This is a genomic window from Sphingomonas sp. CFBP 13706 (assembly GCF_014842355.1).
Lineage (GTDB): Bacteria > Pseudomonadota > Alphaproteobacteria > Sphingomonadales > Sphingomonadaceae > Sphingomonas > Sphingomonas aerolata.
The window spans coordinates 1-56,245 of record NZ_JACYVM010000007.1 but is presented as its reverse complement, the minus strand read 5'-3'; the positions used below and the strand labels follow the sequence as shown (position 1 = coordinate 56,245).

General features: G+C 68.1%; 52 protein-coding genes, 1 tRNA gene and 1 pseudogene (1 of these 54 cut by a window edge). 29 read left to right on the top strand and 25 right to left on the bottom strand.

Annotated elements, in window-relative coordinates; translation table 11 throughout:
- The 3 genes from IFS44_RS13900 to hflK form a co-directional block, all read right to left on the bottom strand.
- On the bottom strand, positions 1-379 hold the start of the coding sequence (locus IFS44_RS13900; protein ID WP_031439387.1) for a Do family serine endopeptidase. 1,187 nt of this gene lie to the left of the window's left edge; 379 of the gene's 1,566 nt are visible here — the first part of the coding sequence; it begins with the start codon at positions 377-379; its stop codon lies beyond the left edge, outside the window.
- 105 nt (positions 380-484) lie between these two features.
- Positions 485-1,351, bottom strand: a complete 867-nt coding sequence (hflC, locus tag IFS44_RS13895) for a protease modulator HflC (RefSeq protein WP_031395778.1) — start codon at positions 1,349-1,351, stop codon at positions 485-487.
- Positions 1,348-2,514, bottom strand: a complete 1,167-nt coding sequence (hflK, locus tag IFS44_RS13890; protein WP_192098869.1) for a protease modulator HflK — start codon at positions 2,512-2,514, stop codon at positions 1,348-1,350. Before hflK ends, hflC begins: the two co-directional genes overlap by 4 nt.
- A 69-nt stretch (positions 2,515-2,583) precedes the next feature.
- On the opposite strand from hflK, the gene IFS44_RS13885 reads away from it, so the two are divergent.
- The 4 genes from IFS44_RS13885 (at position 2,584) to IFS44_RS13870 (ending at position 5,109) form a co-directional block, all read left to right on the top strand.
- Positions 2,584-3,534, top strand: a complete 951-nt coding sequence (locus IFS44_RS13885; protein ID WP_107931845.1) for an Mrp/NBP35 family ATP-binding protein — start codon at positions 2,584-2,586, stop codon at positions 3,532-3,534.
- 140 nt (positions 3,535-3,674) lie between these two features.
- Positions 3,675-4,118, top strand: a complete 444-nt coding sequence (locus IFS44_RS13880) for a CoA-binding protein (protein ID WP_192098868.1) — start codon at positions 3,675-3,677, stop codon at positions 4,116-4,118.
- 76 nt (positions 4,119-4,194) lie between these two features.
- Positions 4,195-4,533 (top strand): hypothetical protein, encoded by a 339-nt coding sequence (locus IFS44_RS13875; protein WP_107931843.1) that lies wholly within the window; start codon positions 4,195-4,197, stop codon positions 4,531-4,533.
- A gap of 120 nt (positions 4,534-4,653) precedes the next feature.
- Positions 4,654-5,109 (top strand): hypothetical protein, encoded by a 456-nt coding sequence (locus IFS44_RS13870; protein WP_244650317.1) that lies wholly within the window; start codon positions 4,654-4,656, stop codon positions 5,107-5,109.
- 379 nt (positions 5,110-5,488) lie between these two features.
- Here IFS44_RS13870 and IFS44_RS13865 read toward each other — a convergent pair whose 3' ends face one another.
- Complete coding sequence (locus IFS44_RS13865; RefSeq protein WP_192098867.1) at positions 5,489-6,778, bottom strand: homoserine dehydrogenase; 1,290 nt, start codon at positions 6,776-6,778, stop codon at positions 5,489-5,491.
- Positions 6,779-6,876: 98 nt separating this feature from the next.
- Here IFS44_RS13865 and IFS44_RS13860 point away from each other — a divergent pair, with 98 nt between their 5' ends.
- Entirely contained in the window at positions 6,877-9,624 is a 2,748-nt protein-coding gene (locus IFS44_RS13860; RefSeq protein ID WP_166746977.1) for a [protein-PII] uridylyltransferase, read from the top strand.
- A gap of 172 nt (positions 9,625-9,796) precedes the next feature.
- Here the strand turns inward: IFS44_RS13860 and IFS44_RS13855 are convergent, their stop codons facing one another.
- From IFS44_RS13855 to IFS44_RS13840, 4 genes are all read right to left on the bottom strand, one after another.
- Positions 9,797-12,616 (bottom strand): TonB-dependent receptor, encoded by a 2,820-nt coding sequence (locus IFS44_RS13855; protein WP_192098866.1) that lies wholly within the window; start codon positions 12,614-12,616, stop codon positions 9,797-9,799.
- Between the two features lie 333 nt (positions 12,617-12,949).
- Positions 12,950-13,480 carry a translation initiation factor IF-3 gene (gene infC / locus IFS44_RS13850; RefSeq protein WP_031396176.1) on the bottom strand — a complete coding sequence of 177 codons (531 nt, stop codon included), beginning with the start codon at positions 13,478-13,480 and terminating at the stop codon, positions 12,950-12,952.
- A gap of 99 nt (positions 13,481-13,579) precedes the next feature.
- The gene (gene thrS / locus IFS44_RS13845) at positions 13,580-15,571 is read right to left on the bottom strand and encodes a threonine--tRNA ligase (protein ID WP_031396175.1); all 1,992 of its coding nucleotides are present in this window, start codon (positions 15,569-15,571) and stop codon (positions 13,580-13,582) included.
- 569 nt (positions 15,572-16,140) lie between these two features.
- Positions 16,141-16,956 (bottom strand): LD-carboxypeptidase, encoded by an 816-nt coding sequence (locus IFS44_RS13840; protein ID WP_192098865.1) that lies wholly within the window; start codon positions 16,954-16,956, stop codon positions 16,141-16,143.
- Positions 16,957-17,004: 48 nt separating this feature from the next.
- Here IFS44_RS13840 and IFS44_RS13835 point away from each other — a divergent pair, with 48 nt between their 5' ends.
- The 7 genes from IFS44_RS13835 (at position 17,005) to IFS44_RS13805 (ending at position 21,827) form a co-directional block, all read left to right on the top strand.
- On the top strand, positions 17,005-18,429 hold the full coding sequence (locus IFS44_RS13835) for a Mur ligase family protein (protein ID WP_192098864.1): 1,425 nt from the start codon (positions 17,005-17,007) through the stop codon (positions 18,427-18,429).
- Between the two features lie 36 nt (positions 18,430-18,465).
- Positions 18,466-18,720, top strand: a complete 255-nt coding sequence (locus tag IFS44_RS13830) for a DUF6356 family protein (RefSeq protein WP_031395112.1) — start codon at positions 18,466-18,468, stop codon at positions 18,718-18,720.
- 411 nt (positions 18,721-19,131) lie between these two features.
- Complete coding sequence (locus IFS44_RS13825) at positions 19,132-19,539, top strand: hypothetical protein (RefSeq protein WP_192098863.1); 408 nt, start codon at positions 19,132-19,134, stop codon at positions 19,537-19,539.
- Positions 19,536-19,739, top strand: a complete 204-nt coding sequence (locus IFS44_RS13820) for a helix-turn-helix transcriptional regulator (protein ID WP_192098862.1) — start codon at positions 19,536-19,538, stop codon at positions 19,737-19,739. The genes IFS44_RS13825 and IFS44_RS13820 overlap by 4 nt, the downstream gene beginning before the upstream one ends.
- Positions 19,740-19,777: 38 nt before the next feature.
- The gene (locus IFS44_RS13815; RefSeq protein WP_192098861.1) at positions 19,778-20,515 is read left to right on the top strand and encodes an alpha/beta fold hydrolase; all 738 of its coding nucleotides are present in this window, start codon (positions 19,778-19,780) and stop codon (positions 20,513-20,515) included.
- Positions 20,512-21,312: a hypothetical protein gene (locus IFS44_RS13810; RefSeq protein WP_342366426.1), complete on the top strand. Its 801-nt coding sequence runs from the start codon at positions 20,512-20,514 to the stop codon at positions 21,310-21,312. The genes IFS44_RS13815 and IFS44_RS13810 overlap by 4 nt, the downstream gene beginning before the upstream one ends.
- 101 nt (positions 21,313-21,413) lie before the next feature.
- Positions 21,414-21,827, top strand: a complete 414-nt coding sequence (locus IFS44_RS13805; protein WP_037531709.1) for a VOC family protein — start codon at positions 21,414-21,416, stop codon at positions 21,825-21,827.
- A gap of 38 nt (positions 21,828-21,865) precedes the next feature.
- Here IFS44_RS13805 and IFS44_RS13800 read toward each other — a convergent pair whose 3' ends face one another.
- Positions 21,866-22,126, bottom strand: a complete 261-nt coding sequence (locus IFS44_RS13800) for a DUF6894 family protein (protein WP_107045618.1) — start codon at positions 22,124-22,126, stop codon at positions 21,866-21,868.
- Positions 22,127-22,425: 299 nt separating this feature from the next.
- Here IFS44_RS13800 and IFS44_RS13795 point away from each other — a divergent pair, with 299 nt between their 5' ends.
- The 3 genes from IFS44_RS13795 to IFS44_RS13785 all read left to right on the top strand — a co-directional run bounded on the left by IFS44_RS13795 (position 22,426) and on the right by IFS44_RS13785 (position 25,174).
- Positions 22,426-23,166, top strand: a complete 741-nt coding sequence (locus IFS44_RS13795; RefSeq protein ID WP_235188324.1) for a Crp/Fnr family transcriptional regulator — start codon at positions 22,426-22,428, stop codon at positions 23,164-23,166.
- 253 nt (positions 23,167-23,419) lie between these two features.
- Positions 23,420-24,850, top strand: a complete 1,431-nt coding sequence (locus tag IFS44_RS13790) for a DEAD/DEAH box helicase (RefSeq protein WP_166746984.1) — start codon at positions 23,420-23,422, stop codon at positions 24,848-24,850.
- A gap of 57 nt (positions 24,851-24,907) precedes the next feature.
- Complete coding sequence (locus tag IFS44_RS13785) at positions 24,908-25,174, top strand: hypothetical protein (RefSeq protein WP_037530941.1); 267 nt, start codon at positions 24,908-24,910, stop codon at positions 25,172-25,174.
- A gap of 321 nt (positions 25,175-25,495) precedes the next feature.
- Here the strand turns inward: IFS44_RS13785 and hslU are convergent, their stop codons facing one another.
- From hslU to IFS44_RS13760, 5 genes and pseudogenes are all read right to left on the bottom strand, one after another.
- The gene (gene hslU, locus IFS44_RS13780) at positions 25,496-26,791 is read right to left on the bottom strand and encodes an ATP-dependent protease ATPase subunit HslU (protein WP_031393589.1); all 1,296 of its coding nucleotides are present in this window, start codon (positions 26,789-26,791) and stop codon (positions 25,496-25,498) included.
- 124 nt (positions 26,792-26,915) lie between these two features.
- Positions 26,916-27,458 (bottom strand): ATP-dependent protease subunit HslV, encoded by a 543-nt coding sequence (gene hslV, locus IFS44_RS13775; protein ID WP_081874259.1) that lies wholly within the window; start codon positions 27,456-27,458, stop codon positions 26,916-26,918.
- Between the two features lie 212 nt (positions 27,459-27,670).
- Positions 27,671-27,898, bottom strand: a pseudogene (locus IFS44_RS13770) (3TM-type holin); the annotation flags it as partial.
- Positions 27,899-27,969: 71 nt separating this feature from the next.
- Positions 27,970-28,506 carry a glycoside hydrolase family 108 protein gene (locus tag IFS44_RS13765; protein ID WP_192098955.1) on the bottom strand — a complete coding sequence of 179 codons (537 nt, stop codon included), beginning with the start codon at positions 28,504-28,506 and terminating at the stop codon, positions 27,970-27,972.
- Between the two features lie 229 nt (positions 28,507-28,735).
- Positions 28,736-28,921 (bottom strand): DUF4169 family protein, encoded by a 186-nt coding sequence (locus IFS44_RS13760; RefSeq protein WP_107045615.1) that lies wholly within the window; start codon positions 28,919-28,921, stop codon positions 28,736-28,738.
- Positions 28,922-28,979: 58 nt separating this feature from the next.
- Between IFS44_RS13760 and IFS44_RS13755 the strand changes: the two genes are divergently transcribed.
- Positions 28,980-29,438: a DUF3617 domain-containing protein gene (locus IFS44_RS13755; RefSeq protein WP_192098859.1), complete on the top strand. Its 459-nt coding sequence runs from the start codon at positions 28,980-28,982 to the stop codon at positions 29,436-29,438.
- 76 nt (positions 29,439-29,514) lie between these two features.
- Here the strand turns inward: IFS44_RS13755 and IFS44_RS13750 are convergent.
- A tRNA-Pro gene (locus tag IFS44_RS13750) sits at positions 29,515-29,591 on the bottom strand.
- Positions 29,592-29,791: 200 nt separating this feature from the next.
- Here IFS44_RS13750 and yajC point away from each other — a divergent pair.
- Genes yajC through IFS44_RS13730 form a run of 4 tightly spaced genes read left to right on the top strand, consistent with a single transcriptional unit; the run spans position 29,792 to position 33,138 of the window.
- Positions 29,792-30,130, top strand: coding sequence for a preprotein translocase subunit YajC (gene yajC / locus IFS44_RS13745; protein WP_031395363.1), 339 nt, complete (start codon positions 29,792-29,794; stop codon positions 30,128-30,130).
- Positions 30,130-31,734, top strand: a complete 1,605-nt coding sequence (secD, locus tag IFS44_RS13740) for a protein translocase subunit SecD (RefSeq protein ID WP_056409036.1) — start codon at positions 30,130-30,132, stop codon at positions 31,732-31,734. The genes yajC and secD overlap by 1 nt, the downstream gene beginning before the upstream one ends.
- 16 nt (positions 31,735-31,750) lie before the next feature.
- Positions 31,751-32,716 (top strand): protein translocase subunit SecF, encoded by a 966-nt coding sequence (gene secF, locus IFS44_RS13735; protein WP_031441217.1) that lies wholly within the window; start codon positions 31,751-31,753, stop codon positions 32,714-32,716.
- Positions 32,717-32,769: 53 nt separating this feature from the next.
- The gene (locus tag IFS44_RS13730; RefSeq protein ID WP_082447040.1) at positions 32,770-33,138 is read left to right on the top strand and encodes an Mth938-like domain-containing protein; all 369 of its coding nucleotides are present in this window, start codon (positions 32,770-32,772) and stop codon (positions 33,136-33,138) included.
- Between the two features lie 27 nt (positions 33,139-33,165).
- On the opposite strand, the gene IFS44_RS13725 is transcribed toward IFS44_RS13730, so the two are convergent.
- The 3 genes from IFS44_RS13725 to IFS44_RS13715 all read right to left on the bottom strand — a co-directional run bounded on the left by IFS44_RS13725 (position 33,166) and on the right by IFS44_RS13715 (position 35,958).
- On the bottom strand, positions 33,166-34,347 hold the full coding sequence (locus tag IFS44_RS13725) for a glycosyltransferase (RefSeq protein ID WP_192098858.1): 1,182 nt from the start codon (positions 34,345-34,347) through the stop codon (positions 33,166-33,168).
- Between the two features lie 43 nt (positions 34,348-34,390).
- Positions 34,391-34,873 (bottom strand): hemerythrin domain-containing protein, encoded by a 483-nt coding sequence (locus IFS44_RS13720; protein WP_056409029.1) that lies wholly within the window; start codon positions 34,871-34,873, stop codon positions 34,391-34,393.
- 77 nt (positions 34,874-34,950) lie between these two features.
- Positions 34,951-35,958 carry a class 1 fructose-bisphosphatase gene (locus tag IFS44_RS13715; protein WP_031395046.1) on the bottom strand — a complete coding sequence of 336 codons (1,008 nt, stop codon included), beginning with the start codon at positions 35,956-35,958 and terminating at the stop codon, positions 34,951-34,953.
- A 170-nt stretch (positions 35,959-36,128) separates the two neighbouring features.
- Here IFS44_RS13715 and IFS44_RS13710 point away from each other — a divergent pair, with 170 nt between their 5' ends.
- From IFS44_RS13710 to IFS44_RS13700, 3 genes are read left to right on the top strand one after another with little or no spacing between them, the layout of a single operon-like run.
- The gene (locus IFS44_RS13710; RefSeq protein WP_192098857.1) at positions 36,129-37,253 is read left to right on the top strand and encodes an 8-amino-7-oxononanoate synthase; all 1,125 of its coding nucleotides are present in this window, start codon (positions 36,129-36,131) and stop codon (positions 37,251-37,253) included.
- A complete protein-coding gene (gene bioD / locus IFS44_RS13705) occupies positions 37,250-37,873 on the top strand; it encodes a dethiobiotin synthase (protein ID WP_192098856.1) in 624 nt (207 codons plus the stop codon). The genes IFS44_RS13710 and bioD overlap by 4 nt, the downstream gene beginning before the upstream one ends.
- Positions 37,870-39,120 carry an adenosylmethionine--8-amino-7-oxononanoate transaminase gene (locus tag IFS44_RS13700; protein ID WP_192098855.1) on the top strand — a complete coding sequence of 417 codons (1,251 nt, stop codon included), beginning with the start codon at positions 37,870-37,872 and terminating at the stop codon, positions 39,118-39,120. The genes bioD and IFS44_RS13700 overlap by 4 nt, the downstream gene beginning before the upstream one ends.
- Here IFS44_RS13700 and IFS44_RS13695 read toward each other — a convergent pair.
- A complete protein-coding gene (locus tag IFS44_RS13695) occupies positions 39,117-39,779 on the bottom strand; it encodes a sulfite oxidase-like oxidoreductase (RefSeq protein ID WP_192098854.1) in 663 nt (220 codons plus the stop codon). The genes IFS44_RS13700 and IFS44_RS13695 overlap by 4 nt on opposite strands.
- A gap of 98 nt (positions 39,780-39,877) precedes the next feature.
- Between IFS44_RS13695 and IFS44_RS13690 the strand changes: the two genes are divergently transcribed.
- Positions 39,878-40,978 (top strand): glycosyl transferase, encoded by a 1,101-nt coding sequence (locus IFS44_RS13690; protein WP_192098853.1) that lies wholly within the window; start codon positions 39,878-39,880, stop codon positions 40,976-40,978.
- 85 nt (positions 40,979-41,063) lie between these two features.
- Positions 41,064-42,233 (top strand): aspartyl/asparaginyl beta-hydroxylase domain-containing protein, encoded by a 1,170-nt coding sequence (locus IFS44_RS13685; RefSeq protein ID WP_244650316.1) that lies wholly within the window; start codon positions 41,064-41,066, stop codon positions 42,231-42,233.
- Between the two features lie 18 nt (positions 42,234-42,251).
- Here IFS44_RS13685 and IFS44_RS13680 read toward each other — a convergent pair whose 3' ends face one another.
- Genes IFS44_RS13680 through IFS44_RS13670 form a run of 3 tightly spaced genes read right to left on the bottom strand, consistent with a single transcriptional unit; the run spans position 42,252 to position 44,556 of the window.
- On the bottom strand, positions 42,252-42,857 hold the full coding sequence (locus tag IFS44_RS13680) for an energy transducer TonB (protein WP_081877503.1): 606 nt from the start codon (positions 42,855-42,857) through the stop codon (positions 42,252-42,254).
- Between the two features lie 51 nt (positions 42,858-42,908).
- The gene (locus tag IFS44_RS13675; RefSeq protein ID WP_342366425.1) at positions 42,909-44,237 is read right to left on the bottom strand and encodes an aspartyl/asparaginyl beta-hydroxylase domain-containing protein; all 1,329 of its coding nucleotides are present in this window, start codon (positions 44,235-44,237) and stop codon (positions 42,909-42,911) included.
- Positions 44,212-44,556: a hypothetical protein gene (locus tag IFS44_RS13670; RefSeq protein ID WP_192098852.1), complete on the bottom strand. Its 345-nt coding sequence runs from the start codon at positions 44,554-44,556 to the stop codon at positions 44,212-44,214. Before IFS44_RS13670 ends, IFS44_RS13675 begins: the two co-directional genes overlap by 26 nt.
- A gap of 93 nt (positions 44,557-44,649) precedes the next feature.
- Here IFS44_RS13670 and IFS44_RS13665 point away from each other — a divergent pair, with 93 nt between their 5' ends.
- On the top strand, positions 44,650-45,711 hold the full coding sequence (locus IFS44_RS13665) for a hypothetical protein (protein WP_244650315.1): 1,062 nt from the start codon (positions 44,650-44,652) through the stop codon (positions 45,709-45,711).
- 107 nt (positions 45,712-45,818) lie between these two features.
- On the opposite strand, the gene IFS44_RS13660 is transcribed toward IFS44_RS13665, so the two are convergent.
- Positions 45,819-48,944: a TonB-dependent receptor domain-containing protein gene (locus IFS44_RS13660; protein ID WP_056680710.1), complete on the bottom strand. Its 3,126-nt coding sequence runs from the start codon at positions 48,942-48,944 to the stop codon at positions 45,819-45,821.
- A 227-nt stretch (positions 48,945-49,171) separates the two neighbouring features.
- Between IFS44_RS13660 and IFS44_RS13655 the strand changes: the two genes are divergently transcribed.
- Positions 49,172-49,705, top strand: coding sequence for a hypothetical protein (locus IFS44_RS13655; protein ID WP_192098851.1), 534 nt, complete (start codon positions 49,172-49,174; stop codon positions 49,703-49,705).
- A gap of 67 nt (positions 49,706-49,772) precedes the next feature.
- On the opposite strand, the gene IFS44_RS13650 is transcribed toward IFS44_RS13655, so the two are convergent.
- Positions 49,773-51,299, bottom strand: a complete 1,527-nt coding sequence (locus IFS44_RS13650; protein WP_192098850.1) for a glycosyltransferase family 39 protein — start codon at positions 51,297-51,299, stop codon at positions 49,773-49,775.
- Between the two features lie 63 nt (positions 51,300-51,362).
- Positions 51,363-53,672 carry a glycoside hydrolase family 3 N-terminal domain-containing protein gene (locus IFS44_RS13645; RefSeq protein WP_446740859.1) on the bottom strand — a complete coding sequence of 770 codons (2,310 nt, stop codon included), beginning with the start codon at positions 53,670-53,672 and terminating at the stop codon, positions 51,363-51,365.
- Between the two features lie 164 nt (positions 53,673-53,836).
- Between IFS44_RS13645 and IFS44_RS13640 the strand changes: the two genes are divergently transcribed.
- Together IFS44_RS13640 and IFS44_RS13635 are read left to right on the top strand one after the other, a co-directional pair.
- Positions 53,837-54,904, top strand: coding sequence for a LacI family DNA-binding transcriptional regulator (locus IFS44_RS13640; protein WP_192098849.1), 1,068 nt, complete (start codon positions 53,837-53,839; stop codon positions 54,902-54,904).
- On the top strand, positions 54,901-56,245 hold a 1,345-nt coding region (locus IFS44_RS13635), incomplete at its 3' end, for a TonB-dependent receptor (protein ID WP_244650314.1). The genes IFS44_RS13640 and IFS44_RS13635, both read left to right, overlap by 4 nt.

Here is a 56,245-nt window from a genome sequence, read left to right as displayed (position 1 = left end):
TGGTGACGACATAGCCGTCCGCCGAGATCAGGAAGCCCGAGCCGAGCGACGCGCCCTCGCGCTTGACCGGCGGGCCACCCTGCGGACCGCCGCCCATGCCGCCGAACAGCTCGCCGAACGGCGTGCCCGCGAACGGGTTGGCCTGCTGCTTCTGGACGATCGTCTGCTTGGTCGAGATGTTCACGACCGCGGGCTGGAGCCGCGCGACCATGTCGGCAAAGCTCATCGGCGCGCCGGGCTTGGGCACGACCGCCTGGATCGCGCCGGGTTCGTTCTGGGCGACCTGGCCGGTCCCCGAAGCGGTGCCGGGCTGGAGCGCGAGCGTCGCGGTCGCGCCGCCGAGCAGTAGAGCGCTGGTAATGGCGTAGGCGTAACGCACTGGATATTGTCCTCTCGTTTCATCGTCCGAAACCGGGGTTTCATCGCCGATTACGGCTGAACGACGCTTGAATATGAACGGGTGTTCAGAGCAAGCTCACGGGCTTTAACGCCCGCGGCCCTCGAATTCCCGCAGATAGCTGTTGTTCGGCGAAAGAATTATCGACGTCGATCCTTCCGGTGCCGGACCGCCATCCGCGCCGAACGTGTGCCGGTAGGACTGCATCGCCCGGTAGAAGTCGTAGAAGTCGGCATCCTTGCCAAAGCTCTCGGCATAGATCTTCGCCGAATCGGCATCCGCCTGCGCGCGGACGATCTGCGCCTGCTTCTGGCCCTCGGCCCGGATCGTGATCGCCTCCTGCTGGCGCGCGCTCGACATGCGCTTGAGCGCGCTTTCGAGCGGCAGGCCGACGGGCAGGTTCGCCTGCTTGATCCGCACGTCGACGATCTCGACGCCATACTGGCTCGCGACGCGCTGCAGCCCGGTCTGGATATTGTCCATCAGCTCGGACCGCTCGGGGCTGAGCAGTTCGACGAAGCGCCGCTTGCCGAGCTCGTTGCGCAGCGCCGAGCCCAGGATCGGGCGCAGCTGGTCGGGGATGCGTTCCTCGCTGCCGACCGCGTTGCGCATCTTGCGCGGGTCGACGACGCGGTAGCGCGCATAGGCATCGACCTCGAGCCGCAGCTGATCGGTCGACAGCACCAGCGTGTTGTCCAGCTCGATGTCCTGCACGCGCTTGTCGATCCACACGATGCGGTCGATGAACGGCACGCGTGCGATCAGCCCCGCGCCGGTCTGGCCGAAGGGCTGGCCGGGCGCATAGGCGTTGACCGTCCGGATCGGCTGGCCGAACCGCAGGATCACCGCCTGCTGCGTTTCCGGCACGATCGCAAAGCTCGCCGCGGCAAGGATCACGAGCACCAGTGCAATCGCGCCCGCGATCAGCGGGTTACGCCAGGTCAGGCCGTTCACTGGGCAGCTCCCGGCTGGGCGGCGGCGGCGGCGGCAGCCGGCGCGGGCGTCGCCGGCTGGGCGGCGCGCGGCGCGACCTCCGGATCGGCGAGCCGCTTGCCGTTGCGCAACGGCAGATAGGGGACGACGCCGCCCGGAGTCTCGACGATCGTCTTGTCGCTCTTGGCCAATACCGCTTCCATGGTCTCGTAATACATCCGTCGACGCGTCACCTCGGGGGCGAGGCGATATTGCTCATAGACCTTGTCGAACGATGCGGCCTCGCCCTGCGCGCGCGCCACGACCTGCTGCGCGTACGAGCGCGACTGGTTGAGGTTGGCGATCGCTTCCTGCTGCGCCGCGGTCACCGCGTTGAAGTCCTCGACGATCTGCGCGGGCGCGGCGGCCTGCTTGATCGCGACGCCCTGGATGCGGACGCCCGACTTATAGTCGTTCAGGATCTGCTGGGTCAGCTCGGCGACGCGCTGTTCGATCACCGTGCGGCCCGTGCCGATCGCCTGCTCCAGCGTCGTCGTCGCGCCCACCGCGCGCATCGCGCTCTCGGCCGCGGCGCGCACCGTGGTGTTCGGCTCGGCGAGCTGGAACACGTAATCGCGCGGATCGGCGATGTCCCAGCGCACCGAATAGGCCAGATCGATGATGTTCTGGTCGCCGGTCAGCGTCAGGTTCTCGCCGTCGCCGACGGGGAAATTATCGGTGCGGATATTCTGCACGTCGACCACCTCGACATGCGCGATCGGCGCGGGCGGGGTCAGGCGGATGCCCGGGTCGAGCGTGCCGGCATATTTGCCGAAATAGGTGACTACGCCGCGCTGCTGCGGCCCGATCTGGTGGAATGACGTGAACAGCAGCCACAGGACCACGATCACCGCCACCGCGATCGCCCACAGCGCGCGCGCATTGGCGCCCGTCGGCAGGCCGCCGAAGCCGCCGCCGCTGCTGCCGCCGCCGCCACCGCCGCCCGAGACCCGGGCCTTTTTCAGGAATTCGTCGAGCGCGCTCGGCTTGCCGGTCGGCTTGCGACCGCCGGGGGGCAGCGCCCAGGGATTGCGGGGGCCGCCGCCCTCGCCGGCATTGTCGTCACCCGGGCCGCCCCAGGGGCCCTTTGGCGTTTCGACGGCGAGAATGGGGGGACGCCGGAGCCAGCGCGTAAAGATCGTCATCCAACCTTTATAGGTGTGCCATCGCGGAAAAACAGTGCCAAGCGCCCGCCACGGGCCTATCTGGCGGCTATGATCGACATTGAAGCGGTAAAGGCGGCGATTGCCGCAGTGGCGGGCACGCGCGCCACGGTGCGACTCGAAGGAACGCGGCTCGGCGTGGTGGTCGACGCGACCGGCCTCGACCCCAAGGCGCGCGACGCGCTCGAGGCGACGGTGAAGATGGCCGCGACCGCGCCGGGCGTCGGCGAGGTGCGCGTGGTCATGACCGCCGAACGCACCACCCGCCGGCTGATCGCGGTCGCCAGCGGCAAGGGCGGGGTCGGCAAGTCGACGCTGTCCGCCAACCTCGCCATCGCGCTGTCCAGGGCCGGGCGCCGCGTCGGCCTCGTCGACGCGGACATCTACGGCCCGTCGCAGCCGCGGCTGATGGGGGTCGAGGGCACCCGCCCGACCGCGAAGGACAAGGTGCTCGACCCCGTCCCCACCCCCTACGGCGTCCCCCTCCTGTCGATGGGCCAGCTCGTCGATCCCGGTCGCGCGCTCGCCTGGCGCGGACCGATGGCGGCGGGCGCGCTCGGCCAGCTAGTCGAGGCGGACTGGGGCGCGACCGACACGCTCGTGCTCGACCTTCCCCCCGGCACCGGCGACGTCCAGCTGACGATGGTCCAGAAATACCGTCCCGCAGGCGCGATCATCGTCTCGACCCCGCAGGATCTCGCGCTGATCGACGCGCGCCGCGCGATCGACCTGTTTGAGAAAGCCGGCATCCCGATCATCGGGCTGGTCGAGAACATGGCCGGCTATGTCTGCCCGCATTGCGGCGAGAGTTCGGATCCGTTCGGCAATGGCGGCGCCGAGGCGGCGGCGCGTGAGCTCGGCATCGCGTTCCTCGGCCGCGTGCCGCTGACGCTGTCGATCCGCACCGCCTCCGACGCGGGAACGCCCCCCGCGGCCGAGCCCGACGACGTGATCTTCGCCGCCCTCGCCGCTCAGGTCGTCGCATGGATTGGAAAAATGTGAAACGTTTTGGGGCCCGCGCCGTTGTGCTGTTACCGGTCGTGCCTGGCGCGTAGAGCTACGGCACGAGCGGACCAGGATTCCAGCCACCCGACCGGTCTATGTACAGACCCGGACGGGTGCTCCACGAAGAGGACGCCGAGATGCCTCTTACCGCCGATTCCGATATCAAGACACTGCTGGAAAACGCGCGCACGATCGCGCTGGTCGGCGCCTCCGACCGCCCCGACCGCCCCTCCTACGGCGTGATGGCGCGGATGCAGGCGCACGGCTACCGCGTCATCCCGGTCAACCCGCAGACCACCGGCGAGCACATTCACGGCGAATTCGTCTTCCGCGAACTCGCCCAGCTCGGCGATGAAATCGACATCGTCGACATCTTCCGCAACTCCGCCGCCGCGGGCGAGGCCGTCGACCAGGCGATCGCGATCGGCGCGAAAGCGGTCTGGATGCAGCTCGGCGTCATCAACGAGGCTGCCGCCGCCCGCGCCGAAGCCGCCGGGCTTCAGGTCGTCATGGACCGCTGCCCCGCGATCGAGATCCCCCGGCTCGGCGTCGCCAGGATAGATCGGGATCCGACCGACTGACGCTTGCGGCTCGCCTGCGCGTGCGTCACCCTCGCGACGAGCTTCGTATCGGCCCATCGCGTATCGGGGACAGGTCATGTTCGCCTTGCTTCTGGCTCTTGCTCAGGACCCGCTGCTCGCCAAGGCCAGCGAGCGACTCGCCGCCGAACCCCGCTGCGTCGTCGATCCCGCTTCGACCGACATCACCGTCTGCGGCCTGCGCCAGGCGGATCGGTTCCGCGTGCCGTTCGTCGAGCACGATCCCGGCGATCCGCGCCACGAAAGCCTCGCCGCGGAACGCGTCCGGCTGCTCAACGCGCGCACCCCGGTCCAGGACATGGGCCCGTTCCAGGTCGGCGGCGGCATGGCCGGCGTGTCGGTCGGCGTCGGCGCGGCGGGCGTCACCGCCGGCGGCCTCCGCAAACCCGCGCCCTGACCCCCGCGCCATCACGCCCCCGCCATCAGCCCCCCGCCATCTGGACAGTGGCAAGACGCCCCGATCGGGTCCATGCTCGGGCGATGCCCATGATCACCGCAAACCGTTGAGGCGCCGCCGATGATTCTCGTCACGCTGCTCGCGCTCACACAGGCCGGCGCCACACCTGCGGCCAAGCCCGCCGCCACATCGACCTCGTCGGCCCCGACCGAGAAGAGCTGGTCGATCCTCAATCCCCCCGACTGCCCGGTGGTGAAGGAGGGCGACAAGACGATTACCGTCTGCGCGCCCGGCACCCAATCGGGCCCGCGCCTCCCGCTCCCCGACTGGGGCCCGCCCGACCGCCCCGTCGCCGCCAACCCGAACATGACCGCGATCCGCGCGCTCTCGCTCGAGGGAACGCCCTGCGCCGCGACCCAGAGCGGCTGCCAGTCCGGCTTCGGCCCCCCGATCGCCCCGCTCGTCGCCGGCGCCGTCGCGCTCGCCAAAAGCGCCTTCGCCAAGAAGCCCGACAAGACCGGCCGCATCGCCATCGACCTGTCCGACCCCGCACCCCCGGCCCCCGCGCGGCCGTAACCACCCCGTCATCCTGACGAAAGCCAGGACTCAGAGCCAAACAGCGCAACCCCCCGCAACTCTGGATCCTGGGTCAAGCCCAGGATGACGAAAGGGAGGGGCCGTCATCCCCACCCAACCCCGTCATCCTGACGAAAGTCAGGATCCAGAGCCAAGCAGCACAGCGCCCCGCAACTCTGGATCCTGGGTCAAGCCCAGGATGACGAAAGGAGGCAGCCGCCATCCCCACACACCCCGTCATCCTGACGAAGGTCAGGATCCAGAGCCACACAGCGCAGCCATCCGCCACCCTGGATCCTGACCGTCGTCAGGATGACGGCAATCGGTAGGGCATCCGGCGGCAGGCCCGTCGCCCGTCACCATCACCCCACCCCCAAAATCACCCCAGAATATGCATCCACAACGGCTGCCCAACCAGACTCTGCGACCCCCGCAATTTCTCCAGCGCCTGCGCCACAGACCGTTCCGGCCCCTCATGCGTCACGATCGCGACGAGCACGCTGCCGTCCGCCATTGCCCCGCGCTGGATCAGGCTCTCGATCGAGACGCCCGCGTCGCGCATCGCCGCGGCGATCTCGGCCAGCACGCCGACCCGGTCCGCGACCGTGAAGCGCAGATAGGCGCGCCCGCGCCGCTCGCCGCTGTCCGCGGTCGCCGCGGCGACCAGCGACGCCGCCGGCATCGCATAGGGCGGCCCATATTCGCCGCGCGCGATGTCGATCAGGTCCGCGACCACCGCGCTCGCGGTCGGCCCGTCACCCGCGCCCGCACCCTGGAACAGCAGCCGCCCGACGAAATTGCCCTCCGCGACCACCGCATTGAGCGACCCCGTCACATGCGCGAGCGGATGGTCGACCGGCACCAGATGCGCATGCACGCGCTGGAACAGCCCGTCGGGCCCGTCCTCCGCCAGCCCGAGCAGCCGCACGCGGTAGCCCAAGGCCGCCGCCTCGGCGATATCCGCGCCCAGCAGGTGCCGGATGCCGCTCGCCGCCACCGTGTCGAACGCCGGCCGCGTCCCGAACGCGATCGAGGCAAGGATCGACAGCTTGTGCGCCGCATCCACCCCGTCGATGTCGAAGCTCGGATCCGCCTCGGCAAAGCCCAGCGCCTGCGCCTCGGCGAGGATCTCGGCGAAATCACGCCCCTCCGCCTCCATCTTGCTCAGGATGAAATTGCACGTCCCGTTGAGGATCCCGTAGACCCGCCCGATCGCGTTCGCGGCGGCGCCCTCGCGCAGCCCCTTGATGACCGGGATCCCGCCCGCGACCGCCGCCTCGAACTTCAGCGCGACGCGCGCCGCCTCCGCCGCGGTCGCCAGTTCATAGCCGTGATGCGCGAGCATCGCCTTGTTCGCGGTGACGAACGATTTGCCCGCATTCAGCGTCGAGCGCGCGAGCGTCAGCGCGGGGCCGTCCGATCCGCCGATCAGCTCGACGACGACATCGACGTCCACCTGCTGCGCCAGCGCGGTCGTATCGTCGACCCAGGCGAACCGCGTCAGATCGACGCCGCGATCCTTGTAGCGGTCGCGTGCCGACACCGCGACGACCTCGATCGCGCGGCCGGCCCGTCTGGCGATCAGCTCGCGGTTCGCGTCGAGCAGCCGGATGACGCCGCCCCCCACGGTTCCCAGGCCCGCCAGTCCCACGCGCAACGCTTCGCTCATCGTCTTCCTTTCGCCAAACCCGCGCGAAGACCTAGGGTTCGGGAAGGATTCCCGCAATCAAGATGACGAATGGCGCCGCGCGCCCTATCTGGTCCCGCATGACCGGCCGCTTCGATCACCTGCCCAACCGCCGCGCGATCATCGATCGCCGCGCGGTCGCCGACACCATCGCCGCGCTGGACGAGACCGACCCGGTCGCGCTCGGCCGCCAGGCGACGATCCTGCTCAAGGCCGCGCTCGACGCGGGCAGGGTCGAGGTCGCCAAGCGGCTCGCCGAACATCCCAGCCGCGGGCTCGAGGTGTCGAGCGCGCAGGCCTATCTGATCGACCAGCTGCTCCGCCTGCTGTTCGATTTCACCACCACCCGGCTGCACCCCGCGCCCGCCCCCACCCCCGACGACCGGCTCACGCTGATCGCGGTCGGCGGCTATGGCCGCGGCGAGATGGCGCCGCATTCGGATGTCGATATCGGCTTCCTCACGCCGGGCAAGCAGACCCCGCGGGTCGAACGCATCATCGAATCGATGCTCTACACGCTCTGGGATCTCGGCCTGAAGCTCGGCCAGTCCAGCCGCTCGCTCGACGAGATGATCCGCCAGGCCAAGGCCGACATCACCGTCCGCACCGCCCTGCTCGAGGCGCGCTACGTCACCGGCGACATGGATCTCTACGAAGAGGCCTCACGCCGCTTCAAGGTCGAGGTCCAGGCGGATACCGCGCGCGCGTTCATCGCCGACAAGCTCGTCGAGCGCGACCTGCGCCACCGCAAGATGGGCGACACGCGCTATGTCGTCGAACCCAACGTCAAGGAGGGCAAGGGCGGCCTGCGCGATCTCCACGCGCTGTTCTGGATCGGCAAGTACATTTACGACGTCCAGCGCGCGGCACAGCTCGTCGATGTCGGGCTGTTCACCAAGGCGGAATATCGCCTCTTCCACCGCGCCGACAATTTCTTCCAGGCGGTGCGCTGCCACCTCCACAGCATCACCGGTCGCGCCGAGGACCGGCTGACCTTCGACGTCCAGCGCGAGATCGCCGACCGGATGCGATTCTCCGACCGCCCCGGCAAGCCGAAGGTCGAGCGCTTCATGCACTTCTACTTCCTCCAGGCGAAGACCGTTGGCGACCTGACCGGCGTCTTCCTCGCGCATCTCGACGAGAAATTCGCCGCGCGCGGCCGCCGCTTCGGGCTGCCGACGATCCGCCGCAGCCCGCGCCGGCTGAACGGCTTCGTCCTCGACCGCGGCCGGCTGGCGCTGCCCGACGACGATTTCTTCCGTGCAAGTCCGGTCCGGCTGATCGAGATCTTCCAGCTCGCCGACCGCAACACGCTCGAGATCCACCCGCTCGCGATGCGCGCGGCCGCCCGCGACGTGAAGCTGGTCGACGACATCCGCGACGACCCCACCGCCAACGCGCTGTTCCTCGATGTGCTCAGCTCGCCACGCGATCCCGAACTCGTCCTGCGCTGGATGAACGAGACCGGCGTATTCGGCCGCTTCGTGCCCGATTTCGGCCGCGTCGTCGCGCAGATGCAGTTCGACATGTACCACCACTACACCGTCGACGAACACACGATCCGCGCGCTCGGCCTGCTCGCGCGGATCGAGAATGGCGCCTTGAAGGACGACCATCCGCTCGCCAGCGCGATCTTCCGCCAGATCGTATCGCGCCGCGTCCTCTATGTCGCGGTGCTGCTCCACGACATCGCCAAGGGTCGCGGCGGCGATCACTCGATCCTCGGCGCGGAGGTCGCGCAGCGCCTCTGCCCGCGCTTCGGCCTGTCGCCGGCGGAGACCGAGACCGTCGCCTGGCTCGTCCGCTGGCATCTGCTGATGTCCGCGACCGCGTTCAAGCGCGACCTGTCGGACTTCAAGACGATCCTCGATTTCTGCGACGTGGTGCAGAGCCCCGAGCGGCTGCGGCTCCTGCTCGTCCTCACCATCGTCGATATCCGCGCGGTCGGCCCGGGCGTCTGGAACGGCTGGAAGCGCCAGCTCCTCGGCGACCTCTATGAATCCGCCGAGGAGGTGCTCCGCCTCGGCCACAAGCAGAAGGGTCGCGCCGAACGCATCGCCGCCAAGCATGAGACGCTCCACGCCGATCTCGGCTGGAGCGACGCCGAATTCGCCGCGTTCGTCCGCCGCATGCCCGAGGCCTATTGGATCGCCGAGCCCGAGGACGTGCTCGTCCACAATGCCCGCTTCCTCGCCGGCACCGGCGACGCGCAGCTCGCGATCGACGCGCATGTCTATCCCGGCCGCGGCGCGACCCTCGTGACGATCTACGCCGCGGATCATCCCGGGCTCTTCTACCGCATCGCCGGCGCGATCCATGTCGCGGGCGGCAACATCATCGACGCGCGGATCCACACCACGCGCGACGGCATGGCGGTCGACAATTTCCTCGTCCAGGACCCCTTCGGCCGCCCGTTCGACGGCTCAGAACAGCTCGCCCGCCTGAAGACCGCGATCGAGGATGCGCTCGCCAACCGCGGCAAGCTCGCCGACCGCCTCGTCGCCAAGCCGCTCCCGCGCGCACGCGCCGAGGCGTTCGACATCGTCCCCAACGCGATGATCGACAACCGCGCCTCGAACCGCTTCACCGTGGTCGAGGTCAACGCCCGCGACGGCCCCGCCCTGCTCAACCGGCTCGCCCAGGCGCTCTTCCAGTCGAAGGTGACGATCCACTCCGCGCACGTCGCCACCTATGGCGAACGCGCGGTCGACACCTTCTACATCACCGACCTCACCGGCGACCGCATCACCGCCCCCGCCCGGCTGAAGACCCTCGAACGCCGCCTGCTGGCCGCCGCCGCCGGCAAGGAACTAGACCTCGCCGCCTGACCCCTCCCGTCATCCTGACGAAAGTCAGGATCCAGAGCCACGAACGTCTCGCTGAGTTATCCTGGATTTTGACTTTCGTCAGGATGACGGACGTGAACGAAGGCCCGCCACAAACGAAAAAGGCCGGCCCGCTCTCCCGAGCGGACCGGCCTTCCCTAGCGACGTTGAACGATTAGAACCGCGTCCGCACCGTCAGCCCATAGGTCCGCGGCTCGGCGAGGTACGAGGTGAAGATCTGGTTCCCCACCCCACCAAACGCCTTCACCTGGTCGAGATTGCCCGCACCCTGGAACGGCGCGTTGAAGCCGACCTGCTGGTAATCGGTGTCGAGCAGGTTCTGCGCCCACAATTCGACCGCCCATTTCTGCGCCGGCCCACGGATGCCGATCCGCGCGTTCATCAGGAAGAAGCCGTCCTGCGTCTTCTCGGTGAACAGGTCCGACCCGGTATTATAGTCGCTGGTCATGCGGCCATCGATGTAGAACAGCCCGGTGATCCCCGACGACCCCAGCTCGGGCGTCCACGTCCCCGACGCGGTGACCGTATGCTTGGGCGCGTTCGACAGCGTGTTGCCCGACAGCAGGAACAGCGCGGGGTCGAGGGCCTCGCCCGTCTCCGACCCGACCAGGTTGTTCTTGAAGGTCGTGTCGACATAGGTGTAGCCGAGGCTCACCGCGACGTCGCGGACCGGGAACAGCCCCGCCTCGAGCTCGACGCCCTGCGACCGCACGCCGTATTTCACGTCGCCGGTGCACGCGCCCGTCGCCGCGCTCGCATCGCGATCCGCGCCGTTCAGGCTGGTGTCGCACGAGCTGATGTTCTGGACGATGAAGTTGGTGCCGTTGAACGTGTTCAGCTGGAAGTTCTTGAACTCCTGGCGGAAGCCCGCGACGTTGAAGGTGAACTGCGCGGAGGTGAACTTCAGCCCCAGCTCATAGGAATTGACCGTCTCGGGATCGAACCGCAGCCGGCTCGCGCTCGCATTGGTCGGCGCCGCGAACACGTTCGCGGTCAAATCCGACCGGTCGAGGTTGTAGCCGCCCGCCTTGTAGCCGCGCGAATAGGACGCATAGAGCAGCGTGTCGGTACGCGGCTTGTACGACACGATCCCCGTGCCGCTGAACTCGCCTTCCTTGAACCCGTCGTTGAGATCAAGCCCGTTCAGCGCCGAGGTCGAATTGCCCGTGCAGGTCAGCGTGACGATCCCGCCGACCAGCGTCTTCAGGCTGGCGGGCACCGCCGCGCTCGCCAGCAGCGGGCTCAGCGCGGCCTGCTGCGCGGGGCAGACGGTGTTGTTGTTGTTGAAATCGGCGTGGAAATCCTTCTGCTCATGCGTGTAGCGAAGCCCGCCGGTGATCGACAGCTTGTCGGTGACCTTGAAGATGTTGTGCGTGAAGAACGCGTAATTCTCGCTGTCCTGATAATAGGTCGACCGCTGGTCGCCCAGATTGTTGAGCGTGCTCAGCCGGTCGATGCCGCTCAGGATGGTACCGGTCAGCGCGCCGAAGGCGGGCTGCGTGCCCGGAACCTGTCCGGACAGGACCGCACGTCCCGCCGCGCTGAGGCAGCCCGGATTGGCCGGATTGCGCAGCGCCGCCGCCGGGTTGACCGTCGCGACGATCCGGCACGCGGCGAACGCGCCATATTGCGTCCCGAACTTCAGATTGTCCGCAACGACCAGGTCTTCCTTCGAATAATAGCCGCCGACCAGCCAGTCGAGCTTGTCGTCGAACAGCGACCCGTTCAGCCGGACTTCCTGGCTGAAGGTGTGGAACTGGCGATAGCTGTTGCCGTCGTCCGCACGGTAGCCGATGTCGAGATTGCCGTAATCGATGTCGGCCGCGCCGCCCGACTTGTACTCGCGATACGCGGTGATCGAGGTCAGCTGCGCAAAGCCGAGGTTCGCGTCGATCTGGCCCGAACCGCCATAATCCTTGGTGATGTTCGAATAGGCGCGGCCCAGCGTGTTGGCGATGCGGCGGTTATACGGGTCGCCCTGGCTCGGGAACACCGCGCCCATGCTCTGCATGACCTGCTGGATGCGGTTGCCCGCCGGGTTGACCGCGAAGTCGCCCGCGACGCCGGGCGTCGGATCGATCTTCTCGCGCGTGTCGATATAGACCGCACCGCAGCACTTTTCGTCACGCCGCGTGTAATCGCCGATCAGCCGCACCGACACGTCGCTGCTCGGCTCGAACAGCAGTTGCCCGCGCACGAAATAGCGGTTGCGGTCGTTGTAATCGGTCTGGTTGATGACGTCGTAATAATAGCCGTCGCGCTTGCCGAACACGCCGTCGAGCCGGAACGCCAGCTTGTCCTTGATGATCGGCCCGGTCAGCCCGCCCGCGATGCGGATATTGTTGTAATTGCCATAGGTCGCGTCGCCATAGCCGCCGAACTGGTAGGACGGCAGCTTGGTCAGGATGTTGATCGTGCCCGCCGATGCGTTGCGCCCGGCCAGCGTCCCCTGCGGCCCGCGCAGCACCTCGATCCGGTCGACCTCACCCAGATCGTTCAGACCCGAGCCGGTGCGGCTGCGATAGACGCCGTCGATGAACACCGCGACCGAGCTTTCGAGGCCGGGATTGTCGCCGACCGTGCCGATGCCGCGGATACGCGCCGAGGCGTTCGCCTCCGACCCCGTCGACGAGATCAGCAGCGACGGCGCGAGCTGCGTCATCTGGCGGATGTCGGTCGCACCCGAATTCTGCAGCGCGGCCTGGCCGACCGCGGACACCGCGATCGGCACGTTCGACAGCCGCTCGGAGCGGCGCGTCGCGGTGATGACGATGTCGCCCGCATTGATCGGCTGGGGATTCGCGTTCTCGGCAACCGGCTGCTGCTGCGCATCGACCGACGCGGCGGCGGTACCCGATGTATTTGAGGGTACGGTCTGCGCCTCGGGCTGCGTCGTCGGGACATCCTGTGCGAAGGCCGGCGCCGCGATCGCGATCGTCGCGGCGGCAGACAACAGATATGCGGTCATGCGCATGGGCATCTCTCCTGGCGGCTTCGAATTATTTCGAATTTCCGGTTTGGTCAGGAGGTAATTGGAATTTTCATGCAGCGTCCACCGATTTCCGTATGCGGAAGTAACTTTCCGGTCGCTGTGTCGCACTTCCGCAACACCGAGCAATAACACCGCGTGATAGCCCCGAAATCGATGCATCGCGCACGGGCGGTTCGACCGCGGCGGTTGACGCTACGGAAAGGGTCATGGTGACCTGCCCCCCAACGCAAACGGCCCACCGCCCCGGACAGGGGGCGATGGGCCGGTCACTATCATTGCAGCGCGTCCCGCATCGCGGGCCGCGTCGTCACGCCGTTACTTGGGCGCGAGCACCATCAGCATCTGACGGCCTTCCATGCGCGGATACGCCTCGATCTTGGCGATCTCCGCGACGTCGTCCTGCACGCGCTTCAACAGGTTCATGCCCAGCTGGCCATGGCTCAGCTCGCGGCCACGGAAGCGCAGCGTGATCTTGACCTTGTCGCCCTCGCCGATGAAGTCGTTCACCTTCTTCATCTTCGTGTCGTAATCATGGTCGTCGATGTTCGGACGCATCTTGATCTCCTTGATCTCCTGCGTCTTCTGCGACTTGCGTGCGAGGTTCGCCTTCTTCTGCGCCTCGTACTTGAACTTGCCGACATCGAGGAACTTGGCGACGGGCGGATCGGCGTTGGGCGAGACCTCAACCAGGTCCAGACCATGCTCGGCCGCCTGCTCGATCGCTTCGCGCGTGTACATCACGCCCAGATTCTCGCCCTCGTGGTCGATCACGCGGACCTTCTGGCTCTGGATGAATTCGTTGAATCGCGGGCCGTTCATCGCGGGCGTCTGCATGGGCCGGCGCATCGTGGGAGGACGTATGGGGGTTGCTCCTGTTGTTTCTGACGAAGTATTTGGGCCGGTATATAGCGCAGAAACGCGCGCTCGAATAGCCGGCCCTTGGAGTTACATATCGGGAGCGCGCGCCTCGATCGCAAGGCGTGCCACCGCCTCGTCGAGCGACAGCATCTCCTGCCCCTGGCTGCCCAGCCGGCGAATCGCGACCGTCGCCTCGTCCGCCTCGCGCTTGCCGACCACGAACAGCACCGGCACCTTGGCCAGGCTGTGCTCGCGCACCTTGTAGTTGATCTTCTCGTTGCGCAGGTCGGTCTCGACCCGGATCCCCGCCTTGCGCAGCGCAGCCACCACACTGTGCGCATAGTCGTCCGCATCCGACACGATCGTCGCGACCACCACCTGCACCGGCGCCAGCCACAGCGGGAAGCGCCCGGCATGATGCTCGATCAATATGCCGATGAACCGCTCGAACGTGCCGAGAATCGCGCGGTGGAGCATCACCGGCCGGTGCCGCTCACCATCCGCACCCACGTACGACGCGTCGAGTCGCTCGGGCAGCACGCGGTCCGACTGGATCGTGCCGACCTGCCACGTCCGCCCGATCGCATCGGTCAGGTGGAATTCGAGCTTCGGCGCATAGAACGCCCCCTCGCCCGGCAGCTCCTCGAAATTCGCCTTGATCGTGTCGGACAGCGTCGACTGCATCACCGCCTCGCGCAGCTCGGCCTCCGCCTTGTCCCACATCGCATCGTCGCCGAACCGCTTCTCGGGCCGCAGCGCGAGCTTCACCGCATAATCCTCGAAGCCCAGATGCTTGTAGACGCTGTCGAGCAGCTCGCAGAACTTGCGCACCTCCTCGACCAGCTGGTCCTCGCGGACGAAGATATGCGCGTCGTCCTGCGTGAACTGGCGGACGCGCATGATGCCGTGCAGCGCGCCATGCGGCTCGTTGCGGTGGCAGCAGCCGAACTCCGCCATCCGGATCGGCAGGTCGCGGTACGACTTGATCCCCTGCTTGAAGATCAGCACGTGCGCCGGGCAGTTCATCGGCTTGAGCGCCATCAGGTCGCCCTCGCCCGACAGGACCGCGCCCTCGTCTTCCACATTGGGGATCTCGTCGGGCACCACGAACATGTTCTCGCGATACTTGCCCCAGTGCCCCGACTGCTCCCACTGCTTGGCGTCCATCAGCTGCGGCGTCTTCACCTCGGCATAGTCCGCCGCATCGAGCCGCCGGCGCATATACGCCTCGAGCTGGCGCCACAGCACGAAGCCGTTGGGATGCCAGAACACCGACCCCTGCGCCTCGGACTGGAGGTGGAACAGGTCCATCTCCTGCCCGATCTTGCGGTGATCGCGCTTGGCGGCTTCCTCCAGCCGGAACAGGTGCTGGTCGAGCTGCTTCTTGTTGAGCCAGCCGGTGCCGTAGATCCGGCTGAGCATCGCGTTCTTCTGGTCGCCGCGCCAATAGGCACCGCTCACGCGCGTCAGCTTGAACGCCGCGGGATCGAGCTTGCCGGTCGAGACCATGTGCGGCCCCCGGCACATGTCGAGCCATTCGCCCTGGCGATAGATCGTCAGTTCCTCGCCCTCGGGCAGCTCGGCGGCCCATTCGGCCTTGAACGTCTCGCCCTGCTCGGTCCACCGGTCGATCAGCTGCTGACGCGACCAGACCTCGCGCAGGAACGGCTCGTTCCGCGCGATGATCGCGCGCATCTCCGCCTCGATCGCGGGCAGGTCCTCGTCGGTGAACGGCCGGTCCTTCGGCGCGAAGTCGTAATAGAAGCCGTCATCGGTCGCCGGCCCGAACGTGATCTGCGTGCCCGGAAACAGGTGCTGCACGGCCTCCGCCATCACATGCGCCAGGTCATGCCGCACCAGCTCGAGCGCATCCGCCTCGTCGCGCGCGGTGACGAGCGCCAGCTGCGTATCACCCTCGAACGGCCGCCCGAGATCCCGCACCTGCCCATCGATCCGCGCCGCCAGCGCCGCCTTGGCGAGGCCGGGCCCGATCGCCGCGGCGACGTCCGCGGGCGTAGTCCCGGGCGCAACCTCGCGGACGGAACCGTCGGGAAGCGTAATGCGGAACATGGCAGACATGAGGAACTTTCTCGTGATGGAAGAGCGGCGCTTATGCCGTCGCCCAGCCGATATAGGCAACCCGCCACGCACCGACACCCCACGAACCGCCCCCATGTTCCCCGGCGAAGGCCGGGGCCCAGTTGGGAAACGCCGCTGATGAAGGACGGCGCCCAGTTACGCCGACCTCACCACCTGGACCCCGGCCCCCGCCGGGGAACCCACCCCCGTCATCCTGACGAAAGTCAGGACCCAGAGCCAAGCAGCGCGCGCCGCGACCCCAGCAAGCCGCAATAACCCGCGCCCACCCCCAAACCCCACCCCGGCGAAGGCCGGGGCCCAGTTGGGAAACGCCGCTGATGACGGACAGCGCCCAGTTACGCCGACCTCACCACCTGGACCCCGGCCTCCGCCGGGGAACCACCCCCGTCATCCTGACGAAAGCCAGGACCCAGAGCCAAGCAGCGCGCGCGCCGCAACCCCAGCACACCGCAATACCCCCGCGCCCCTTCCCCAAACGCCACCCCGGCGAAGGCCGGGGCCCAGTTGGGAAACGTCGCCGACAAAAGACCGCGCTCAGTTANGCCCCCTCACCCCACCCCAAACGGCACCACATGGTTCGCCTGCGTGTGCCCCACCTCGGCCCGCCCCAGATACGGCACCCCCATATCCCGCGCCCAGCGCACCATCATGTAATCCAGCGTCTCCCCCCAGGCCGGCTCGTTCGCCTGCACCGCGGTCACCGCCCCCAGCCGCAACCCCGCAATCCCCTTCAGCTGGGTCGCATTGGCCACCTTGAACAGCATCCGGTCGATCGCATACATCGGCTCCGACACCTCCTCGACGATCAGCACGTGGTCGGTCAGGTCGGGCAGCCACGGCGTCCCGATCAGCGACGTCAGGATCGACAAATTGAACGCCGCCGAAGGCTGCCCCCCGAGCCCCGGCTCGAGTCCGCTGCGATCCCCCCGCGCCATCCACCCGAGCGACCGCGCCACCGTCGCCTCGCCGTCATGCCGGTTGATGTCGCTCACCATCGGCCCGTGCGCCACGCGCCCGATCCGCCGCGCGTACAGCGCCCCCAGCAGGAACCCGACATCCGAATAGCCCAGATACGTCTTGTGCCGCGCCGCGCGCCCCAGCTCGGGCATCACCATCTGCAGGATCCGGTTCGCGCCATAGCCCCCGCGCAGGAACCAGAGCGCGTCGAACGCCGGATCATTGGCATATTCCAGAAACGCCGCCGCCCGCGCGAAGTCCGACCCAGCGAAATGCCCGTCGGTCGCGGTGCACTGCGGATGGAACACCAGCTCGACCTCGGGAAACGCGCGCGCCGCATAGGCGGTGACCACGGGGATCGCCGAAGGATTGGTCCGGCTCGACGCGGCGAGAACACCGATGCGCATGGTTCGTCCTGTCTTGCCCCGTTACGCAACCGCCGATAGCGCGAGCACATGGATATCACCAACCCCTCCGACCAGACCGCCGCCGACCAGCCCGCCTATTTCTTCATCGGCATCGGCGGGTCGGGCATGATGCCGCTCGCGATGATCCTCGCGGGCCGCGGCGCGACCGTCGCGGGCTCGGACCGCAATCTCGACCAGGGCCGCGTCCCCGCCAAGTTCGACGATCTCGCCGCAAAGGGCGTCGCGCTCTTCCCGCAGGACGGCAGCGGCATCGTCTCCGCGGACCAGCACGTCGTCGCCTCCGCCGCGATCGAGCCGACCGTCCCCGACATGATCGCCGCCGCCGCGCTCGGCTGCCCGCGCGCCACCCGCGCCGAGCTGCTCGCCTCCTTGTTCAACGACAGCCGCCTGCCGATCGGCGTGGCGGGCACCAGCGGCAAGTCGACCGTCACCGGCATGATCGGCTGGATCCTCCACACCACCGGCCGCGACCCGACCGTGATGAACGGCGCGGTGATGAAGAACTTCGTGCGCCCCGACGCCCCCTTCGCCAGCGCACTTGTGGGGGCCGGCGACACCTTCGTCAGCGAGGTCGACGAAAGCGACGGCTCGATCGCGCATTACGCGCCGAAGATCGCCGTGCTCAACAATATCAGCCTCGACCACAAGTCGCTCGACGAACTCCGCGCGCTCTTCGGCACCTTCATCGCCAAGGCCGAGACCGCGGTCGTCAACGCCAACGACCCCGACGCCGCAGCGCTCGCCGCCCGCCTCCCGCGCGGCCAGGTCACCACCTTCGCGATCGACGCCTCCGCCGACCTCCGCGCCGAGAACCTCGCCCCCGAACCCTTCGCAATTCAGTTCGACCTCGTCTCGCGCGGCGCCCGCACGCGCGTGAAGCTCGCGGTCCCCGGCCGCCACAACGTCGCGAACGCGCTCGCCGCGATCGGCGCGGCGATGGCCGCCGACGTGTCGCTCCCCGACGCGGTCAGGGCGCTCGCGAGCTTCACCGGCCTGCGCCGCCGCTTCGACCTCGTCGGCGAAGCGAACGGCGTCGCGGTGATCGACGATTTCGGCCACAACCCCGACAAGATCGCCGCCACGCTCGACACGCTCCACGCCTTTCCCGGCCGCCTGCTGATCCTGTTCCAGCCGCACGGCTATGGTCCCTTGAAGGTCATGGGCACCGAACTCGTCGCCACTTTCGTCGCGCGGCTGGCGCCCGAAGACCTGCTCGTCCTCCCCGACCCCGCTTATTATGGCGGCACCGTCACCCGCGAGGTCACGAGCGCCGACATCGTCGCCCGGATCGCCGCGCAAGACCGCGACGCGCGCCACATCGCCGACCGCGCCGACGCCGCCGCGCTGCTGGTCGCAGAGGCGCGCCCCGGCGACCGCATCGTCGTGATGGGCGCGCGCGACGACACGCTCAGCCTGCTCGCGGCGACCATGGTCGAATCCCTCGCCGGCTGATAGGATAAGCCCGATCCCCCGTCCGGAGACCCGCCGATGTTCCGCCGCCTCTTCCTCGACCATCCCGCCACCGTCGGCGAAAGCTATGCCGAGCATTTCGGCGTCGCCAGCCGGTTCGGCGTGACGATGATCGCCGGCGGCCTCGGCGCGCTCGTCCACGCGGTCGTCCCCGCTTTGTGCAAGACCAGCGGCAGTGACACGGTGCGCGAACTCCACCGCCAGATGGTCGCCAAACGCGGCGCGGTGGCGGCCGACCAGACCCAGATGAAAACGGTAGAATTCATCATCTGACTCCGGCTCAAGCTGACCCGTCCCCCCGCGAAAGCGGGGGCCCAGGACGAAGGCGGTAAGCGCCGCCCTCCCCCCACCCGTCATCCTGACGAAAGTCAGGACCCAGAGCCAGCAGCGCTGCGCCCCATAACCCTGGATCCTGGGTCAAGCCCAGGATGACGGCGGTGAAGTACAGCCCCCCACCCGTCCTCCCGACGGCGAGGAAGCGCCCCCCCTCCCCCCGTCATCCTGACGAAAGTCAGGATCCAGAGCCAAGCAGCACCGAGCCCTGCCACCCTGGACTCCCGCCTACGTGGGAGAACGGACAGTCGCGATCGCATCCCCTCAACCCCGCCCCCGCTGTAAAGCCCCCTTGACTCCCACACGCCCAAATGACAAGCTTCCTTTACCAATTCGAAAGGACGCTTGACCATGCACAAGAGCCCCGCGCTGCGCCGCTACAACGCCACCGTTCTCGGTCTCAGCCTTGCGTACATGGGAACGCTGTTCGGCGTGGTGGCGCTGTTCCGCAGCCATCCGCCGACCGGCCCGCTCGCCTATCTTCTCGCAGTGCTGCCCGCGCTCCCGCTGCTCGGCGTCTTCCTCGCCTGGGGGCGCTATCTGCGCGACGAGCCCGACGAATATATCCGCACGATGAACGTCCGCCAGACGCTGATCGCCACCGTCTTCATGCTCTGCGCGACGACGATCTGGGGCTTTCTCGAAAGCTTCGGCCTCGCGCGCCATGTCCCGGCCTATTCGGCGGGTGTGCTCTGGTTTGCCGGCCTGATGCTCGGCGGGTGCCTCAACATCGCCGCGGTGCGCGCAGGGACCGCATGAAGAACCGCCTGAAAGTCCTGCGTGCCGAACGCGACTGGAACCAGGGCGACCTCGCCGACCGCCTCGACGTCTCGCGCCAGAGCGTCAACGCGATCGAGACCGGCCGCTACGACCCCTCGCTCCCGCTCGCCTTCCGCATCGCCGAGCTGTTCGGCCTCGCGATCGAGGACATCTTCACCAGCCCCTCTGCACCAGCCTGACCTAGCCCCGCCCGCCCGCTTTGGCTAAAGCCCCGCGCATGACCGACACCCCCACCCCCGCGCCGGACCGCCCCCGCCTCGCCTATCACCACACGACCGGCACCGGCCCGACGATCGTCTTCCTGTCGGGCTATGGCTCGGACATGACGGGCACCAAGGCGGTCACGCTCGAGGCCTGGGCGAAATCGCAGGGCCGCGCCTATCTCCGCTTCGACTATGGCGGCTGCGGCCGCAGCGAGGGCGCGTTCGAGGATCAGACTTTGGTCGACTGGCGCGACGACGTGATCGCGATGCTCGAGGCCTTGGCGGACGGCCCCGCAGTGCTCGTCGGCTCGTCGCTCGGCGGCTGGCTGATGCTGCTGGTGGCGAAGGCCCGGCCCGATCTGGTCGCAGCGCTCGTCGGCATCGCCCCCGCGCCCGACTTCACCGACTGGGGCTTCACCCCTGAGGAAAAGCTGACGCTGCTCAGCGCCGGCCGGCTCGAACGCGCCAACGACTACGGCCCCGAACCCACCATCTACACCCGCGGTTTCTGGGCGTCGGGCGAGGCGAACCGGCTGATGTTCGGCTGGATCGAGATCCGCTGCCCCGTCCGCCTGATCCAGGGCCAGCGCGACAAGGCGGTGCCGTGGCTGCGCACCACCCGGCTCGCCGAGCTGCTTCGTTCAGCCGATGTGCAGACACTGCTCGTCAAGGACGGCGATCACCGCCTGTCACGCGATTCCGACATCGCGCTGATCATCCGCGCGGTCGAGGATGTGATCGCCCGCTTATGATCCTGATGCTGCTCGCCCCCGCGCTGCTCCTGTCCCAGGCCGCCAGCCCCGCCACGCGACCTGCCGCGACGCCGGCCGCCAGGCCCGCCGCCGCCGGCCCCGCCGACGATGCCACGCGGCTCCAGCGCTGCATCGCGACGATCGCGACCGATCCGGTCGCCGCGCGTGCCGAGGCGGGTCGCTGGCGGATGGCGGGCGGCGGCGCCGCGGCGCGCGACTGTGGCGGGCTCGCCTTTGCCGCGGAAAAGAACTGGGCCGCCGCCGCCGCCGAATTCGAGAGCGCGGCGCGCGACGCGCAGCTCGCGCACGACGATCGCGCCGCGACCTATTGGGCGCAGGGCGGCAATGCCTGGCTCGCCGCGGGCGACGCGACCAAGGCGCGCACCGCGCTCGATTCCGCGCTCACCGCGGGGACGCTGACCGGGCTCCAGCTCGGCGAGGCACGGCTCGATCACGCGCGCGCGCTCGTGGCGGCGGACGATCTCGCCTCCGCGCGCACCGATATCGATCTCGCGCTGACCACCGCGGGCGACGATCCGCTCGCGTGGCTCCTGTCCGCGACGCTCGCGCGGCGGATGGGCAATCTGCCCCGCGCACGCGGCGACATCGCCGAGGCGCTCAAGCGCTCCCCCGACGACGCCTCGGTCCAGCTCGAGGCGGGCAACATCGCCGCCCGCGACGGCGACGAGACCCGCGCCCGCGCGGCCTGGGCCGAAGCCGCGCGCCTCGCCCCCGACACCCCCACCGCCCGCAACGCCATCGCCGCGCTCCGCCAGTTCGACCCGCCCAAACCCTGAGCGGCCGGGAGAGGCGCACCCGTCCGCGACGACGCCCGCCCCTCTGGAACCCCGCCGGGGCGCCGCCTATCTACCGGCGATCCAACCCGAAAAGGCCGTCCATGAAATATCTGCACACGATGATCCGGGTCACCGATCCGGCCAAGACGATCGCGTTCTTCGAGCTGCTCGGGCTGAAGGAGGCCCGCCGCCTCGAAAACGAGCAGGGTCGCTTCACGCTGATCTTCCTCTCCGCGCCCGGTGACGAGAGCGCCGAGGTCGAGCTGACGCACAACTGGGATCCGGAAGAGTATGGCGAAGGCCGCAATTTCGGCCATCTCGCCTACCGTGTCGACAATATCTACGAGACCTGCCAGCGGCTCCAGGACGCCGGCGTGACGATCAACCGCCCGCCGCGCGACGGCCACATGGCGTTCGTCCGCACCCCCGACAACATCTCGATCGAGCTGTTGCAGGACGGCCGGCTCGACCCCGCCGAGCCCTGGGCGTCGATGCCCAACACCGGCCACTGGTAAGGGCCACTGGTAAGGATCGTCGGCCCGCCCGCCGCGCGTCAGGCGCGGCGGCGGGCCGGCATCGTCCCGGCCGCCATCGCCGCGGCACAGTCGGCGACGTGGACTGTCGCACCGCAACCCTCGATGATCTCGATCCGCATCGTCAGGTCGACACAGCCCTGGCGGATGTCCTCCGCCAGCATCTCGCGCATCGCGACGATCGCATGCTCGATCGCCGCCGCGCGGTGCGCGAGCTCGATCCCCTCGTGATCCTCGATCACCTCGCCGCGCAGGGCGATCTGAAATCTGTATCGCGGCATCAGCGACATCCTGTGCGTTCGACGCGACGGCCGGGGCGACCGGCGGCGGCCGCGCCCATCGTTCGCCCCTGTTTCTCGCAAGGCGTCTACGCCCCTGCGCGACGATCGGTTCCGCGCCACCCGCGCAGCGCAAGGCACCCGACATTTTCTTACAATAACCGACAATTTCCGAAATGCGCGTCTAACCTATGTTTGAGCGAGACTATAACGCCTGTGATAGTGCAGGGCGCCTCTGGGCAAGCTATGCTTAACCCGGCGACTGAGAGTTCGATATGCTCCCGCCCGAGCGGAGCCTGCATGTGGATTACCCCATCGTCGTCACCGATCATCTGATTGCCAAGCTCGCGACCCGGGTCGAGCTGAGCGCGGCGGATCGCGTGGCGATCGCGGCGCTGCCGTGCAAGCTGCGCACGATCGACCAGTCGACCTATATGCTGCGCGAGGGGCAACGCCCGCTGCGCTGCGCATTCGTGATCGACGGCTTCGCCTATCGCCAGAAGCTCACCCCCGACGGCGAGCGCGAGATCGTCTCGATCCTGATGCCCGGCGACTTCATCGATCTCCAGAACCTGTTCCTCGAGGAATCGGATCACGACGTCCAGGCGCTGACCCGGATCACCGTCGCCGAGATCCCGATCCCCGCACTGCGCGAGATTGTCGCGGTCTCGCCGAAGATCGCCACCGCCTTGTGGATCGAGGCGCTGGTCGAGGCGTCGATCCACCGCGAATGGCTGCTCAATGTCGGCCGCCGCAATGCCAAGATGCGGCTTGCGCACCTGCTCTGCGAATTCTCCGCCCGGCTGCGCGCCTCCTCGCTCAGCGATGCGGACGGCAGCTACGAACTGCCGATGACGCAGGAACAGATGGGCGATGCGCTCGGCCTGACCCCGGTCCACGTCAACCGCGTGCTCCGCGCGCTCGAGACCGACGGGCTGATCACGCGGCGCAAGCGGCAGATCGGCGTCGTCGACTGGTGCGCGCTGCGCGACGCCGCCGAATTCAACGAACGTTATCTCCACCTGACCCAGACGCGCAGCTGAGGACGGGGCCTGAGGTCGGGGCCTGAAGACGGGGCCAGAGCCGCCCCGACCCGGCCACTCTTGACTTTTCGGCCGGTCGCGCGCATCTGACCGCCATCGAGGTGTCATGCAGCGTGATCGGACCTGAACAAGGTCCAGGCTCCGCCTCGGTCGTTTCTAACGGGCTTCCCTTTTCACGCGGGGTGTCAAAACACCACGCCCCTCGCGCGTCCTCCTGTGGATTCGCGAGCCCGGCACATTTGAGAGACTATTCATGTCCTTTTCCAACCTCGGCCTCGCCGAGCCCCTCGTCCGCGCGCTCGAAGCCAAGGGCTATACCGAGCCGACGCCGATCCAGGCCCAGTCGATTCCGATCCTGCTCGAGGGCGGCGATCTGCTCGGCATCGCGCAGACCGGCACCGGCAAGACCGCCGCGTTCGTGCTCCCCTCGATCCAGCGCCTGACCGAGACGCAGAAGCGCGTCCTGCCGACGCATTGCCGCATGCTCGTCCTCGCGCCGACCCGCGAACTCGCCAGCCAGATCGCCGACAGCGCACGCGCCTATGGCCAGTTCAGCAAGATGTCGGTGACCACCGTGTTCGGCGGCACCAGCATCAACAAGAACCGCCAGGACCTCAGCCGCGGCGTCGACATCCTCGTCGCCACGCCGGGCCGCCTGATCGACCTGATCGAGCAGGGCTTCTGCAACCTGTCGATGATCGAGATCCTCGTGCTCGACGAAGCCGACCAGATGATGGACCTCGGCTTCATCCACGCGCTGAAGAAGATCGTCCGCATGCTGCCGAAGAAGCGCCAGACGCTGTTCTTCTCGGCGACGATGCCGACCGCGATCCGCGATCTCGCCTCGCAGTTCCTGCTCGATCCGAAGACCGTCTCGGTCAAGCCCGCCGCGACCACCGCAGAGCGCGTCGACCAGTATGTCACCTTCTGCAACCAGTCGGAAAAGCAGGCGCTGCTGACGATCACGCTGGGTGATCCCGCGATCGACCGCGCGCTCGTCTTCACGCGCACCAAGCATGGCGCCGATCGCGTCGTGAAGCTGCTCGCGGGCAACGGCATCGCCTCGAACGCGATCCACGGCAACAAGAGCCAGGGCCAGCGCGAGCGCGCACTCGGCGAGTTCAAGCAGGGCAAGGTCAAGGTCCTGATCGCGACCGACATCGCCGCGCGCGGCATCGACGTCTCGGGCGTCAGCCACGTCATCAACTTCGAGCTGCCCAACGTCGCCGAACAGTATGTCCACCGCATCGGCCGTACCGCGCGTGCGGGCGCCAGCGGCATCGCCGTCGCGTTCTGCGCGGATGACGAGAAGGCCTATCTGCGCGACATCGAGCGGATCACCCGCCAGAAGGTGACGGTCCGCCCGCTGCCCGACGATTTCGTCAACCTGTCGAACCAGATCAAGCAGACGCGGGTCAAGACGATGGGCGCCGATCCTGAAGTCCGGATCGACCGTCCGCGTGATCCCGCGCGTCCCCGCGCCACCCACGCACCCCGCGCGACCGGCACCACCGGCCGCAACTATGCGGGCGCGAGCCGTGGCGGTCAGGGCGGTGGCCAGGGTGGCGGCGGCGGTCGTCCCCAGGGCGGCGGTCGTCCCGGCGGCCAGGGCGGTGGTCGCCCGGCCGGTGGCGGTCGCCCCGGCGGCCAGGGCCGCGGCGCCGGCCCCAGCTCGGCACGCTAAGGCCCCATGTCTTTGCCTCGCGGGTTTGCTATAGGCAGACCTGCGAGGAGAAGACTGATGGACGTCTCGAATACCCCGATCGCCGAACGCATCGCCCGCGTCCTGGCGGGCCAGCGGATCAGCGCCAATGCCGGCGGCGACGCCGCCTCCGCGTCGCGCCTGATCGACGACGCCTGGACCGACTATCTCCCCGACGCGCTCGCGGTCCTGCGCACCTTGCGCGAACCCGACCAGACCATGGCCGCCGCCGGCGACCCCGCCATCTGGGAAACCATGGTCCTCGCCGCGCTGAAGGCCGCCCGCCCGCAGACGGTGGTGCTGTAGCGCCCGCCAAGCGACGGACCACGCCTCCCCCAGGCTGACGACCGTGGTGCGCGCGCCACCTCACCCCCCGCGTCATCCTGACGAAAGTCAGGACCCAGAGCCAAAAGCGACCCCGCCCGTAACCCTGGATCCTGGGTCAAGCCCAGGATGACGGAAGAGAGGGGGCGCCTGCCCCCACCCGTTCACCCTGAGCGAAGTCGAAGGGCCGCGCGCCCCACCCGTTCGCCCTGAGCGAAGTCGAAGGGCCTGCGCCCAGTGCTTCGACTACGCTCAGCACGAACGGACCGGGGGCGCGCGCCTCACCCCCCGAAAACCCCCAGACTAAAGCACGAACCGGCTGAGATCCGTATTCCGCGCAATCTCCTTCAGCTGGCTGTCGACATACGCCCCGTCGATCACCACGCTCGACCCGCCGCGATCCTCGGCATTGTAGCTGACGTCCTCGAGCAGCTTCTCCATCACCGTCTGCAACCGCCGCGCGCCGATATTCTCGACCTCGGCATTCACCTCCGCGGCGATCCGCGCGACCGCGGCGATGCCGTCCTCGGTGAAGCGGATCTCGACGCCTTCGGTGGCGATCAGCGCCTTGTACTGCAGCGGCAGCGACGCCTTGGTGTCCGACAGGATCGCGACGAAATCCCCCTCGGTCAGGCCCTTCAGCTCGACCCGGATCGGCAGACGCCCCTGCAACTCGGGCAGCAGGTCGCTCGGCTTGGCGACATGGAACGCCCCGCTCGCGATGAACAGGATATGGTCCGTCTTCATCGGCCCGTATTTGGTCGCGACCGTCGTCCCCTCGATCAGCGGCAGCAGGTCGCGCTGCACGCCCTCGCGGCTCACCGATCCGCCGCGCCCGTCCGACACCGCGATCTTGTCGATCTCGTCGAGGAACACGATCCCGTTCGCTTCGGCATCCGCCAGCGCGACGCGGCTCACCTCGTCCTGGTCGAGACGCTTGTCGGCCTCTTCCTCGACCAGCTTGTCCCACGCCGCGGTCACCGTCAGCTTGCGGCGCTTCAACTGCTGCCCGCCGCCCAGCGACTTCATCATCTCGCCGATGTTGATCATCTGCGGCGCGCCGCCGGGGATCTCGAACGGCGTCGTCGGCGTCTGCTCGACCTCGATCTCGACCTCGGCGGCGTTCAGATGCCCGTCGAGGAACCGCTGCTTGAAGCTCTCGCGCGTCGCGGTGCTCGAATCCTTGCCGACCAGCGCGTCGAGCAGCCGGCCCATCGCCGCCTCCTCCGCCTTGTCCTTCACCGCGATCCGCCGGCGCTCCTTCTCCAGCCGGATCGCCTCCTCGACCAGGTCGCGCGCGATCTGCTCGACGTCGCGCCCGACATAGCCGACCTCGGTGAACTTGGTCGCCTCGACCTTGACGAACGGCGCATCGGCCAGTTTCGCCAGCCGCCGGCTGATCTCGGTCTTGCCGCAGCCGGTGGGCCCGATCATCAGGATGTTCTTGGGCGTCACCTCGTCGCGCAGATCCTCGCTGAGCTGCTGGCGCCGCCACCGGTTGCGCATCGCCACCGCGACCGCGCGCTTGGCGGCGGCCTGGCCGATGATATGCGCGTCAAGCGCGGCGACGATGGCCTTGGGGGTAAGCTGGTCGTTCATGATCACTCTTCTTCGCCCCTCCCCTTCAGGGGAGGGGTTGGGGGTGGGGACTATCCGCGGGCGGAGCGCTTGATGAAGCCCCCCACCCCAACCCCTCCCCTGAAGGAGAGGGGCTTCCGGGTCTTCAGCTGGTCGAGTCCATCGACTCCACGGTCAGCCGGTCATTGGTGTACACGCACAGCTCGGAAGCGATTCCCATCGCCTTGCGGCACAGCACCTCGGCATCGCTCTCATACTCGACCAGCGCGCGCGCCGCGGCGAGCGCATAGTTGCCGCCCGATCCGATCGCCGCGACGCCGTTCTCGGGCTCGAGCACGTCGCCATTGCCCGTCAGGATCAGCGTCACGTCCTTGTCCGCGACGATCATCATCGCCTCGAGGTTGCGCAGGAACTTGTCGGTCCGCCAGTCCTTGGCGAGCTCGACCGCGGCCCGGAGCAACTGCCCCTGATGCTGCTCCAGCTTGCGTTCGAGCCGTTCGAACAGCGTGAAGGCGTCCGCGGTCGCGCCGGCGAACCCGCCGATCACCGACCCGTCGCCGAGCCGCCGCACCTTGCGCGCATTGGGTTTCATGACGGTCTGGCCCATCGAGACCTGGCCGTCGCCGATCACGACGACCTTGCCGCCGCGCCGGACCGAAAGGATGGTGGTGCCGTGCCAGACCGGCATGGCGTGGGGATCATTTGCACTCATGACCGCGATGTAGGGTGCGCTTTCGACCACGCAACGGTCCGCTGCACCGACCCCCTGCACCACCCCCTCACCCTCCCGCTCGACTTCCCTGTCGGCTTCCCGGTTACCTTCCCCCTTTACGTCATCCTGACGAACGTCAGGACCCAGAGCCCCGAACGCCACGCGCGCCGCTCCGATACCAGCCCCGCTCACCGCCGCTTCCCCCACTCGCGCGCCGCCGTGTACCCCAGATACCCCGTCCCGAAGAGCGCATAGAGCGGCTCGGGAATCGCCCCCAGATACGCCCCCACGCCGCCCGCGATCGCCTGCGCCGCCCCCGGCCGCACCGCCGCGAGCAGCCCCACCGGGATCGCCCCCAGCAGCAACGCGTACATCACGTACAGGAACCCCGGCCGCGCCCGCGTCACCCACGGATCGGCGGGCAGCTCCGCCCCCTCCTCAACGCCTCTCGTCATGACACCCCCCTGGAAAACTGGCGCTTTCCGCCTCACGCCCGGTTGGCGAGCCAGCCATAGAGGAACGCCTCGTTCGCCGGCCGCCGCTCCGCCAGCGCGACATAGCGCTCGCCCTGCAGCGCCTCGATCGCCTTCAGCAGCACCGCCTCGCCCCCCGCGCCGCGCCGCTTGAGGAACCCCGCCAGCGCCGCGAGCGTCCCCGGCCCGATCCGGCCATCGACGACGAGGTCGGGATAATCGCTCGCCCCGCGATTGAGCGCGTTCAGCGCGCGCTGCAGAAACCCGCTCGCGACCGCCGGCCCCATATTCACCCCGGTATCGAACAATTCGCCCGCAATATCCGGCGCGAGCCGTCCAACCCCCTCATATCCGGGGTCAATCCAGTAAGCCTGCCGATAGATTGCGACCGCCGCCGCCCGCGGAAACACCCGCATGTCCCCCGCAAACCCATGCGCCCGCGCCACCGCCTGCGTGATCCCGAACCGCGTCGCCCCCCCGCGATCCGCCGGATGATCGCCATACCCGCCCTCACGATCGATCACCGCCTCGATCAGCCCACCGATCTCCATCCCCGATCCCCCCGATTCGCCCGCCACCCTATAACCATATAGGTTAGCGAAAAGCAATGTCGGAGCCGGCAATGGTAAAAGACAAACACCCCCCGCCGTCATCCTGACGAAAGTCAGGACCCAGAGCCAAGCAGCGCAAGTGCCCGTAACCCTGGGTCCCGGGTCAAGCCCGGGATGACGAAAACGGAAACCCACCCCTATCGGTCACCCAGCAACCCACTCCCAAACCTCAGCTTTCCTCCCCATCAAGCCGCGCCCCATCCAGCACCCGCTCCCCCCGCGCCCGCTCCTCAGCATCCCGCGCGCGCTCCGCCTTGGTCCGCCCGAACGCTGCCCGGTTCGCGTCCGCCACCACCCCCGCCTCGCGCCGCGCCCGCGCTTTGCGCGCCCGCCGCAAATTGATGATCTCGCCCATGAAAACCCCTGTCACACCGCTTGCCAGCACCCCGCCGGCGCTACAGACTGCCCCTCCTATGCGCCATCCCGTCCTGCTGTCCGCCCTCCTCCTGCTCCCCGCCGCCGCGTCGGCGCAGGCGCTGCCGCCCGGCGCCTGGGCGATCACCTCGACCGCGGTCGAGCTCGTCATTCCGGGGGCGCCGGGGTTCATCCTGCGGATGATGCGCGGAAAATCGAAGACCGAGCGCAAATGCCTGCCGCCCGAACAGGCCTCGTCGGGCGTCGCCGCGCTGTTCATCCCCAAGCCCGAGGCGCGCTGCACGGTCGAACGCGCGCAGTTCGCGGGCGGGCGGATCGATCACGTCATGACCTGTCCGCAGAAAAAGGGGGCGCCGATGCGGATCGTCCGCGCGGGCAGCTATGGCGCGACGGGCTTTACCGCGCGGATGACGATGACCGGCGAGACCGACAAGGGCGCGATGCGGATCGTCGCGGATCAGGTCGCGGCGCGCACCGGTCCTGTCTGCAAACGCTGACACTAGGATCTGGAATGGCACGATATTTCGTGCCCGGGAGCGGCATCGCCTCTGGCGGCCGGCTCCGGAAAGTTTCTGGTCGGGGCGACAGGATTCGAACCTGCGACCCCCACACCCCCAGTGTGATGCGCTACCAGGCTGCGCTACGCCCCGACCGAAGGGCGCGCATTATGCGGATGTTGCGCGCGATGCAAGCACGCGATTGCGGCAAAGCCCATATTCGTCCGTCTCATCGCGGCCCGGCCACGCTTCACCGGCGCGCATCGGTTGCGCGGGGCGGCAACCGGTGATAGCGGCATCGCCCATGCGAGCGCGGGCGTATGGCGCCTGCCCACCAGCCAAAACGGGACTCCATGTTCATTTCCCCAGCATATGCGCAGGCCGCCGGCGAGACGGCGACATCGGGCGGCATCGCCTCGTTTCTGAGCCTCGCGCCGCTCTTCCTCGTCTTTGTCGTCTTCTATTTCCTGATGATCCGTCCGCAGCAAAAGCGGATGAAGGCGCTCCAGGCGTCGGTCGCGGCGGTCAAGAAGAATGACAGCGTCGTCACCGCCGGCGGCATCATCGGCAAGGTGACCAAGGTCGAGGACGCGATCGTCGAGATCGAGATCGCGCCCAACACGCGCGTCCGCGTCGTCAAGGCGACGCTCACCGACATCACCAGCCCGAACACGAAGCCGGCGAACGACTGATGTTGGATTTCCCCCGCTGGAAGGTCGCGTCGATCATCGGCCTGCTGGCCGTGCTCTGCGCGCTTGCGATCCCGAGCTTCTTCTCCGAATCGACGACCAGCAAGTGGGGGGCGATTCCGCATAAGCGGATCAACCTGGGTCTCGATCTGGCGGGCGGCAGCTATCTGCTGCTCGAGGCGGACACCGCCGATCTCGCCAATTCGCGGATCGAGGCGATGCGCGACAGCATCGCGGGCACGATGCGCAACGGCACGCCGCGGATCGCGATCGGCGATATTTCGGTGCGTGGCGGGCAGCTTAGCTTCCTGCTCCGCGACCCGAGCCAGGTCGATGCCGCGCGCGAGCGGCTGCTCTCGATCACCGGCGGTGGCGCCGGGATGAGCGGCCAGCGCGAATGGGACATCAACGTCGTCGACACCAGCCGGTTCGTGCTCAAGCCGACCGAGGCCGGGCTCCAGCAGGCGATCGACACCGCGATGAAGGACGCGACCGAAGTCGTCCGCCGCCGCATCGACGAACTCGGCACCAAGGAGCCGACGATCGTCCGCCAGGGCGCGACGCGTATCGTCGTCCAGGTGCCGGGCCTGCAGAATCCGCAGGCGCTCAAGAACCTGCTCGGCAAGACCGCAAAGCTCGAATTCAAGCTGGTCGACGAGACCGCGAACCCCGCCGATCTCGTCAAGGGCATCGCCCCCGTCGGCAGCCAGGTCATTCCTTACCCCGGCAATCCGCAGGGCATTCCGTTCATCGCGGTCAAGCGGTCGGTGATCATCTCGGGCGATCAGCTCGCCGATGCCCGCCAGGAGTTCGAGCCGCAGACCAACGCGCCGCAGGTGGCGATCACCTTCGACGCGGTCGGTGGCCGACGTTTTGCCAAGGTCACGCAGGAGAACACGAACAAGCCGTTCGCGATCATCCTCGACAATTCGGTGATCTCCGCGCCCAACATCAACGAGCCGATCCTCGGCGGTCGCGCCTCGATCTCGGGCAATTTCACGGTCGAATCGGCCAATTCGCTCGCGATCTCGCTGCGGTCGGGCAAGCTGCCGATCAATCTGAAGATCATCGCAGAGAGCACCGTCAGCCCCGATCTCGGCAAGGATTCGATCCGCGCCGGCGTGCTGGCCAGCATCGTCGCGGCGCTCGCGGTGATCGTGTTCATGTTCGTGACCTATGGCCGGTTCGGCCTCTATGCGAACCTCGCGGTGGTCATCAACATCCTCGTGATCGTCGCGGTCATGGCGATGCTCAACGCGACGCTGACGCTGCCCGGCATCGCCGGCTTCGTGCTGACGATCGGTACCGCGGTCGACGCCAACGTGCTGATCAACGAGCGTATTCGTGAGGAACGCCGCCGCGGGCGCAACATCGTCCAGGCGGTCGAGCTCGGCTATAAGGAGGCGTCACGCACGATCTTCGAGGCCAACGTCACGCACGCGATCACCGGCGTGATCATGCTCCTGCTGGGCTCGGGCCCGGTCAAGGGCTTTGCGGTCGTGCTGCTGATCGGCATCTGCACCAGCGTGTTCACCGCGGTGACCTTCACGCGGATGCTCGTGGCGCTCTGGCTGCGCAAGAACCGCCCCACCACGATCAATATTTGAGGCGGGAGACATCATCATGCGCCTGCTGAAACTCGTACCCGACAACACCAACCTAAAGTTCGTCTCGCTCCGCAAATGGGCGTTCGGGCTGACCATCCTCCTGTCGCTCGCCGCCGTCGGGCTGGTCTTCGCCAAGGGCCTGAACATGGGCGTCGACTTTGTCGGCGGCGTCCTGATCGAGGAGCGGTTCGCAACCCCGCCGTCGATCGACGCGGTCCGCACCGAGGTTGATCGCCTCGGCGTCGGCGAAGCCTCGATCCAGTCCTTCGCCGATCCGACCGTGCTGTCGATCCGTCTGCCGATCCCCGAGAGCACCGACGAGGGTGCGACCAACGCACTCGTCAAGAAGGTTGCCGACGATCTGGCGGTCAAGTTCCCCGGCGCGACCTTCTCGAAATACGACACGATCTCGGGCAAGGTCTCGGACGAGCTGATCAGCAAGGGGCTGCTCGCGGTCGGGCTCGCCATCCTCGGCATCGGCCTGTTCGCGGTGGTCCGCTTCGAATGGCAGTTCGGCGTGTCGACCGTCGTCGCGATCGTCCACGACCTGTTGATGACGCTCGGTTTCTTCGCGCTGACGCAGTTCGAATTCGACCTCAACATCGTCGCCGCGGTGCTGACGATCGTGTCCTATTCGATCAACGACAAGATCGTCATCGACGACCGTATCCGCGAGAATATGCGCCGCTATCGCAAGATGGACATGCGCGAGATCATCGATCTGTCGGTGAACGAGACGCTGCCGCGTACCGTCATGACCTCGGTCACGATCCTGCTCGCGCTGACCGCGATGCTGGTGCTCGGCGGCCATGTGCTGCGCGGCTTCACCGCAGCGATGATCCTCGGCATCGTCGTCGGCACCTATTCGTCGATCTACGTGTCGTCGTCGCTGCTCATCACGCTCGGCCTGCGCGCCGAGCCCGAGGGCCGCAAGGGCGACCGCGACGACGCCGAGCGCGTGGGTCCGAAGGCCGGCCGCTGATGCGCGGCGGGCCCGGCGCGTGAGGACAAGCACGTGAGGACAAGCACGTGAGGATGGACAAGGAAAAGACCGACGGGCCGATGATCTCGGCGATCGGTCACGGCGGGTTCCGGGTCGACGACGGCTATTACACCGCGCTGCTGATCACCCCGTCGCGCGCCGACGGCTGGACCCCGCCGCCGTTCGAGACACTGGGCGCGGACGATGTCGCCAGCGTCCTCGCGCTGTCGCCCAGACCCGAATTCCTGCTGCTCGGCACCGGATCGCAGTTGCGCCAGCCCGCCGCCGCCTTCCGCCGCGCGGTCGAGGCGCAGGGCGTCGGGATCGAGGCGATGGACAGCCGCGCCGCCGCGCGCGCCTGGGCCGTGCTCCGTGGCGAAGGCCGCTGGATCGCCGCCGCGCTCTACCCGCTCGAAGGCTGAGGCTTTTCAGGCGCTTGGTCGGGCGCGCTAGGCCCCGCCCCCGACCAGCCCGGCCAGATGCGCGAACAGCGCGGCGCTGTTGGCCTCCCAGGTAAAGCGCGCCGCGACACGCCGCGTCGCCTCCCTCGCCGGCGGTGCCGCCAGGATCCCGGCAATCGCCGCACCGAACGCCGCCGCATCGCGCGGCACGATCCGGCCCGCCTCGTCCGACGTGACCACCTCGCCCGCACCGCCCGCATCGGTGATCACGATCGGCGTCCCGCAGGCGAGCGCCTCGACCCACGCATTCGCCAGCCCTTCGGACGCCGAGGCGAGCGCCATAACGTCGGCAGTCGCGACCAGCCGCGGAATCGCCTCATGCGCGACGCTCCCGAGCAGCCGGACCCTTTCCCCCACGCCCAGCGCGCGGATCAGCGCCTCCAGCCGCGCCCGGTCCCCCCCCTCGCCCGCGATCCTCAGCGAAACGCCCGGCAGGCGCGCGACCGCCTCGATCACCACGTCATGCCCCTTGCGCGGGATCAGCGCCCCGACCGACAGCACCAGCGGCCCCGTCACGCCCAGCCGCGCCGCCTCGGCCGCACGCGCCGCCGCGTCGATCGGGCGGAACCGCGCCTGGTCGACCCCGGTATGATGCACCCGGATTCGCGCCCCCGGCATCCCCATCGCGATCATGTCCGCCCGCATCGCCGCGCTGACCGCGAGCAGCCCGTCCGCCGCGCGGCCCGCACGCCGGATCTGCGCGCGCGTGCCCGCCGCGCGACCCCAGTGATGGATATCCGCCCCGCGCGCCTTGATCGACACGGGCACGCCATAGCGTCGCCCGAGCGCGACCGCGGCGACGCCGTCGGGGAAAAAGAACGATGCATCAATGACATCGAATGGAAAATCTGGCCGCAAGGCGTCGAGCACCGGGATCAGCGCGCGGGTGAGCGCCGCGGCATGCCACCGCCCCCCGGTCGCAGGGATCGTCGTGAACCGCGGCCGCTGCACGCCCACCCCGCGCCACGTCTCCTGGAGCGGTAGCTGCGCGAGCGGCGCGAAACGCGGCATCAGGCGCAGCGGCCCGGGCGGCAGGCCGATCGGTGCGACGACGCGCAGATCGACGCCCGGATGCGCCGCGAGCCCCAGCGTCTGCCGCTCGACGAAGACACCGAAATTGGGCCGGCTCGCATCGGGAAACAGCGTGGACAGGGTCAGGACGCGCATCATGGCCCTTGGTATCGCCGCCGGGTTAAGAACCCTGTCGCTGCGATTATTGCAGGTCGACCGGCCCGGTCGCGATCACCCCCGCGCGCAGGGCATCGTCATACAACAGCGCGCTTTCGCGCTGCACCTGATGCGTCAGCCGCGCGAGCATCGCTTCGGCCTCGCCGCGGAACTCATACCAGTCCGCAGGCTCGATCGTCGGCAGCCAGTGCGCGATGAACACCCGCCATTCGCGCCGCAGCGCGTCGAGTTCGGCGGCCATGACCGCGACCGTCTCGGGCGAATAGTCCGCCTCGGTCGCGATCGCGGTCAGGTCGATCACCTCGTCCTCGACGCCCAGATGATCCGCGACCAGCACCGCGAGCTCGAGCAGTTTGCGCGACGCCGCCGCGCAATTATGCCCGCGCCGCTGCAACAGCGCGACAAGGTCGGCGCAGCGTTCGGCGATACGGTCATGATCGTCGATCAGGCGTCGCCACGACGTCCGATCGTCACGCTGTTCGGCGAGTCTTTGTGAGGTGACTTCCATCGAATTTCTCCCCTTTTCAACGCGCGCCCTCGTCCGTCATGCCCCAACCCCCGACCGCCGGCGGGTGACGATGCGCGCTACTCCCGATAGGCGGTGGTTATCGCTTCGACTTCTGCCGGATCGCCCATGATCAGGCCGATCCGCTGGTGCAGGCTGCTCGGCTCGATCGACAGGATGCGCTGCTCGCCATCGGTGGCGGCGCCACCGGCCTGCTCCATCAGCATCGCCATCGGATTGCCCTCGTACATCAGCCGCAGCTTGCCGACCTTGCCCGGCTGGCGGACGTCGCGCGGGTACAGGAACACGCCGCCGCGCTTGAGGATGCGGTGCGCGTCGGCGACCATCGATCCGGTCCAGCGCATGTTATAATCGGTGCCGATCGGCCCGTCCTTGCCCGCGATCCGCTCGTCGATGAACCGCGTTACCTCGGGCGACCATTGCCGCGCATTCGACGTGTTGATCGCGAATTCGCGCTTGCCGCCGGGCATGCGGATATTCGTGTCGGTCATCACCCACGACCCGATCTCGCGGTCGAGCGTGAACTCGTGCACCCCCGCGCCGACCGTCAGCACCAGGATCGTCTGCGGACCATAGACCGCATAGCCCGCCGCGACCTGGGTCTGCCCCGCCTGGAGGAAGTCCTGCTCGGACACATCGGCGCCCGACGCGGTCTCGGCCGCGCGCAGCACCGAAAAGATCGTGCCGACCGACAGGTCGACGTCGATGTTGCTCGACCCGTCGATCGGATCGAATAGCAGCAGATATTCACCCTTGGGATAGCGATTGGGGACGAGGTGGATCGTCTCCATCTCCTCCGACGCCATCGCCGCCAGATGCCCGCCCCACTCGTTCGCCTCGAGCAGCATCTCGTTCGCGATCACGTCGAGCTTCTTCTGCACCTCGCCCTGGACATTCTCGCTCTCGAGGCTGCCGAGCACGCCGCCCAGCGCCCCCTTGCCGATCGCATGGCTGATCGCCTTGCACGACCGCGCGACGACCTCGATCAGCAGGCGCAGCTGCGGCTGCAGCGTGCCGGCCTCGCGTTGCTGTTCGATCAGGAACTGGGTCAGCGTCTTGCGCTTCATGGGCAGGGTACCTTCAACCGGAATGGAGAATGCAATCGTGGTTAGCCAAGCCGATCCTGCTATACCATAGGAGAGAAATGCCCGATCCGACCGAACGATCCCTCTTTATGACGGGGTGTTTCGGCCAATCGGCTCGCGCTGGCGCGGCGTTGTCGCTAGAGGCTGCCGCGATGTCCGCGTTCGATCAGCATCATCGCGACCTCTCCGCACTTGCCACGGCAACGCGCCGCCGCGCGCTGATCGCGCGGCAAGGGGTTGATTTCGCATCCAATGATTATCTCGCGCTCGGCCAGAGCGGGCGGATCGCCGCGGGCGTCGCGGCCGCGCTGGCGCGCGGCGTCGCGGTCGGTTCGGGCGGATCGCGGCTGCTCCGCGGCAATGATCCCGAACATATCCTGCTCGAAGCCGAAGCGGCGGCGTTCTTCGGGGCGGAGGCGGGGTTGTACTTCTCGACCGGGTACGCCGCCAACGCCGCGCTGTTCGCGACGCTGCCGCAGACCGGCGACCTTGTCGTCCACGACGCGCTGATCCATGCGAGCGCGCATGAGGGGATGCGGCTCGGTCGCGCGGCATGTGTCTCGGCGGCGCATAACGACGTCACCGCCTTTGCCGATGCGATCGCGCAGTGGCGCCGGGCGGGCGGCACCGGCCGGCCCTGGATCGCGGTCGAAAGCCTCTACAGCATGGACGGCGACCGCGCGCCGCTCGACGCGCTCGTCGCGCTCGCCGAGGCGCATGACGGCGTCGTGCTGATCGACGAGGCGCATGCCACCGGCGTGTTCGGCGACGATGGCCGCGGCCTCGCCGGGCATCTGGAGGGACGGCCCGACATCGTTACCTTACGCACCTGCGGCAAGGCGATGGGGTGCGAGGGCGCGCTGGTCTGCGGCCCCGACGTGGTCCGCGACTTCCTCGTCAACCGGGCCCGCGCGTTCATCTTCTCGACCGCACCCTCGCCGCTGATGGCGAGCGCCGCGCGCGCGAGCCTCCAGATCCTCGCCGACGAACCCGAACGCCGCACCGCCCTGCGCGCGCTCATCGCCACCGCCGAAACCGTGCTCGCACCGTACGGCGTCGTGCCGACCGGATCGCAGATCCTGCCGCTCGTGCTCGGCGACGATGCGACGACGATGCGCGTCGCGGCGGCGGTCCAGGCGGCAGGGTTCGACGTTCGCGGGATCCGCCCGCCGACCGTGCCCAAGGGCACGTCGCGCCTGCGGATCTCGCTCACGCTCAACGTCACCGCACCCCAGATTGCGGGGCTCGGCGACGCGTTGCAAAAGGCCCTGTCATGACCCGCCTCGTCGTTACCGGCACCGACACCGATGTCGGCAAGACCGTCTTTGCCGCCGCGCTCGCGGGCGCGCTCGACGCAAGCTATTGGAAACCGGTCCAGGCCGGGCTCGACGGCGGCAGCGATGCGTCGCGCGTCGCCGCGCTGTCCGGCCTCGCGCGCAAGCGGATCCTGCCCGAGGCCTATCGGCTGACCACGCCCTGCTCGCCCGACCGCGCGGCGACGCTCGACGGCGTGACGATCGACCTCGACCGGCTCGTCCCTCCCGCGCTGCCCGGCCCGCTGGTGATCGAGGGGGCGGGCGGGGTGATGGTGCCGCTGACCGACACCCGCGTCTTTGCCGACCTGTTCGCGCAGTGGCGGCTGCCCGTCGTGATCGTCGCGCGCACCGCGCTCGGCACGATCAACCACAGCCTGTTGTCGATCGAGGCGCTGCGCCGCCGCGACGTGCCGATCCTCGGCGTCGCGTTCGTCGGCGACGCGGTCCCGCACAGCGAGGCGGCGATCGTCCGGCTGGGCGACGTGCGGCATCTCGGCCGGCTGCCGATGCTCCCCCGGCTCGACGCCGCCACGCTCAGTGCCGCCTTCGCCGCCAGTTTCCGGCTCGAGGATTTCCGATGACGTCGCCGATCTGGCATCCCTTCACCCAGCATGGTCTGGGCGACCCGATCCCCCGCATCGTCCGGACCGAGGGGGCGGCGCTCCACACTAGCGACGGGCGGCGGATCGTCGATGCGATCTCGTCCTGGTGGGTGACGACGCATGGCCACCGCCATCCCCGGATCATGGCCGCGATCGCCGAGGAGGCGGGGCGGATGGACCAGATCATCTTCGCCGGCTGGACGCACGAACCCGCCGAAACGCTCGCGCACGGCCTCGTCGCGATCATGCCCGAGGCGCTGCGCCACGTCTTCTTCTCCGATTCCGGCTCGACCGCGGTCGAGGTCGCGCTGAAGATGGCGCTCGGTTACTGGCGCAACCGCGACGAACCGCGCGACCGGATCCTGGTGCTCGAACACAGCTATCACGGCGACACGATCGGGACGATGTCGGTCGGTGAACGCGGCGTCTACAACCGCGCCTATGCGCCGCTGCTGTTCGACGTCGGCACCATCCCCTTCCCGCACCCCGGCGCCGAACAGGCCACGCTCGACGCGCTCGAGGCGGCATGCCGCGCCGCGCCCGCCGCGTTCATCGCCGAACCGCTCGTGCTCGGCGCGGGCGGCATGCTGATCTATCCGCCGCGCGTGCTCGCCGAGATGCGCGCGATCTGCGCCCGTCACGCCGTGCTGTTCATCGCCGACGAGGTGATGACCGGCTGGGGCCGTACCGGCACGCTGCTGGCCTGCGAACAGGCCGGCGTCGTGCCCGACATCCTCTGCCTGTCCAAGGGCTTGACCGGCGGCGCGGTCCCGCTCGCGGTGACGATGGCGACCGCGGAGATCTTCGACGCGCATGTGTCCGACGATCGCGCGCGCATGTTCTTCCACTCCTCGAGCTATACCGCCAACCCGATCGCCTGCGCCGCCGCCAACGCGAACCTCGCGATCTGGCGCGACGAGCCGGTGCACGACAGGATCGCGACGCTCGGTGCACGACAGGCGGCGCAGCTCGCCCGCATCGCCCGCCTGCCCGGCGTGACCAACCCGCGCCGCATCGGCACGATCGCCGCGGTCGACCTGCAGGTCGGCGATCGCGGCTATCTGTCGGATCTCGGCCCGAAACTGCTGCGCTTCTTCACCGCACACGACCTGTTGCTGCGACCGCTCGGCAACACCGTCTACGTCATGCCGCCCTATTGCATCGACGAGCCCGACCTCGACGCGATCTATGCCGCGATCGAGGAGGCGTGCGCGACCCTGCTCTAGTCCTCGCTGTAGCGTTCCTCGGCCCAGGGGTCGCCGCGCCGGTGATAGCCATTGACCTCCCAGAAGCCCGGCTTGTCCGCGCCAAGGAATTCAATCCGCGAAATCCACTTCGCGCTTTTCCAGAAATAGAGATGCGGGATGACGAGGCGGACCGGGCCGCCATGCTCGCGGGTCAGCGGCTTGTCCTGCCAGCTGTGGACGAGCAGCGCGTCCGCCGCGGCGAAATCGGCCAGTGGGACATTGGTGGTGTAGCCGTCATAGCCGTGCAGCGTCAGGAACGCCGCCGCATCCCCCGGGCCGACATGGTCGAGCAGATCGCGCGTCGTCACACCCGACCAGTCATTGTCGTAGCGCGACCAGGTCGTGACGCAGTGAATGTCCGACCGCACCGCGGTCTGCGGCAACGCCATGAACCCCGCCCAGTCGAGCGTCACCGGCCGCTCGACCATCCCGTCGATCGTCAGCCGCCACCGCTCGCGCGCGATATCGGGCTGCTTGCCGAGATCGAGCACCGGCCAGTCGCGGACCAGATGCTGCCCCGGTGGCAGGCGGTCGCCCTCCGCGCGGTCCGTCGCTCCCGTCAGGAACTTGCCCTCGCTTGCCCAGCGTTGCTTCGACCGCGTCAGCTTGGTCGGTTCGGACCTGTCATCATCGCTCATGCGGCACAGACTAGGCGGCTTGCGGCGACGGGGCCACCGTCGATTTCCCGGGGGATTTCCCAGGGGATTTCACGCTGCAGAGCGGGTATCCCCCGATAATGCCTCAACCGATCACCTTCTATGTCGGCCATCAGGGCCGCGGCCATGCCAATCGCGCGATGGCGATCATCGACGCGTTGCCCGCCGGCCGCGCCGTCACGATCCTGACCGCGCGGCCCGCATTGTTCGACGGGTTCGCGCGCGCCGTCACGCTGGTGCCCCTGCCCGACGAGGGCGCGGCCAGTGACAGCCCCCCGCCGGCGCTCGCGGCGCAGCCGACCCCCGACATCCTCCACCGCGCACCGATCGGCGACGCGGCGATCCGCGCGACGATGCGGACGATCCTCGACCATCTCGACACGGTCGATCCCGCGCTGTTCGTGGTCGACGTCTCCGCCGAGATCGCGCTGCTGGCCCGCATCGCCAGCGTCCCCGCGATCGGGATCCGGATGCACGGCAACCGCGGCGATGCCGCGCATCTCGCCGGCTATCGCGCCTGTGTCGGCCTGCTCGCGCCCTTCGACGAAGCGCTCGAACAGCCCGAGACCCCTGACTGGATTCGCGCCATGACCCATTATGCGGGCGGGCTGTGCACCGCGCGGGACGTCGTGCCGGGCAAGACGGAGGCGCGGGCGATGCTCGGCCTCTCCCCCGACCGCGAGATCGTCGTCGTGCTGACCGGCGGCGGCGGCGCAGGCACGCCCTATGCGCCGCTGACCATGGCCGCGCGCGCACTGCCAAAGACCGACTGGCTAGTGCTCGGCCCCGTTCAGCGCGAAGGCCATGAGACCGATTTCGGCAATCTCCACCTACGCGGCTGGGTCTCGACGATCACCGCGCACATCGCCGCGGCCGACGTCGTCGTCGCCTCCAGTGGCGATACCATCGTCCACGAAATCGCGCGGGTCGGCCGCCCCTATGTCTGCGCGCCCGAATGGCGCTATTTCGACGAACAGATGCGCAAGGCCGAACGCCTGGCCGAACTCGGCGCAGCGATCCTGGTGCCAAGCTGGCCCGGCGCATCGCCCCCATGGCGCGGCCTGCTGGACGCCGCCAAGGCGCTCGACCCCGCCGCACTCGCAAGCCTCCACACCCCCACCGCCGCCGCCAGCGCCGCGGATTATCTCGACCGGCTCGCCACCGATCTCTGGACACGCTGAACCGGCACGATCGGGTTGAAAGACGGGCGGGTCCGATCCGGACGTTTTTAGCTGTATCCGGTTCATTGCCAGGCTAGCCTGCGTCATGCACCTGACCCGGCCACAGGCCGACTTGCTCGCCCGTGAGGGCATGACCGCGCTGCGCAACGGCGACGCCGCTGTCGCCTATGAAAAATTGTCGCTGTTGCGCGACGGCGCACCGGGCATGCCCGCGCCCTGGTTTCTGATCGCGCAGGCGGCGCAGGCGCTCGGGCGCGACGACGAGGCCGACGACGCGCTCGTCCGCTTCCTCGCGACCGAGCCCCGGCATCTCGGCGCGCTGCTGACGATGGCAGCGCTCAAGCGTCGTCGTGGGGACGATCGTGCGGCGGAGTCCTTCTATCGTACCGCGCTGTCGGTCGCGTCCCAGCCGGGTGCGACCATCGCCCCCGCGCTCGTCCCCCTGCTTCGGGCAGGCGAGACCTTCCTGACCGAAGTCGCCGGCCGCTTCTCGGCGCATCTCGACGCGGCTCTCAAGGACATGCCCCGCGCGGCGGGTCCCCGGATCCGCCACGCGCTCGACCTGCTGCTCGGCCGGAGCGAGCTCTATCTGCAGCAACCCTCGATGTTCTATTTCCCGGGTCTGGCGCAGCGTGCCTATTTCGAACGCGACGAGTTCGCCTGGGTCGCCCCGATCGAAGCGGCGACCGGCGCGATCCGCGCCGAACTCGACGCGGTGCTCGCGGCCGGACAGGGCTTTGCACCCTATGTGCAGACGATGGCCGGTCGACCACCGCCCGCGAACCCGCTGCTCGACGATCCGGGCTGGGGCGCCTTTCACCTCTGGCGTGGTGGCGTGCCGGTCGAGCCCAATGCGACGATGTGCCCGAACACGATGGCCGCGCTATCGCTGGCGCCGATCCCCGTCATTCCCGGCCGGTCGCCGATGGCGATCTTCTCGCGGCTGACCCCCGGCACGCATATCCGCCCGCATCACGGCATGCTCAACACGCGGCTGATCTGCCACCTACCCCTGATCGCGCCCGACGGATGCGCGCTGCGCGTCGGGTCCGAGACGCGCCCGTGGCGCGACGGCAGGATGCTGATATTCGACGATTCTTTCGAGCACGAGGCGTGGAACCGGGGGACGCAGACCCGGATCGTCCTGCTGTTCGAAGTCTGGCGTCCCGAACTGACCGCAACCGAACGCGACGCGCTGACCGACATATTCGCCGCGATCGACCGGTATCAGGGTCCCGTCGTCGATACGGGCTAAGCGCGGGCGGCGTGTCGATCAGTCGCCCGGCATCGCGCGGGTATGCATCTCGCGGGTTTCGTCCTGCGCCAGTTCATACTGGCGTCGCCATTCCGCCTTGGTCAGGCAGATGCGCTGGCTCGCGACCAGCGAGCCCGTCCTCGCCTGCGCACGACAGATCTTCTTCTCCGGCAAGGGCCCCGCGGTTGCTGATGCGGTCGTGGGTCGGACACCCGCAGGCAGCGTCCACACGACTTGCCCCTCCTGCCGGGTCGTCGGCCCGCCGCCGCCCGGTGCGACATAGGCCGCAATCTGCGCATGCGAGAACAGGAAGTCGCACGTCGCCTCGTCGAGTGACGCAAAGCCGCTGCTCTTCGAAACCGCACATTCGCGCAACCGCCCCTGCCGATCGACGGTGACGCTGATCCCGACGGTTCCCTGCTCGCCGCGACGCAGCGCCCCGCGCGGATAGTTGGCGAGCTGAACCCGTGCATTCTTTTCCCGGAGCGCCTGCAGCGCGGGATCGTCTGCAGATGCAGTGGAGACGGGTGCGATTTGCGCCCCAACGGCTGATAGGCCGACCATACCCCCGACGAGCGTGATGACCCACGACCCCCGGCTTGCCCATGACAGCATCGTCCGCATAGTTTCGTCTCCCAGCCAGTATTTCACCACCGCAGCCTCGCGCGGGCAAGCTCAATCCACCACGTCGCCCGCCATGCCCAGCTGCGCGCCGAGCGTCCCGAACATCCGCCGCATCATCGCGATTTCGCTCGCGGTAAGATGCGGGTTCCAGACGTCGACGATCAGGACGGCGCGAATCTCGTCGCTGTCGTTCCACGCCTCATGCTCGATCGTGTCGTCAAACACGAACGCCTCACCGACGCGCCACGCTCGGGTCTCGCCACCGACCCGAAAGCCGCATCGGTCGGGAACGATCAGGGGGAGATGCACGACGGACCGGATATTGCTGACCCCCGTATGCGGCGGCAGCCGCGTGCCGGGCTTGAGGACCGAGAAGAAGGCGGACGGCCCGCGGCCGGGAATGTCCGCCAACGGCAGCGTCTCCAGCATCGCCGCGGTTTGCGGGCACCGCGTGCACACCGCATCGTCGCGCACGCCATACCGCCACAGATATCGGGCGCACCACAGATCCGACCCGTCGAGCGAGGTCCACCGGTTCGGCGGCGTGCCCGGCGTCATCGCGACATAGGGCGCGAAGCCCGGTGCCCCATCGGCAAGAAGGTTTTCCAGCTCTGCGCGGATCGCCGGCGTGGCCGCTTCGAACGCGGCCAGCCAGGGAAAATGCCGCCGCGGGAAGAATTCGTCCGCGGGCAGGAATGGAAAATGCAGCCCATGGGGTACCGGCGCATGGATCGCCCGACGACCGAGCATCGCATCGATACAGACGTCGATGCGACGTCGGTCGTCCGCGGCCGCATCCTCCCGCAACGGTGCAAGCGCCGTATCGATGGCATCGGACAGCGCACGTGTATGCTGCGCGATCCTATCAGAGGCACGGACGAGGAGCTGGCTCAACGCCGGCGACCGCTCGGGGAGCGACTGAACGATCGTGGCCACCCCACCCCAGCGAAACGCCGCCGCCGCAGTGTTACCGACGCGGTCCTGGAGTTCGGCCAGCCGGACGTTCGCCATCAGATTGCGCTGGTCGAGCGCAAGTGCGCGTTCGAGCGCGGTCTGTTCCCCCACGCTGTCGCCGAGCCCGCGATAGGCGCTCGCCAGGTTCATCCACAGCGACGACGCGGCAGGGTCAGCTGTCGTCGCGCGCGCGAAATAGCCGACCGCCATACCATCGCCCCGCGCCAACGCGTCGAGGCCCAGCGCGTTGAGCGCAACAGGATGCTCGGGCGCAATGCCGAGCACGTCGTGAAAGACGGCGCAGGCCCGCGCACCGTCGCCGGCACGCTGCGCGGTCTCGGCGGCTTGCAAGAGCATCTCGAGCGACGGCCCCGGCTGCTGGCGCATCACCGGGGCGCCGTTATTGCGCACCGCTGCGTGCGGCACGTTCGACCATATCCTGTCCCGCGGCACGTCCCGCCTGCGCGATCTGGTCCCATTCCGCGCGCGTATGGCATTCGCATCGCGTCTCGATCAGCGATCCCGACGGCGCCGATCGCTTGCAGATCCGACGCTCGGCCGGCGGCGTCGCGGCCGGTGGTGCCTCATCGCGCTGCGCCATCGTTGCGCCGGCCGCTGCCACAGTGAACGCGGACGGCGCCGCCACGATCAGCGACGCCGCGGCAAGACCCGATCGGACCGCCGATCCACACCATGTCGTCCGCATCATCATGCCGCTCCGCAATGCATTGCCGGTACGCATCATGACGGGTCCTTTCAGTTTCGCAACGAGATTTTGGCCGATTCGGACGTACCAAGACCGGTGGCGGCCGGGACCATGATATGCGATCCCGATGCCATGACCCGTCCGACCCGCCCGCCCGCCCCCGCCCGGGAATCCGCCACGTCCGTCGGCGCACAGATCGGCGATCCGTGCTGGCTGGCCCATCGTTACGATCCCGACCATGATGCGGTGCATTTCATCGCGGCGGACCGGGCGCAGCGTGGCGTGGCGACCTTCCTCACCGACGAGTATCTGCCGTCGTCGGCCACGCCGATCGTGGTGCCACGACGCGACGCCGTCGCGGCCGCCCCGCCCGCTGCACCGGTTCATTTCATTTTCCACTCGGCCTATTGCTGTTCGACGATGCTGGCGCAGGCACTCGACATGCCGGGCTTCGCCACCGCGTTGAAAGAGCCGGTAATCCTCAACGATCTCGTCGGCTGGCGCCACCGCGGCGGTCATCCCGCGCGCGTCGGTGAGGTCCTCGACGCGACGCTGAGACTGCTTGGCCGCGCCTTCGGACCCGGCGAGGCGGTGGTGATCAAGCCGTCGAACGTCGTCAACGCCCTCGCGCCTGCGATGCTGGCGATGCGGCCACAGGCCCGCGCCGTGCTGCTCTACGCGCCGTTGCGCATCTATCTGACGTCGATCGCACGAAAGGGCATGTGGGGCCGGCTTTGGGTGCGCGAGCTTCTCGCCAAACAGCTCGCCGACGGCATCGTCGATCTGGGCCTCACGCCCGAGGACATCTTTAGGCTGACCGATCTGCAGGCGGCGGCGGTAGGGTGGATCGCGCAGGCCGATCTGTTCGCTGGCTTGGTGGCCCGCTTTCCGGACCGCGTCAGAACGTTGCAGAGCGAAACCCTGCTCGCGAACCCCTTCGCCGCGGTGACGGCCCTGGCACGATTCTATACACTGCCCGACGATCCGGCGACCGTGCAGGCGCTGCTCGACGGCCCTGCCTTTGCGCGCAATGCCAAGGACGGCAAGACCTATGGCGCGGCGGACAGGGCACGCGAGCACGAGACCGGCGCGGCACTCCACGCCGACGAGATCGACAAGGTGGTCATCTGGGCAGAGGCGGTCGCACGCACCGCCGGCGTCGCGCTTGATCCCCCGGCGCCCCTGCTGGGCTAGGCGCTCGTCCCACCACCACGCGCAGCCGATAGTTTCGCGGTCGAGCCCGAACAAAAAAAGGGGCGGTTCCGAAGAACCGCCCCATTCAAGACCGAGATGGCCTGACCCTAGAAATGCAGGTTCGCACCGATCGCAAAGCGGCGGCCCAGTGCGTCATACGTCGACGGATAGGTGTTGCCGCTGTTGAAGCTGGTCGAACCCACCGTGGACCCAACGAGCGGCGGCTGCTTGTCGAACAGATTCTGGACCGTGACGGTCAGGTCGAAATTCTCGGCAATGCCGATCCGCGTCGACAGGTCGATATAGTCGTAGGACGGGATCCGCGTGAAATCCGCAGACTGGCCGGCAAGAGCGCCACCGGTGAGCGTACCGCTGAACGCCGCCCCGTTGCCGTTGACGACATCGTCCGGCTCCTGCTGGACGTTATCGATGTGACGCCACAGCACCGACACGTCGATATTGTCGACGAAGGTGAACGTCGCACGGGTGTTCCAGGTGAATTCGGGCTGGATCGAGCCCGAGCCCCCCGCCGCGGCGCTGGCCGCGCCGCCGCAATTGACCGAATAATAGCCGATGCACTCACGATTGATGAGGCCCGGCGCGGCCTGGAAGGTCGCGGAGTTTGACCAGTTGCCCTGGAACGACAGGCCCAGCTTGACGCCCTGGGTCAGCGGCGTGCGATAGTTGATAGCAAGATCGATACCATCGGTCTTGACGGTGCCGAGGTTCGAGATCGCAGCGAGCAGGCCGCGCGTCGTTGCCGGATCGCCATCGAGCCCGCCCGTGACCGGGTTACGCGAAATTGCGAGGCAGGCCGGGCTGGTGGCGCTCGCCGCGGTGATGGTGTCGAAGCAGTTGGAGATGATATCGCCCGGCGCGAACTGCGAAATCGCGCCCTTGATCTTGATGTTGTAGTAATCGACGTTGATCGAAAGGCCGGGAATGATCTGCTGCGGCTGGATGACGAGGCCGAGCGTGTAGCTGTCCGACTTTTCCGGACGCAGGTCGAGGTTACCGCCGGACGTGATGTTCGCCTGACCCGCAGTCGGAACCGCAATGAGGCCGATGGTCGAGGCCGGTGCGCCCTGCGCAAGGCAGACGGCGCGCAGATTGGCATCGTTGACCGGCGCTGCACCGGCGCAACGATCGGTCGCCAGGTTGGTCAGACCCGTATTCACCGGCGAGAACAGCTCGCTGATCGTCGGTGCGCGGACTGCACGCTGATAGCTGCCGCGAACCTTCAGGCCCGTGACAGGCTCCCAGCTGCCGCCGCCCTTGTAGGTGGTCGTGTTATACGAGGGCGAGTTGGCCGCGAAGACCTTGTAGTGCGAGTAGCGGACGCCCGCTTCGAGCGTCAGGCTCTGGAAGAACGGACGATCCTGGACGAGCGGTGCGATGAGCTCGCCAAAGCCTTCGCTGACTTCATAGCCACCGTCGATGTTCGGCGCGGCGCCACCGGCGCCACCGAGTTCGCCAGCGGTCTGTGCCAGCGTATCCGAACGCTGCGACGCACGGTACTTGCGATACTCCGCACCGGCCGCGAAACCGATCGAGTCGCTCGCGAACGGCGAGGCAAAGCCGAAATCACCGTTGAGGACCGCGCGGGCCTGCGCCAGCGAGGTACGAACGGTCGTCGTGCTCTCACCCGTGATATACGAGGTCATATCGGGGGTGATCGAACCGTCGGCACCGAAGACGTTGAGCGGAACGCAGCCGGTTCCCGCGTCGATCGCCGCACCGCCGGGCGCACCGCCAAGGCAGCTCGTGGTATTGGTCGCATAGACCGCGGACCGTACGCGCGACGTCAGGACATAGCCCTGCAGCGTCTGCGTATTCTCCGATTCCCCGTAACCGCCCGAGACGTCGAGCTTGATACCCTCGGTCAGCCCGACCTTCACGCCGGCACGATAATCGAAGATCGTCGTCTGGAAGTTCGAGATGCGCGGCCCGACCTCGGTCGTCCGGCGCGACAGGTTTGTCGTGATCGTGCGGAAGTTCGGGTTTGCCGTCGTCACGCCGCCCACGGTGACGGTCGGGCTGGTCGCGGTTGCGGCAAGGTCGCACTGCGCCTGCGTGATGCTGGCGGCGGCGCAGAACTGGTTTCGCGCACCAGCCGGCAGATAGGGGTTCGACAACGGCACGACGATCGACGAGTTGAACACGCCCGACGGCGCGATGATCGTGTCGACGGTGTTCTTCGAGAACAGGCCGCGCGTATAGATCTCGACGCTGTCCGACACTTCGTAATGGCCGGCGCCATACATGTTGAATCGCTCGAACGGCGTCTGGAAGATGTTGTACGGGTTGAAGTTGAACGGAATGACCGCCGTCGTCAGCGAACCCGTGGCCGGGTTGATCTGGCGACGACCGCCAAGCGTGAAGACCGATGGGACCGTCGTGCCCGAGCCGCTGCTCGCGCCCGAGAACGAGTCGTAATTCTGCACCGAATAGTCGCGCTCGCCCTGATAGACGGGATCCGACTGCTGGTAGCCGACCGAGAAGACCGCGTTACCGCGGCCATCGTCGAAATTGGCGCCGATCGTGATGTCGCCGCGGAAATACGCGCCATCGCCACGCTCGGTGATCTGGTTCGAGACCGAAGCGTCGATGCCCGAGAAGTCCGACCGCGTGATGAAGTTGACGACGCCCGACACGGCGTCCGCGCCGTAGGTGGTGGCGGCGCCGCCGGTCAGCGTGTCGACCCGCTCGACCAGTGCGAGCGGGATGTTGTTGAGATCGACGCGACCGAGCAGACCCGATGGTGCGATGCGGTTGCCGTCGAGCAGGACGACGTTGCGGAACGAGCCGAGGCCGCGAAGATCGACATAGGACGCGCCGCCATTGCCGTTGTTGACGGCCGAACCGATGCTCGGCGTCGCACCGGGCAGCGTGCGCAGAATGTCTTCGGCGGTGTTCGACTGGCGAAGCTTGATTTCCTCCTGGCCGATGACGGTCACTGGCGACGAGGCGATCAGTGCGGGGTTCTTGATCAGCGAGCCGGTAACGACGATGTCACCCTGGCTGTTCTCCGTGCTCGGCGCGGCTTCCGACGTCGTCATGCCAACTTCGCCCTGGGCGTTGGCGCCCGGCGTGGTCGACTGAGTCGCGGTCGCGCCGCCGGCGCGGATCCCTGAATTGTCACCTTGGACCTGTGCGAAGGCTGGCGTGGCGAACGTCGTCGCCCCCATCAGCAACGTGGTCGCAAGCAAATGGGCGCGAGCAGCAGATGTCATAAATACCCCTTTGTCGCCGGTGAATGCACCGTGCATTTTCTCCGGATTTTCCGGTTCTGGTCACGATCTATCCAGCCACGCCATTGCGCTGCAACAATTATCGTCGATTCGGACCTTTTCTCATTTCGTTTGCGACATCACCGTGACATAACCGCAACATAGTGTCGTATGGTGAAACTCGAGGCTGGGTTCTGCCAAGCCAAAGCTCATAAGGCGATCATATGCGAATGTTGTCGGCCATCTCTGTTACCCTGTCAGCGCTGCTCGTCGGCGCCCTGCCGATCGCCCCGGCTGTCGGCGCGCAGGCCAGAGAAGACTCTTCGAAGACATTGGATGCGCTGGCCGCGTGCCGGGACATAACGGCCGATGCAGCCCGGCTTGCCTGCTTCGACACGACCGCCGGGCAGATTGCGCGCGCGCGCCAGGCAGGCGACCTGCTTGCGCTCGACCGTGGCAAGGTTATCGAGCGCAAACGCCAGCAATTCGGCCTCGCCGATGCCGGTCAGAGCCCGCTCGGCGGCGGTGAGGCGGATCGCGTCACACGCGTTACGGAGGTGCAGACCACGATCACCACGGCAAAGCCGGCGAGCTATGCGCGGTTCGCGCTGCAACTGGCGAACGGCATGGTCTGGGAAACGATCGAGCCGCTCTCGCTGCAGCCCCGGCCGGGTACCGCCATCACCATCCGGCAGGCAGGCTTTGGCGGGTTCAAGGCGTCGATCACCGGCGAGCGCGCGATTCTGGTCAAACGTCGGCGCTGATCCGGGCAAGGCGCAACGCCTGATCGCGCGTGGCGGCATTGCGCGGAACTGGTGCAGCGTCTTCGCGTCATGCGCGACAGACGCCGGGCACCCCCTTCAACCGGATCAGCGCGACCGACGGGGCGCTGTCGTGTGTCAGCGGCTCGACGGTGACCGATGGATCGTCGAGCATCGGCGAGCGGAAGGGTCCCCACCCGACCACGACCGCGCACGGCGCACGGCGCAGCCGGTCACGCACGGCCCGTGCCGATAGATGCGGTCCCGCGTACAGCCCATCGGCCCAGCGCTCGCGATCGACGGACTGCATGACGATCGGCTGCGGTCCGCTTTGCCCGTCGTTCGTACGATAATGGTCAAGCGCCAGCGCGACCGCATCGTCACCGACGATCACGAGCGAAGGCCGATGGCGTTCGATCAACGCCGCAGCCTGGTCCCAATGGTCCCGTTCGCGGTTGGGGAGCCAGTTCGCCAGACCGACCGCGCTCAGACCGAGCAGCAGGATGCCGGCTGCGCGCGCCACGAACGTCGACGGGATCCGCGTTACGCCCAACGCGAGAAGCACGAGCTCGGGCCCGCTGGCCCAGCTCAGCGTGCGTGGCAGGAATATCGGCACGCGCTGGCTGATCGCGAACAGCAGTACCGGTGCGCCGATCGTCAGGACGGCGAGCAGCCGTATCTCGGGCCGCGCCGCGCGAACCGCGCACACCGCCAGCCCCGCGAACACCCCCGCTAGCAACAGGGTGCCCGCCAGCCCCGCGAACACCCCCGCTAGCAACAGGGTGCCCGCCAGCCCCGGCTGGTCGGCATAGAGCGGCAGGTAGACCTGTGCCGTCATCGCGACTGCGTCGCGCCATGACGGCGTAGCGATCCACGCGATATTGGTCACGGGCATCGTCATCTGGCGGACGCTGATCATCGCCCACCACCCCCAGCCGGCCAGCACCGCGACGTTCGTCGCCAGCCACCGCGCCTGTGCCCGCCGGTCACCCCGCAGCAGCCAGAGCATCGTCACCCCCGCCAACCCGGCAAACAGCGCGAGCGTCGTATGCGTGTACAGGCCGATAAGCGTCGCAAGGCCGTAGAGGCACAGTCCACCCGACGTCCGCCGACGCAGATAGAGCACCATGCCAGTGCAGGCGAGCAGCACCGCCAGTTGCGCGAGCGCATAGCCGCGCACCTGTTGGCTCAGATCCGTGCCCAGCGCGGACAGAGACAGCAGCGCGGCGGCGAGCAGCCCGACCTTCGCATCCCCGACCGCTCGCCCTAGCCCATAGGCCGCACCGATCCCCGCCGTCCCGATCCCGATCGGCAAGAGCCGCACCGCGACATCATCCTGGCCGACCAGCGCGATCCAGCCCGACAGCATCGTGTAGAACAGTGGCGGGTTCGTCTCGCGCAGCATCCAGCTGCTCCACAGCCGCCCCACGGGCTGGCGGGCGAATTCGAGCGACGCCAGCTCGTCATACCAGAGCGAATACTGCGCCGTGTGGATGCGGAATGCCGCAACGGCGACGAGCATCAGCGCCAGCATCAGCAGCGCGCGCAGGCGTCCCGCCGCCGCCGGGGAACCACCATGCTGATCGACCCGCTTCACCCGCATCGCCTTTCCCGATCACGCGCGCCCGCACAAGGGGCGGCCTCACCGCATCGACGATCGTCAGACGAGCTGGAACTCCCCGGATACACCCTCCGCCTGCGCGGACGGCGCGATCCACAAATGGAAGCGGCCCGGCTCGACCGTCGGCACGAGATCCCGGCCGATGAAGAGCAGGTCGTCGCGACGCAGCGTGAACGACACGACCTGCCGCTCGCCCGGTTTCAGCGCGACACGGCGAAACGCTTTGAGTTCGCGCACCGGACGCGTCACGCTGGCCGCGAGATCGCGGATATAGAGCTGCACGACCTCTTCGGCGGCGCGCGTGCCGCTATTGCCGATCGTCGCGCGCACCGTCAGCGCGCCATCGGTCGACAGCTGCGCAGCGCCGAGATCGATCGACTCATAGTCGATCGCGCCATAGGTCAGGCCATGACCGAACGGGAACAGCGCGGCATTGGCGAATTCGCGGTAGCGCGCCTTGTATTCGAGCAGCGGGCCCGGCGGGTTGGGCCGCCCGGTGTTCTTGTGATCATAATGATAGGGCTCCTGCCCCGTGGCATGCGGGAAGGAAACGGGCAGCCGCGCCGACGGCCCAGTCTTGCCGAACACGATGTCGGCGATCGCCGGCCCGTCCTGCGACCCCAGAAACCAGGTGACGAGGATCGCCGGCGCCTTGAGCACCGCGTCGCTGAGCACCAGTGCACGGCCGGTACGCAGCAGCACGACGATCGGCGTGCCGGTCGCTGCCACCGCCTCGGCCAGTGCCATCTGCGCGGCGGGGATCACGATCGACGCCCGCGACTGCGCCTCGCCCGACATGCGCTGGCTCTCGCCGACCGCCAGCAGGACGACATCGGCAGCGCGTGCGGCGGCCACGGCTGCGGCAATCCCGCCGGGGAGCGGATCGTCGATCCCCGACCCTGGCGTCACGCTGACCTGCGCCGGATCGGCCACTGCGGCCCGGATACCGGTCGCCAGATCGACCGCTTCGGCGTCGGTGCCGTACACGTTCCACGGACCGATCAGGTCGTGCTGCCCGGCCGCGAACGGGCCGATCAGCGCGATCCGCCGTCCCTGTCGCGGCAGCGGCAGCAATGCGCCCTCATTCTTCAGCAGGACGATCGACCGCGCCCCCGCATCGCGGGCCAGCGCCAGCGTCTCGCGCGTCCGGATCCGCGTCTTCTCGCGACGCGGGTCGATCCGCCGGAACGGATCGTCGAACAATCCGAGCGCGACCTTGAGCGCGAGGACGCGGCGGACCGCCTGGTCGAGCCGCGCCATCGGCACCTCGCCCGCCGCGACGAGCGCCGGCAGATGCGCCAGGTAGAACCCGCTTTGCATGCTCATGTCGACGCCGGCCATGAAGGCGAGCTTGGTCGCTTCGCGCGCATCCGTCGCAAAACCGTGCGCGATCAATTCCTCGTCGCCGGTATAGTCGGACACGACCAGCCCGCCAAAGCCCCATTCGCGGCGCAGGATCTGCGTCAGCAGCCACGCATTCGCGGTCGCCGGGACGCCCGAAATCTCGTTGAACGCCGCCATCGTCGTCGCAGCGCCGGCGTCGAAGGCCGACTGGAACGGCGGAAAATACACCTCGCGCAGCGTACGCTCGGACACGTCCACCGTGTTGTAGTCGAGCCCGGCTTCGCCCGCGCCATAAGCCGCGAAATGCTTGGCGCAGGCCGCGACCGCGTCCGACGCCGCCAGTCCCCGCTCGCCCTGGAACCCGCCGACCCGCGCGGCCGCCATCATCCGGCCGAGCAGGACATCCTCGCCCGCCCCCTCGACACCACGGCCCCAGCGCGCGTCGCGCGCGACATCGACCATCGGCGCGAACGTCCAGTCGATCCCCGATGCCGCCGCCTCGGCCCCCGCGGCCCGGGCGGTGCGCCGCGCAAGGTCGGGATCGAAGCTTGCCGCCTCTGCCAGCGGGACCGGAAACACGGTGCGCAGCCCGTGAATCACGTCGGCGGCGAACAGCAGCGGGATCTTCAACCGCGACTGGCGCATCGCAGCGGTCTGCATCCGCTGTGCCATAACCGCGCCATTGCCGTTGAACACCCCGCCCAGACGCCCGGCGCGGACCTGCGCGAGCTGTTCGTCGAAACTCGACGACCCGCCCGCCGGGTTGAGCGCGGTCGCCGCCCCCCCCGCCCAGGCCGCCGCCATCAGCGTCAACTGCCCGGCCTTCTCGACGACAGTCATGCGCGCAAGCACGGCTTCGACCGATGCAGGCAAGGCACGCGCCTGTGCCGTTTGCTGTTGCAGCAGCGCGCGCGCGGGGCTCGCCGCCCAGGCGGTCACCGCCCCGGCCCCCATGATCATCGCCCGTCGTGAAATCGTCCGTTGTGCCATCGTCGCCGCCGTCATCCGCTAACCCTTCGCCCGTGCCTGCTTCGACCGCCCGGCTCCACCGGGCTGATGATCGTTGCAAGGTTCTTGATCCCCGTTTCTGGATCATGTAACCGGTTACATCAAGAACAACATTTCCAGCCGCGAACGACGGCCGACGCCAGAGGGGATCCTGACCAGCCATGTCGCACGCCACTATCCGTGATATTGCCCGCGAGGCGGCGGTGTCGGTAGCGACCGTGTCGCGGGCAATGAACGGGCTGGCCAGCGTCCGCCCCGAATTGCGCAAGCATATCGAGGAGGTCGCATCGCGGCTTGGCTATGTCCCGCATGCCGCGGCGCGACACCTGAGCTCAGCCCGCTCTGGCATGATCGGCGTGGTGATCCCCGATCTCCATGGCGAATTCTTCTCCGAACTGCTGCGCGGCATGGACCGCGAGGCGTCGGAGCGCGGGCTGTACCTGATGCTGATGAGGATGCACGGCGACGCGGCGCGTGGTGTTGCGGCGCTGAACGCGATGCGCGGTCGGGTCGACGGGCTGCTGGTGATGGCCCCTCAGGTCGCGGCGGACGAGCTGCTCGCGCACCTGCCGCGCGACATGCCCGCGGTGCTGCTGAACTGTGCGCCGGGGCAGCCCGGTCGCGCCGAACTGCGCATCGACAACGCCGCCGGCGCCGCCGCGATCGTCGAGCATCTGATCGCGACCGGTCGTCGTCGGCTGGTCCATATCACCGGCCCCGAGGGGAATATCGATGCCGAGGAACGCTGTCGCGGCGCGCGCGACGCCTGTGCGCGTGCAGGCATCACACTGCGCATCCTGCCGGGGGACTTCAACGAACCCTCGGGCATCGCCGCCGCCGCGACCCTTCTCGACGAGGGGTGCGACGCCGACGCGATCTTCGCCGCGAACGACATGATGGCGATCGGCGCGATGATGACGCTGAAACGGGCCGGGATTGCCGTTCCGGCGCAGATTGCGATCGCCGGTTTCGACGACATCCCGCTCGCCCGGCTCATCACGCCGTCGCTGACCACCGCGAGCATCGACATCGCGGCCTTCGGCGCGCGCGGCGTCGCACGGCTGGCAGGCGCGATTGCCGGGCAGGACGATGGCCTGCCCGAGCAGCGCATCCCGGTCGTCGTCATACGGGAATCGTCTGGCCAGCCCGACCCGGCACGACCCAACGCATTTCTATCCACAATCCACAACGAGACACCCGATCAATCGGGAACAGGGGAACGACCATGACCAAGATGATGTTGCGTGCGGCAGCGCTTTCGCTGACGGCGCTGTCCGGCGGGGTGCTGTTCGCCCCCGCGCCGGCAGCCGCCCAGGTCGGCCAGGCGTCGCTACGCGGCACGATCACCGCGCCGGCGGACAATCCGGTCGTCGAGGTCACCGCGGTCGAGGTCGCGACCGGCCTGCGCCGCACGGTGCCCGCCGACGCCGCTGGCGGCTACAACTTCGCGTCGCTGCGCGCGGGCACCTATCGGCTCGAGATCAAGCAGCGCACCGGCACGCGCAATTCCGACAGCTTCACGCTGCGCGTCGGGCAGAGCGCCGGGCTCGACCTCGACCTGTCGAGCGCCGCGACGCCCCCCGCCGCTCAGCCGACAACGCCCGGTGCCGAACCCGATCCGACGGCGGACACCGGGGCGACTCCGGCCGCAGGCGGCGCGGGCGACGAGATCGTCGTCACCGGCAACCGGATCCGCTCGCTGTCGGGCGGCCAGGTCGGCAGCAACATCACGCAGCGCCTGATCGAGCAACTGCCGCAGAACAACCGCAACTTCCTTGCATTCGCCGATCTCGCACCGGGCGTCCGCTTCATCGAGGACGCCAGCGGCGCGTCGCGCATCCAGGGCGGCGGCCAGGACAGCCGCACCGTCAACGTCTTCGTCGATGGCGTCAGCCAGAAGGATTACGTCCTCAAGAACGGCATAACCGGCCAGGATTCATCGCCCGGCAACCCCTTCCCGCAGCTCGGCATCGGCGAGTATCAGGTGCTGTCGTCGAACTACAAGGCGGAGTTCGACCAGGTCAGCTCGGTCGCGATCACCGCGGTGACCAAGTCGGGCACCAACGAATTCCACGGCGAGGGCTTCTTCGACTACACCAACCAGAAGCTCCGCGACCGTCGCCCGAGCGAGATTTTCCCGACCACGATTCCGAAGGTGGACACGAGCAACAAGCAGTTCGGCGCGGCCCTGGGCGGCCCGATCATTAAGGACAAGGCGCACTTCTTCTTCACCTATGAAGGCAAGCGCATCACCAGCCCGTACGACGTGCGACCCGAGAACGGCTATCCGGTCGCGTCGATCCCCGAACAATATCGGGACGATTTCGGTACCTTCGCGCAGCGGTTCAAGGAAGACCTGTACTTCGGCAAGATCGATATCGTGCCGACCGACAATGATCTGATCGAGCTGTCGGGCAAATATCGCAACGAATCCGGGCTGCAGAACGCGACGGGCATCAACGCCGCGAGCACGTCGACGCTGAACAAGGTCGTCGACAAGCGCGGCCTGCTGCGCTGGCAGCATACGGGCGATTGTGTTGAAAAAGTCGGGCTTGCAGTAGTGTCGGCGG

Bases quoted from the DNA above. Each gene is read 5' to 3' on its own strand.
- IFS44_RS13840 (WP_192098865.1), bottom strand. From the start codon at position 16,956: ATGCGCATCGGTGTTCTCGCCGCGTCGAGCCGGACCAATCCTTCGGCG.
- IFS44_RS13715 (WP_031395046.1), bottom strand. From the start codon at position 35,958: ATGAAGCGCAAGACGCTGACCCAGTTCCTGATCGAACAGCAACGCGAG.
- bioD (WP_192098856.1), top strand. From the start codon at position 37,250: ATGACCCGCCTCGTCGTTACCGGCACCGACACCGATGTCGGCAAGACC.
- IFS44_RS13690 (WP_192098853.1), top strand. From the start codon at position 39,878: ATGCCTCAACCGATCACCTTCTATGTCGGCCATCAGGGCCGCGGCCAT.
- IFS44_RS13665 (WP_244650315.1), top strand. From the start codon at position 44,650: ATGACCCGTCCGACCCGCCCGCCCGCCCCCGCCCGGGAATCCGCCACG.
- IFS44_RS13810 (WP_342366426.1), top strand. From the start codon at position 20,512: ATGATCCTGATGCTGCTCGCCCCCGCGCTGCTCCTGTCCCAGGCCGCC.
- IFS44_RS13660 (WP_056680710.1), bottom strand. From the start codon at position 48,944: ATGACATCTGCTGCTCGCGCCCATTTGCTTGCGACCACGTTGCTGATG.
- IFS44_RS13825 (WP_192098863.1), top strand. From the start codon at position 19,132: ATGCACAAGAGCCCCGCGCTGCGCCGCTACAACGCCACCGTTCTCGGT.
- IFS44_RS13790 (WP_166746984.1), top strand. From the start codon at position 23,420: ATGTCCTTTTCCAACCTCGGCCTCGCCGAGCCCCTCGTCCGCGCGCTC.
- IFS44_RS13760 (WP_107045615.1), bottom strand. From the start codon at position 28,921: ATGGGCGAGATCATCAATTTGCGGCGGGCGCGCAAAGCGCGGGCGCGG.
- IFS44_RS13725 (WP_192098858.1), bottom strand. From the start codon at position 34,347: ATGATGCGCGTCCTGACCCTGTCCACGCTGTTTCCCGATGCGAGCCGG.
- IFS44_RS13670 (WP_192098852.1), bottom strand. From the start codon at position 44,556: ATGATGCGTACCGGCAATGCATTGCGGAGCGGCATGATGATGCGGACG.
- IFS44_RS13870 (WP_244650317.1), top strand. From the start codon at position 4,654: ATGATTCTCGTCACGCTGCTCGCGCTCACACAGGCCGGCGCCACACCT.
- IFS44_RS13865 (WP_192098867.1), bottom strand. From the start codon at position 6,778: ATGAGCGAAGCGTTGCGCGTGGGACTGGCGGGCCTGGGAACCGTGGGG.
- IFS44_RS13885 (WP_107931845.1), top strand. From the start codon at position 2,584: ATGATCGACATTGAAGCGGTAAAGGCGGCGATTGCCGCAGTGGCGGGC.
- secF (WP_031441217.1), top strand. From the start codon at position 31,751: ATGCGCCTGCTGAAACTCGTACCCGACAACACCAACCTAAAGTTCGTC.
- IFS44_RS13805 (WP_037531709.1), top strand. From the start codon at position 21,414: ATGAAATATCTGCACACGATGATCCGGGTCACCGATCCGGCCAAGACG.
- IFS44_RS13785 (WP_037530941.1), top strand. From the start codon at position 24,908: ATGGACGTCTCGAATACCCCGATCGCCGAACGCATCGCCCGCGTCCTG.
- IFS44_RS13855 (WP_192098866.1), bottom strand. From the start codon at position 12,616: ATGCGCATGACCGCATATCTGTTGTCTGCCGCCGCGACGATCGCGATC.
- IFS44_RS13720 (WP_056409029.1), bottom strand. From the start codon at position 34,873: ATGGAAGTCACCTCACAAAGACTCGCCGAACAGCGTGACGATCGGACG.
- infC (WP_031396176.1), bottom strand. From the start codon at position 13,480: ATGCGCCGGCCCATGCAGACGCCCGCGATGAACGGCCCGCGATTCAAC.
- IFS44_RS13730 (WP_082447040.1), top strand. From the start codon at position 32,770: ATGGACAAGGAAAAGACCGACGGGCCGATGATCTCGGCGATCGGTCAC.
- IFS44_RS13710 (WP_192098857.1), top strand. From the start codon at position 36,129: ATGTCCGCGTTCGATCAGCATCATCGCGACCTCTCCGCACTTGCCACG.
- hflK (WP_192098869.1), bottom strand. From the start codon at position 2,514: ATGACGATCTTTACGCGCTGGCTCCGGCGTCCCCCCATTCTCGCCGTC.
- IFS44_RS13685 (WP_244650316.1), top strand. From the start codon at position 41,064: ATGCACCTGACCCGGCCACAGGCCGACTTGCTCGCCCGTGAGGGCATG.
- IFS44_RS13830 (WP_031395112.1), top strand. From the start codon at position 18,466: ATGTTCCGCCGCCTCTTCCTCGACCATCCCGCCACCGTCGGCGAAAGC.
- thrS (WP_031396175.1), bottom strand. From the start codon at position 15,571: ATGTCTGCCATGTTCCGCATTACGCTTCCCGACGGTTCCGTCCGCGAG.
- IFS44_RS13695 (WP_192098854.1), bottom strand. From the start codon at position 39,779: ATGAGCGATGATGACAGGTCCGAACCGACCAAGCTGACGCGGTCGAAG.
- IFS44_RS13875 (WP_107931843.1), top strand. From the start codon at position 4,195: ATGTTCGCCTTGCTTCTGGCTCTTGCTCAGGACCCGCTGCTCGCCAAG.
- IFS44_RS13655 (WP_192098851.1), top strand. From the start codon at position 49,172: ATGTTGTCGGCCATCTCTGTTACCCTGTCAGCGCTGCTCGTCGGCGCC.
- IFS44_RS13860 (WP_166746977.1), top strand. From the start codon at position 6,877: ATGACCGGCCGCTTCGATCACCTGCCCAACCGCCGCGCGATCATCGAT.
- secD (WP_056409036.1), top strand. From the start codon at position 30,130: ATGTTGGATTTCCCCCGCTGGAAGGTCGCGTCGATCATCGGCCTGCTG.
- IFS44_RS13800 (WP_107045618.1), bottom strand. From the start codon at position 22,126: ATGCCGCGATACAGATTTCAGATCGCCCTGCGCGGCGAGGTGATCGAG.
- IFS44_RS13645 (WP_446740859.1), bottom strand. From the start codon at position 53,672: ATGACGGCGGCGACGATGGCACAACGGACGATTTCACGACGGGCGATG.
- IFS44_RS13765 (WP_192098955.1), bottom strand. From the start codon at position 28,506: ATGGAGATCGGTGGGCTGATCGAGGCGGTGATCGATCGTGAGGGCGGG.
- IFS44_RS13700 (WP_192098855.1), top strand. From the start codon at position 37,870: ATGACGTCGCCGATCTGGCATCCCTTCACCCAGCATGGTCTGGGCGAC.
- IFS44_RS13640 (WP_192098849.1), top strand. From the start codon at position 53,837: ATGTCGCACGCCACTATCCGTGATATTGCCCGCGAGGCGGCGGTGTCG.
- hslU (WP_031393589.1), bottom strand. From the start codon at position 26,791: ATGAACGACCAGCTTACCCCCAAGGCCATCGTCGCCGCGCTTGACGCG.
- IFS44_RS13815 (WP_192098861.1), top strand. From the start codon at position 19,778: ATGACCGACACCCCCACCCCCGCGCCGGACCGCCCCCGCCTCGCCTAT.
- IFS44_RS13820 (WP_192098862.1), top strand. From the start codon at position 19,536: ATGAAGAACCGCCTGAAAGTCCTGCGTGCCGAACGCGACTGGAACCAG.
- IFS44_RS13755 (WP_192098859.1), top strand. From the start codon at position 28,980: ATGCGCCATCCCGTCCTGCTGTCCGCCCTCCTCCTGCTCCCCGCCGCC.
- IFS44_RS13680 (WP_081877503.1), bottom strand. From the start codon at position 42,857: ATGCGGACGATGCTGTCATGGGCAAGCCGGGGGTCGTGGGTCATCACG.
- IFS44_RS13835 (WP_192098864.1), top strand. From the start codon at position 17,005: ATGGATATCACCAACCCCTCCGACCAGACCGCCGCCGACCAGCCCGCC.
- IFS44_RS13880 (WP_192098868.1), top strand. From the start codon at position 3,675: ATGCCTCTTACCGCCGATTCCGATATCAAGACACTGCTGGAAAACGCG.
- yajC (WP_031395363.1), top strand. From the start codon at position 29,792: ATGTTCATTTCCCCAGCATATGCGCAGGCCGCCGGCGAGACGGCGACA.
- hslV (WP_081874259.1), bottom strand. From the start codon at position 27,458: ATGCCGGTCTGGCACGGCACCACCATCCTTTCGGTCCGGCGCGGCGGC.